This is a genomic window from Gordonia polyisoprenivorans NBRC 16320 = JCM 10675 (assembly GCF_000241325.1).
GTDB classification, from domain to species: domain Bacteria; phylum Actinomycetota; class Actinomycetes; order Mycobacteriales; family Mycobacteriaceae; genus Gordonia; species Gordonia polyisoprenivorans.
Genome location: NZ_BAEI01000092.1, coordinates 1 through 57,671, shown reverse-complemented (window position 1 = coordinate 57,671; position 57,671 = coordinate 1). Strand labels below are relative to the sequence as shown.

The 57,671-nt window shown below is 66.7% G+C and carries 54 protein-coding genes and 1 other RNA gene (1 of these 55 running past the window's edge); 42 read left to right on the top strand and 13 right to left on the bottom strand.

Annotation, left to right across the window (positions count from 1 at the left end):
• A protein-coding gene (gene hisN, locus GOPIP_RS26110) for a histidinol-phosphatase (protein ID WP_006372878.1) crosses the window boundary here: on the bottom strand, positions 1-40 show its beginning. 764 nt of this gene lie to the left of the window's left edge; the window shows 40 of its 804 coding nt (coding positions 1-40); the start codon lies at positions 38-40; its stop codon lies off the left edge, out of view.
• A gap of 45 nt (positions 41-85) precedes the next feature.
• Here hisN and GOPIP_RS26105 point away from each other — a divergent pair, with 45 nt between their 5' ends.
• The 9 genes from GOPIP_RS26105 to ssrA all read left to right on the top strand — a co-directional run bounded on the left by GOPIP_RS26105 (position 86) and on the right by ssrA (position 7,424).
• Complete coding sequence (locus tag GOPIP_RS26105) at positions 86-484, top strand: hypothetical protein (RefSeq protein WP_006372877.1); 399 nt, start codon at positions 86-88, stop codon at positions 482-484.
• A 31-nt stretch (positions 485-515) separates the two neighbouring features.
• Positions 516-1,631, top strand: coding sequence for a peptide chain release factor 2 (gene prfB, locus GOPIP_RS26100; protein ID WP_006372876.1), 1,116 nt, complete (start codon positions 516-518; stop codon positions 1,629-1,631).
• Entirely contained in the window at positions 1,618-2,628 is a 1,011-nt protein-coding gene (locus tag GOPIP_RS26095; protein WP_006372875.1) for a mechanosensitive ion channel family protein, read from the top strand. The genes prfB and GOPIP_RS26095 overlap by 14 nt, the downstream gene beginning before the upstream one ends.
• Entirely contained in the window at positions 2,628-3,326 is a 699-nt protein-coding gene (locus GOPIP_RS26090; protein WP_006372874.1) for a hypothetical protein, read from the top strand. Before GOPIP_RS26095 ends, GOPIP_RS26090 begins: the two co-directional genes overlap by 1 nt.
• Before the next feature lie 91 nt (positions 3,327-3,417).
• The gene (ftsE, locus tag GOPIP_RS26085; protein ID WP_006372873.1) at positions 3,418-4,104 is read left to right on the top strand and encodes a cell division ATP-binding protein FtsE; all 687 of its coding nucleotides are present in this window, start codon (positions 3,418-3,420) and stop codon (positions 4,102-4,104) included.
• A 95-nt stretch (positions 4,105-4,199) separates the two neighbouring features.
• Complete coding sequence (gene ftsX, locus GOPIP_RS26080) at positions 4,200-5,114, top strand: permease-like cell division protein FtsX (RefSeq protein ID WP_006372872.1); 915 nt, start codon at positions 4,200-4,202, stop codon at positions 5,112-5,114.
• Positions 5,115-5,133: 19 nt separating this feature from the next.
• Positions 5,134-5,607, top strand: coding sequence for an SsrA-binding protein SmpB (gene smpB / locus GOPIP_RS26075; protein WP_006372871.1), 474 nt, complete (start codon positions 5,134-5,136; stop codon positions 5,605-5,607).
• 37 nt (positions 5,608-5,644) lie between these two features.
• The gene (locus tag GOPIP_RS26070) at positions 5,645-6,922 is read left to right on the top strand and encodes a glycoside hydrolase family 27 protein (RefSeq protein ID WP_035728891.1); all 1,278 of its coding nucleotides are present in this window, start codon (positions 5,645-5,647) and stop codon (positions 6,920-6,922) included.
• 127 nt (positions 6,923-7,049) lie between these two features.
• Positions 7,050-7,424, top strand: a transfer-messenger RNA (tmRNA) gene (gene ssrA, locus GOPIP_RS28530).
• Between the two features lie 68 nt (positions 7,425-7,492).
• Here the strand turns inward: ssrA and eccA are convergent.
• A complete protein-coding gene (gene eccA, locus GOPIP_RS26065; RefSeq protein WP_006372869.1) occupies positions 7,493-9,352 on the bottom strand; it encodes a type VII secretion AAA-ATPase EccA in 1,860 nt (619 codons plus the stop codon).
• The gene (locus GOPIP_RS26060) at positions 9,349-11,928 is read right to left on the bottom strand and encodes a MinD/ParA family ATP-binding protein (RefSeq protein WP_006372868.1); all 2,580 of its coding nucleotides are present in this window, start codon (positions 11,926-11,928) and stop codon (positions 9,349-9,351) included. The genes eccA and GOPIP_RS26060 overlap by 4 nt, the downstream gene beginning before the upstream one ends.
• A gap of 115 nt (positions 11,929-12,043) precedes the next feature.
• Between GOPIP_RS26060 and GOPIP_RS26055 the strand changes: the two genes are divergently transcribed.
• The 9 genes from GOPIP_RS26055 to GOPIP_RS26015 all read left to right on the top strand — a co-directional run bounded on the left by GOPIP_RS26055 (position 12,044) and on the right by GOPIP_RS26015 (position 17,714).
• On the top strand, positions 12,044-12,382 hold the full coding sequence (locus GOPIP_RS26055; protein ID WP_006372867.1) for a DUF2694 family protein: 339 nt from the start codon (positions 12,044-12,046) through the stop codon (positions 12,380-12,382).
• Positions 12,379-12,795, top strand: coding sequence for a YbaB/EbfC family nucleoid-associated protein (locus GOPIP_RS26050; RefSeq protein ID WP_006372866.1), 417 nt, complete (start codon positions 12,379-12,381; stop codon positions 12,793-12,795). Before GOPIP_RS26055 ends, GOPIP_RS26050 begins: the two co-directional genes overlap by 4 nt.
• Positions 12,796-12,961: 166 nt before the next feature.
• Positions 12,962-13,255 carry a hypothetical protein gene (locus GOPIP_RS26045; RefSeq protein WP_006372865.1) on the top strand — a complete coding sequence of 98 codons (294 nt, stop codon included), beginning with the start codon at positions 12,962-12,964 and terminating at the stop codon, positions 13,253-13,255.
• A 4-nt stretch (positions 13,256-13,259) separates the two neighbouring features.
• Positions 13,260-14,663 carry a hypothetical protein gene (locus tag GOPIP_RS26040; RefSeq protein ID WP_006372864.1) on the top strand — a complete coding sequence of 468 codons (1,404 nt, stop codon included), beginning with the start codon at positions 13,260-13,262 and terminating at the stop codon, positions 14,661-14,663.
• A gap of 50 nt (positions 14,664-14,713) precedes the next feature.
• On the top strand, positions 14,714-15,010 hold the full coding sequence (locus GOPIP_RS26035) for a PE family protein (RefSeq protein WP_006372863.1): 297 nt from the start codon (positions 14,714-14,716) through the stop codon (positions 15,008-15,010).
• Positions 15,011-15,104: 94 nt separating this feature from the next.
• Complete coding sequence (locus GOPIP_RS26030; protein ID WP_006372862.1) at positions 15,105-16,181, top strand: PPE domain-containing protein; 1,077 nt, start codon at positions 15,105-15,107, stop codon at positions 16,179-16,181.
• The gene (locus GOPIP_RS26025; protein ID WP_006372861.1) at positions 16,178-16,981 is read left to right on the top strand and encodes an ESX secretion-associated protein EspG; all 804 of its coding nucleotides are present in this window, start codon (positions 16,178-16,180) and stop codon (positions 16,979-16,981) included. The genes GOPIP_RS26030 and GOPIP_RS26025 overlap by 4 nt, the downstream gene beginning before the upstream one ends.
• Positions 16,982-17,105: 124 nt before the next feature.
• Entirely contained in the window at positions 17,106-17,375 is a 270-nt protein-coding gene (locus GOPIP_RS26020) for a hypothetical protein (protein WP_006372860.1), read from the top strand.
• 48 nt (positions 17,376-17,423) lie between these two features.
• Positions 17,424-17,714 carry a hypothetical protein gene (locus tag GOPIP_RS26015; protein ID WP_006372859.1) on the top strand — a complete coding sequence of 97 codons (291 nt, stop codon included), beginning with the start codon at positions 17,424-17,426 and terminating at the stop codon, positions 17,712-17,714.
• A 126-nt stretch (positions 17,715-17,840) separates the two neighbouring features.
• On the opposite strand, the gene eccE is transcribed toward GOPIP_RS26015, so the two are convergent.
• Complete coding sequence (gene eccE, locus GOPIP_RS26010) at positions 17,841-19,565, bottom strand: type VII secretion protein EccE (RefSeq protein WP_244421229.1); 1,725 nt, start codon at positions 19,563-19,565, stop codon at positions 17,841-17,843.
• Positions 19,566-19,698: 133 nt separating this feature from the next.
• Between eccE and eccB the strand changes: the two genes are divergently transcribed.
• The gene (gene eccB, locus GOPIP_RS26005) at positions 19,699-21,204 is read left to right on the top strand and encodes a type VII secretion protein EccB (protein ID WP_006372857.1); all 1,506 of its coding nucleotides are present in this window, start codon (positions 19,699-19,701) and stop codon (positions 21,202-21,204) included.
• Positions 21,205-21,208: 4 nt separating this feature from the next.
• On the opposite strand, the gene eccD (GOPIP_RS26000) is transcribed toward eccB, so the two are convergent.
• Entirely contained in the window at positions 21,209-22,726 is a 1,518-nt protein-coding gene (eccD, locus tag GOPIP_RS26000; RefSeq protein ID WP_006372856.1) for a type VII secretion integral membrane protein EccD, read from the bottom strand.
• 123 nt (positions 22,727-22,849) lie between these two features.
• Here eccD (GOPIP_RS26000) and GOPIP_RS25995 point away from each other — a divergent pair, with 123 nt between their 5' ends.
• Genes GOPIP_RS25995 through GOPIP_RS25980 form a run of 4 tightly spaced genes read left to right on the top strand, consistent with a single transcriptional unit; the run spans position 22,850 to position 29,484 of the window.
• Positions 22,850-26,902: a type VII secretion protein EccC gene (locus tag GOPIP_RS25995; protein ID WP_035728889.1), complete on the top strand. Its 4,053-nt coding sequence runs from the start codon at positions 22,850-22,852 to the stop codon at positions 26,900-26,902.
• Positions 26,903-26,921: 19 nt separating this feature from the next.
• Positions 26,922-27,239 (top strand): hypothetical protein, encoded by a 318-nt coding sequence (locus GOPIP_RS25990; protein WP_006372854.1) that lies wholly within the window; start codon positions 26,922-26,924, stop codon positions 27,237-27,239.
• Complete coding sequence (locus tag GOPIP_RS29765; RefSeq protein WP_006372853.1) at positions 27,239-28,762, top strand: PPE domain-containing protein; 1,524 nt, start codon at positions 27,239-27,241, stop codon at positions 28,760-28,762. Before GOPIP_RS25990 ends, GOPIP_RS29765 begins: the two co-directional genes overlap by 1 nt.
• Before the next feature lie 20 nt (positions 28,763-28,782).
• A complete protein-coding gene (locus tag GOPIP_RS25980) occupies positions 28,783-29,484 on the top strand; it encodes an ESX secretion-associated protein EspG (protein ID WP_231386632.1) in 702 nt (233 codons plus the stop codon).
• Positions 29,485-29,490: 6 nt separating this feature from the next.
• Here the strand turns inward: GOPIP_RS25980 and GOPIP_RS25975 are convergent, their stop codons facing one another.
• The 6 genes from GOPIP_RS25975 to GOPIP_RS25950 form a co-directional block, all read right to left on the bottom strand.
• Positions 29,491-29,820, bottom strand: coding sequence for a DUF4333 domain-containing protein (locus tag GOPIP_RS25975; RefSeq protein WP_231386633.1), 330 nt, complete (start codon positions 29,818-29,820; stop codon positions 29,491-29,493).
• Between the two features lie 320 nt (positions 29,821-30,140).
• Positions 30,141-31,184: a hypothetical protein gene (locus GOPIP_RS25970; protein ID WP_006372850.1), complete on the bottom strand. Its 1,044-nt coding sequence runs from the start codon at positions 31,182-31,184 to the stop codon at positions 30,141-30,143.
• On the bottom strand, positions 31,181-31,615 hold the full coding sequence (locus GOPIP_RS25965; RefSeq protein WP_244421228.1) for a hypothetical protein: 435 nt from the start codon (positions 31,613-31,615) through the stop codon (positions 31,181-31,183). Before GOPIP_RS25965 ends, GOPIP_RS25970 begins: the two co-directional genes overlap by 4 nt.
• A 16-nt stretch (positions 31,616-31,631) precedes the next feature.
• Positions 31,632-32,837, bottom strand: a complete 1,206-nt coding sequence (locus tag GOPIP_RS25960; protein WP_006372848.1) for a hypothetical protein — start codon at positions 32,835-32,837, stop codon at positions 31,632-31,634.
• Complete coding sequence (locus tag GOPIP_RS25955; RefSeq protein ID WP_006372847.1) at positions 32,837-33,277, bottom strand: hypothetical protein; 441 nt, start codon at positions 33,275-33,277, stop codon at positions 32,837-32,839. The genes GOPIP_RS25960 and GOPIP_RS25955 overlap by 1 nt, the downstream gene beginning before the upstream one ends.
• Positions 33,278-33,319: 42 nt before the next feature.
• Complete coding sequence (locus tag GOPIP_RS25950) at positions 33,320-34,507, bottom strand: hypothetical protein (RefSeq protein WP_006372846.1); 1,188 nt, start codon at positions 34,505-34,507, stop codon at positions 33,320-33,322.
• 137 nt (positions 34,508-34,644) lie between these two features.
• Between GOPIP_RS25950 and GOPIP_RS25945 the strand changes: the two genes are divergently transcribed.
• The 8 genes from GOPIP_RS25945 (at position 34,645) to mycP (ending at position 45,896) form a co-directional block, all read left to right on the top strand.
• The gene (locus GOPIP_RS25945) at positions 34,645-35,106 is read left to right on the top strand and encodes a YbaB/EbfC family nucleoid-associated protein (protein ID WP_006372845.1); all 462 of its coding nucleotides are present in this window, start codon (positions 34,645-34,647) and stop codon (positions 35,104-35,106) included.
• Between the two features lie 78 nt (positions 35,107-35,184).
• Entirely contained in the window at positions 35,185-35,490 is a 306-nt protein-coding gene (locus GOPIP_RS25940; RefSeq protein WP_006372844.1) for a hypothetical protein, read from the top strand.
• A gap of 55 nt (positions 35,491-35,545) precedes the next feature.
• Positions 35,546-40,201, top strand: a complete 4,656-nt coding sequence (locus tag GOPIP_RS25935) for a WXG100-like domain-containing protein (RefSeq protein ID WP_006372843.1) — start codon at positions 35,546-35,548, stop codon at positions 40,199-40,201.
• Positions 40,201-41,109 (top strand): immunity 49 family protein, encoded by a 909-nt coding sequence (locus GOPIP_RS25930; RefSeq protein ID WP_006372841.1) that lies wholly within the window; start codon positions 40,201-40,203, stop codon positions 41,107-41,109. Before GOPIP_RS25935 ends, GOPIP_RS25930 begins: the two co-directional genes overlap by 1 nt.
• Positions 41,109-41,993 carry an immunity 49 family protein gene (locus tag GOPIP_RS25925; protein ID WP_006372840.1) on the top strand — a complete coding sequence of 295 codons (885 nt, stop codon included), beginning with the start codon at positions 41,109-41,111 and terminating at the stop codon, positions 41,991-41,993. The genes GOPIP_RS25930 and GOPIP_RS25925 overlap by 1 nt, the downstream gene beginning before the upstream one ends.
• A 161-nt stretch (positions 41,994-42,154) precedes the next feature.
• Entirely contained in the window at positions 42,155-42,892 is a 738-nt protein-coding gene (locus GOPIP_RS25920; RefSeq protein ID WP_244421227.1) for an immunity 49 family protein, read from the top strand.
• Positions 42,893-42,969: 77 nt separating this feature from the next.
• Entirely contained in the window at positions 42,970-44,493 is a 1,524-nt protein-coding gene (gene eccD / locus GOPIP_RS25915) for a type VII secretion integral membrane protein EccD (protein WP_244421226.1), read from the top strand.
• A complete protein-coding gene (gene mycP, locus GOPIP_RS25910; RefSeq protein WP_006372837.1) occupies positions 44,490-45,896 on the top strand; it encodes a type VII secretion-associated serine protease mycosin in 1,407 nt (468 codons plus the stop codon). Before eccD (GOPIP_RS25915) ends, mycP begins: the two co-directional genes overlap by 4 nt.
• A 48-nt stretch (positions 45,897-45,944) precedes the next feature.
• Here the strand turns inward: mycP and GOPIP_RS25905 are convergent, their stop codons facing one another.
• Together GOPIP_RS25905 and GOPIP_RS25900 are read right to left on the bottom strand one after the other, a co-directional pair.
• Positions 45,945-46,850 carry a hydroxymethylglutaryl-CoA lyase gene (locus tag GOPIP_RS25905; RefSeq protein WP_006372836.1) on the bottom strand — a complete coding sequence of 302 codons (906 nt, stop codon included), beginning with the start codon at positions 46,848-46,850 and terminating at the stop codon, positions 45,945-45,947.
• Positions 46,850-48,094 (bottom strand): CaiB/BaiF CoA transferase family protein, encoded by a 1,245-nt coding sequence (locus tag GOPIP_RS25900; protein ID WP_006372835.1) that lies wholly within the window; start codon positions 48,092-48,094, stop codon positions 46,850-46,852. The genes GOPIP_RS25905 and GOPIP_RS25900 overlap by 1 nt, the downstream gene beginning before the upstream one ends.
• A gap of 162 nt (positions 48,095-48,256) precedes the next feature.
• Between GOPIP_RS25900 and GOPIP_RS25895 the strand changes: the two genes are divergently transcribed.
• The 11 genes from GOPIP_RS25895 to GOPIP_RS25845 form a co-directional block, all read left to right on the top strand.
• Entirely contained in the window at positions 48,257-49,120 is an 864-nt protein-coding gene (locus GOPIP_RS25895) for an ABC transporter permease (RefSeq protein ID WP_006372834.1), read from the top strand.
• 6 nt (positions 49,121-49,126) lie between these two features.
• A complete protein-coding gene (locus GOPIP_RS25890) occupies positions 49,127-49,993 on the top strand; it encodes an MlaE family ABC transporter permease (protein WP_006372833.1) in 867 nt (288 codons plus the stop codon).
• Complete coding sequence (locus GOPIP_RS25885) at positions 49,990-51,042, top strand: MlaD family protein (RefSeq protein ID WP_006372832.1); 1,053 nt, start codon at positions 49,990-49,992, stop codon at positions 51,040-51,042. The genes GOPIP_RS25890 and GOPIP_RS25885 overlap by 4 nt, the downstream gene beginning before the upstream one ends.
• A complete protein-coding gene (locus tag GOPIP_RS25880) occupies positions 51,039-52,028 on the top strand; it encodes an MlaD family protein (protein ID WP_006372831.1) in 990 nt (329 codons plus the stop codon). Before GOPIP_RS25885 ends, GOPIP_RS25880 begins: the two co-directional genes overlap by 4 nt.
• Before the next feature lie 40 nt (positions 52,029-52,068).
• Positions 52,069-53,103 (top strand): MlaD family protein, encoded by a 1,035-nt coding sequence (locus GOPIP_RS25875; RefSeq protein ID WP_006372830.1) that lies wholly within the window; start codon positions 52,069-52,071, stop codon positions 53,101-53,103.
• Position 53,104: 1 nt separating this feature from the next.
• Positions 53,105-53,797 (top strand): MlaD family protein, encoded by a 693-nt coding sequence (locus GOPIP_RS29650; RefSeq protein ID WP_006372829.1) that lies wholly within the window; start codon positions 53,105-53,107, stop codon positions 53,795-53,797.
• Positions 53,798-53,828: 31 nt separating this feature from the next.
• Positions 53,829-54,212, top strand: a complete 384-nt coding sequence (locus GOPIP_RS29645; protein WP_006372828.1) for a hypothetical protein — start codon at positions 53,829-53,831, stop codon at positions 54,210-54,212.
• A complete protein-coding gene (locus GOPIP_RS25860; protein ID WP_006372827.1) occupies positions 54,212-55,264 on the top strand; it encodes an MlaD family protein in 1,053 nt (350 codons plus the stop codon). Before GOPIP_RS29645 ends, GOPIP_RS25860 begins: the two co-directional genes overlap by 1 nt.
• Positions 55,261-56,220, top strand: coding sequence for an MlaD family protein (locus GOPIP_RS25855; protein WP_006372826.1), 960 nt, complete (start codon positions 55,261-55,263; stop codon positions 56,218-56,220). The genes GOPIP_RS25860 and GOPIP_RS25855 overlap by 4 nt, the downstream gene beginning before the upstream one ends.
• A gap of 92 nt (positions 56,221-56,312) precedes the next feature.
• The gene (locus tag GOPIP_RS25850) at positions 56,313-57,014 is read left to right on the top strand and encodes a hypothetical protein (RefSeq protein ID WP_244421225.1); all 702 of its coding nucleotides are present in this window, start codon (positions 56,313-56,315) and stop codon (positions 57,012-57,014) included.
• A gap of 35 nt (positions 57,015-57,049) precedes the next feature.
• Positions 57,050-57,671, top strand: a 622-nt coding sequence (locus tag GOPIP_RS25845; RefSeq protein ID WP_006372824.1) for an AMP-binding protein, incomplete at its 3' end; no start/stop codon positions are given.

The following is a 57,671-nucleotide window of genomic DNA, read 5'->3' as shown; positions in this document are numbered from 1 at the left end:
GGTCGGAATCGTCGGATTCGGGAATGGGGTGGGAGGTCACGCGCGAAAGCCTAACGCGGAGGCCGGGCCCGGTAGGGTGACCGTCATGTGGATCACCGTGACGATCGCCATCCTCCTGGCGGTCATGGCCGTCGCGATGATCATGCAGATGCGTGGCCGCCGGGTCGGCGGCATCGGAGGCGGCGCCCGCGGCGGCGCCGGCCTGGTGCAGGGAACGATGACCCTCACCGGGGTCAGCGAGCGTCCGGAGGCCGACAGCAAGGGCGAGGCGTTCTGCACCGTCTCGGGCACCATCGTCGGTCCCGGCACCCGACCGGCCGAGGTCTACGGGACGATGGTGCTCGAACAAGGCCAACCGTGGCCGCAGATCGGCTCCGAGCACCCGGTGGTCTACAAGCCGGGCAAGGCCGAGACCAGTTGGCATTTCGGTGAACTCCCGCCGCAGTCGCAGGTCCCGGGGGAGATGCCGCCGCCGACGTCCTGACGGCGCGTCCCAGCCGGTACCCTGAATAACCGTGCATCCCGACGTGACCGCAGATCTCGAATCCCTCGACACCACCCTCACCACCGTGGAGAAGGTGCTCGACGTCGACGAACTGCGCCGTCGGATCGAAGAGCTCGAGATGCAGGCTTCCGACCCCGAGTTGTGGAACGACCAGGAGCACGCGCAGAAGGTCACCAGCGAGCTCTCCCACGCCCAGTCGGAGTTGCGACGGGTCACCGAATTGCGTCAGCGACTCGAGGACATGCCGGTGCTCTACGAGCTCGCCGAGTCCGAGGAGGGTGAGGAACGGACCAGCGCGCTGGCCGACGCCGACGCCGAACGGGCCTCGCTCCGGACCGACATCGCCGCGATGGAGGTCAAGACCATGCTCGCCGGCGAGTACGACGCGCGTGACGCACTGGTCAACATCCGATCCGGTGCCGGTGGCGTCGACGCCGCGGACTGGGCCCAGATGTTGATGCGGATGTATGTGCGGTGGGCCGAGCAGCACGGCTACGGCGTCGAGGTCTACGACACGTCCTACGCCGAGGAGGCGGGCCTGAAGTCGGCGACCTTCGCCGTCAAGGCCCCCTACATGTACGGCACCCTCTCGGTCGAGCAGGGCACCCATCGCCTGGTTCGCATCAGCCCTTTCGACAACCAGGGTCGCAGGCAGACTTCCTTCGCCGAGGTCGAGGTGCTGCCCGTGGTGGAGACCACCGACCACATCGACATCGACGAGAACGAACTGAAGGTCGACGTCTACCGCTCCTCGGGCCCCGGCGGCCAGTCGGTCAACACCACCGACTCCGCGGTGCGTCTGACGCACCTGCCCACCGGCATCGTCGTCACCTGCCAGAACGAGAAGAGTCAGTTGCAGAACAAGGCCTCGGCGATGCGGGTGCTGCAGGCCAAACTCCTCGAACGCAAGCGTCAGGAGGAGCGCGCCGAACTCGATGCGCTCAAGGGCGACGGCGGATCGAGCTGGGGCAACCAGATGCGTTCCTACGTCCTGCACCCGTATCAGATGGTGAAGGACCTTCGGACCAACGTCGAGAGCAACAACCCGACCGCCATCCTCGACGGCGACATCGACCAGTTCATCGAGGCGGGCATCCGCTGGCGAATGGCCGATGTCGACGCCTGAGTTGCTCGCGGCGGCGAGTCCGCATCACGTCCTTGCTGCGACCAGTCCGCAGAACGCGACCGAGCAGCTCATCGGGTCCATCTACGTCTGGCTGGTCACCAACGGGCTGCAGATGGTCACGTGGGTCCTCGGCGGACTCATCGTCATCCGTCTCATCCGATGGTCGGCGGCCAAGTACGCCGCGCGCGTCGACAGCAGCTTCCACAACAGCGACCTGATCGTCCAGACCGAGGACACCAAACATCGTCGGGCCCTGGTCGACGTGGTCGCGTGGGTGCTGATCGTCGTGGTCATCGCGATTGTGCTGATCCGCTTCCTGGTGATCCTCAACGTGCCCATCACCGGCCTGACCGGCCCGGGTGCGGTGATCGGTGCAGCCCTCGGCTTCGGTGCGCAGCGCGTGGTGCAGGACATCCTGGCAGGGTTCTTCGTGGTCGCCGAGAAGCAATACGGGTACGGCGACGTGGTGAGTCTGATGGTCACCGGCGGCCAGAACGCCGACGGCACCGTCGAGGACGTCACCCTGCGCGTGACCAAACTGCGCACCAGCGAGGGCGAGGTCATCACCGTGCCCAACGGCCAGATCATCAAGGCCACCAACCTGTCCAAGGACTGGGCGCGGGCGGTGGTGGACGTCCCGGTGCCGGCCAAGGCCGACATCGGACTCGTCAACGAAACCCTCGACCGGGTGGGCCGCGAGTTCTACGCGACCGCGCGTTGGCACGACCTGCTCCTCGACACACCGTCGTCACTCGGGGTCACCGACCTCGAACTGGACGCGATCACCGTCCGCATCGTCGCGCGGACGCTGCCCGGCAAACAGTTCGAGGTGAGCCGGGCGCTGCGCGTGTCGATCGTGCGCGCTCTCGCCGCCGAGGGCATCACCGTCGCCGCCGGGCATGACGCCCAGTCCGGTGCCGCCCCGCCGGCGACACTCGCCGACACCGTGAGCGCACCCGGCACCGACGGCCGTACCGACCGGGACGGGGGAGCCTGATGGCCGATCGAGAACTGCCCGGCGACAAGACGCCCGAGAACACGCCACCAGGTAAGACGCCTGGTGAATCGACGCCCGCCCGTGAGGGCGAGCCCCGCCACCTGTTGCCGGACGACGCCGCGCGGCCCGCGGTGACGCCCGCCACGACACCACCCGTCACGCCGGCTGCGACCAGGCGTACCCATGCCCCAGTCGACCCCATCGTCGACACCGACCAGATCCCGATCGTCACCGACGACGACGCCGAGTCCGACACCGGTGCCCGCCCGGTCACCGATCCCACGCCCGCGACGTCGCATCGCCGTGGCTGGCGCGACCGGAACTGGAAGCACATCAAGGGCACCCGCGTGCGCTCCGGCACGGCGATCCTGGTGGTCCTGTTCGTGGCGTGCTGGGTGATGTACGGGTACACATCGCAGCGCTACGCCCCGCCGGAGCAGCCGTCCACCGGCCGGCAGGTGGTGCGCACGAGCGAGCCGACCTATCGGGAACCGACGACCAGCTATTCGTCGACGACCTCGTCGTCGGTGTCGTCGTCGGACTCGGGCGAGTCGTCGGTGCAGTCCGGTGCGCCCGGTGCGCCCGGTGCCGGGGAGGAGTCGTCGACGGGACAGTCCTCGGCGCCGAGCGGTGGTCTCATCCCCGGCTTCCGGCTGCCCTGGGAGACCACGACCACCACCACCGTGCCGACGCGCTGAGACGCGCGACCGACCGGCGCGGGAGCGAGGTCAACGCGCCGCACGTCCGCCTGAACGGGACTCTCAGGCGTCGTCGTTACACTGGCTCCCTGTGATCACGCTGGACAACGTCACGATGAAGTACAAGGCCTCCTCGCGGCCGGCTCTGTCAGAGCTGTCCCTCGAGGTCGAGAAGGGCGAGTTCGCGTTCCTCATCGGGCCTTCCGGATCGGGGAAGTCGACCTTCTTCCGCTTGTTGCTCAAAGAGGACAAGCCGACCTCCGGCCAGGTCTACGTCGGCGACTTCCACGTCAACACCCTCAAGGGCCGTCTGGTACCCAAACTGCGCCAGTCGATCGGCTGCGTCTTCCAGGATTTCCGGCTTCTGCAACAGAAGTCGGTCGCCGACAACGTCGCCTTCGCCTTGGAGGTGATCGGCAAACCGCCGTCGATGATCCGCAAGGTGGTGCCCGAGGTCCTCGACTACGTGGGTCTGGAAGGCAAGCTCGACCGCATGCCCTACGAGCTGTCGGGCGGTGAGATGCAGCGTGTGGCCATCGCCCGCGCGATCGCCAACCGGCCGCTGGTGCTGCTGGCCGACGAGCCCACCGGAAACCTCGACCCGGAGACCAGCGAGGAGATCGTCGACGTCCTCGATCGGGTGAACCGGCGCGGCACGACGGTGGTGATGGCCACCCATGACCGGCACATCGTCGACGCGATGCGCCGTCGGGTCCTCGAATTCGACAACGGGCGGCTGGTCCGCAACGACGAGCAAGGCGTCTACGGCATCGGCTGAGCGACAAGTGCCGATCTGGTTCGCGTGCACGCGATGCCGAGAACCGTCGGCGCATCCGCGCGAGCCCCCACGACCAGAAGGACATCCGAGCAGCCATGCGAGCTCAATTCATCTTCAGCGAGGTCTTCAACGGCTTCCGCCGCAACCTGACCATGACGGTCGCGATGATCATCACCACCGCGATCACCCTGGGCATGTTCGGCGGCGGGCTGTTGGTGATCCAGATGGCCGACAAGAGCCAGAAGATCTTCCTCGACCGGGTCGAGATGCAGTTCTTCCTCAACGAGGACGTCTCCAAGGCCGACGCCAACTGCCGCAACGCCCCGTGCACCACGCTGCGCGCCGACCTCGAGAAGCAGCCCGGCGTCGGATCGGTCACCTACGTCAGCCCCGAAGAGGGCTATCAGCAGGCCAAGGAGATGTTCGAGGAGACCTCGCCGGAGATCGCCGATCAGATCACCCAGGACACCTTCTCGCAGGCGTCGTTCAAGGTCCGGATGTCGGATCCGGATCGTTTCGACGACGTCTACAACGCCTTCTCGGGCCGCCAGGACCTCGGCGTCGAGGGCGCCCTGGATCAACGTGAACTCGTCAAACGGATCTTCGGGGTGCTCGACGGGGTGCGCAACGCCGCGTTCTCGGTGGCCGCGATCCTCGCTGTGGCCGCGATCCTGCTGATCGTCAACACGGTGCAGATCGCGGCGTTCACCCGGCGGACCGAGGTGTCGATCATGCGACTGGTCGGCGCGACCCGGTGGTACACCCAGCTGCCGTTCCTCCTCGAGGCGATGCTGGCCGCGTTCATCGGGTCGTTGCTCGCGATCGGTGGGTTGTTCCTGGCCAAACTCTTCTTCTTCGACAGAGCCCTGGCCGGTTTGTACGGGGTCAACATCGTGCCCCGGGTGACGATCGGCGACGTGTTGTTCGTCTCGCCGTGGCTCGTCATCGGCGGAATTGTGTTGGCAGCGGTGACCGGATATGTCACGCTGCGTGTCTACGTTCGCGAGTGAAGGAGGTGAGACGGCCGACATGGTCAAGGAGAAGGGGCGCAATCTGATCGCGTCCAATCGCAAAGCGCGACACAATTACACGATCCTCGACACCTACGAGGCCGGCATCGCCCTGCTCGGCACCGAGGTCAAGAGTCTGCGGGAGGGCAAGGCCTCCTTGGTCGACGCGTTCGCGACCATCGACGACGGTGAGGTCTGGTTGCGTGGACTGCACATCGCCGAATACGGCAGTGGGTCCTGGACCAATCACGCGCCGCGACGGAATCGCAAGCTGCTGATGCATCGTCGTGAGATCGACAACCTCGTCGGCAAGATCCGCGACGGTAACCTGACCCTGGTGCCGCTGTCGATGTACTTCAGCGACGGGCGGGCCAAGGTCGAACTCGCACTGGCCCGCGGTAAGCAGGCACACGACAAGCGCCAGGACATCGCGCGGCGCACCGCGCAACGCGAAGTCGCCCGCGAGATCGGCCGCCGCGTCAAGGGCATGTGATTGCGTGAGGCCGACCTCGACGCACTCGCGCCGGAGGATGTCGCACCGGTGGCCGCGTGCAGCGGTCGTGATCGTGACCCTGGTTGTGCTCGCGCTCGGTTGCACGCCCGAGGGAGACGACACCGTGCGCATCGGCGGTGACGGTCCGGCGATCGGTGGACTGCCGGCCACCCCGCCGATGGGGTGGAACAGTTGGAACAGCTTCGGCTGCACCATCACCGAGCAGATCGTGCGTGCGCAGGCCGACGCCCTGGTGTCCTCGGGCCTGGCGGCCAAGGGATATCGCTACGTCGTCGTCGACGACTGCTGGATGGCGCCCGATCGCAACGCCGGCGGGCAACTCGTCGCCGACCCCGTGCGCTTTCCATCCGGGATGGCCGCGCTCGCCGACTACGTGCACGCCCGCGGGTTGAAGTTCGGGATCTACGCCGGTGCACGGGAGAAGACGTGCGCGCAGTTCGGCGGAACCTATCCGGGTTCGGCCGGCAGTGGGGGTCACGAGCTCACCGACGCGCGCGCGTTCGCCTCGTGGGGCGTCGATTTCGTCAAATACGATTGGTGCTCCGGTGACTCCGCGCACGACGACCAGGTCGCCTCGTTCACCGCGATGCGTGACGCAATCCGATCCACCGGACGCCCCATGGTGTACAGCATCAACCCCAACAGCGGAATCGCCGGATCGGTCCCCGGAGCCCAATTCGATTGGGGCGGTGTGGCAACCATGACACGTACCACCAACGACATCTCGCCGGTGTGGACCACTCGGCCGGCCGGTGCCGATGCGACACCGGCATCGGGGTATCAGGGGATCCGCGACATCATCGACGCCGTGGCCCCGATCGGCGCACGGGTTGCCGACGGCAGCTTCGTCGACATGGACGTGCTCGTCGTCGGTGTCGGCAACGCGTTGACCCCGGCGATGGAGCGCACCCAGATGTCGATGTGGGCGATGATGGCCGCCCCGCTGATGGCCGGCAACGACCTCACCGCGATGAGCACCCGCACCCGCGACATCCTCGCCAATGAGGCCATCATCGGCATCGATCAGGACGAGCGCGTGCGCGCCGGCGCCATGGTCGGCGACAACCCGGAGATCTGGAGCCGCGCTCTGGGTTCCAAGGGCCTCGTCGTCTCGTTGACCAACCGTGCCGACCATCCCCGCACATTGAAGGTGAGCTTGTCGAGCCTCGGGCTGACCGGTGATTCGTCGGTGTCGGGGGTCGACGCATGGACCGGGCGCCGGTATCAGGCGGAGGGCGGCGGGTTGTCGGTGCCCGTGGGCGTCGACGACACCGCCGTGCTGTCGATCCAGTGACGGTTCCCGCGAGGACAGGATGCGGGCGAGTAACTGCCGGGCGAGCGCCGACGGAAATGGGAATGAACCACGCGCGTCGGGTTGTTACAATGAACTGCTCGCCGAGAAATCGGAGGGCACCTGTCTCGGGGCTGATCGGTTTCGACTCTGTACGCCGAGGCGGGGGAAGCGTGTCGGTGCAGGCCAGAGACCACCGTATAAGCGTCGCGGCAACCAATTAAGCGCCGATAAGAATCAGCGCGACTACGCCCTCGCTGCCTGACAGCGGGCCCGTAGTCTGTCGGCCCGGACTCTGCTCCCAAGTCCGGTGCCGGCATCATCTTTGGGAGCTCACCGTTCGCACCGGTCGCGGGTGCGAAGGGGACAACCAACAGCGACTGGGATCGTCATCTCGGCTTGTTCACGTGACCGGGAGATCCGAGTAGAGACAGAGTGAACTGCACACGGAGAAGCCCCGCCAACCCGACGGAGGACCCGGGTTCAATTCCCGGCAGCTCCACGGTTGACAGCGCCCCACCTGCTCGCAGGTGGGGCGCTGTCGTTTCTCGACGGTGTTGTCGCCGGGGCGGTTCAGACCTGGGAGCCGGTATCGACGCGCCCCAGGCCCAAGTTCCCCAGTCCCAGGTTCCCCAACACGGTGTTGATGGCCGCACGCATGTCGGTGGCCTCCACCCGCATCAGGTGTTCGGCGTCGAGGTCGTCGAAGTCGATGCCGGGGTCCTCGGACAGTCGGTACTCGCGTTCTTCTTCGGCGGCTTCGACGATGTTGCGCACGAATCTGCCGTTGCCCGCCCGGTCGATGGTGCGGCGGGGTAGCCCACTCTGATCGACCGACTCCGAGTTGAACAGCGGCTCGCATGCGGCGATCAGATCGTCGAGTGCCTCGTCGGTGATCACCGAGTCCCGGTTCTTGGCGATGACCCGGGCGATCTGGCCGAGTTCGGACGGGGTGTAGGACGGGAAGCGGATTCGTTTGGCGAACCGCGATGCCAGGCCGTCGTTGGCTGCGAGAAAGCGATCGATCTCGCCGTCGTATCCGGCGATGATGACGACGAGGCGGTCCCTGTCGTTCTCCATTCGTGCCAGCAACGTGTCCACGGCCTCCCGGCCGAACGCGTCGCCGCCGGAGAGCCCGCTCTGGATGAGGGTGTACGCCTCGTCGATGAACAGCACCCCGTCCATCGCGGTGTCGATCAGTGCCGACGTCTTCAGTGCCGTGCTGCCCAGATGCTGACCGACGAAGTCCTCCCGTTTGGCCTCGATGACCGTGGGCGTCTTGAGAATGCCGAGCCCGCAATAGATCTTGGCGACCACACGTGCGATGGTCGTCTTGCCGGTGCCGGGTGGACCGGTGAAGGCAAGGTGGTTGCTGCGCGAGGTGGCTGCCAGACCCTTCTCGGCGCGAACCTTGGCGATCTTGGCGGACGACTGCAGCTTGGCGACCTGGATCTTGACCTCATCGAGCCCGATCTGGGCGGCGAGCTCCTCCTGGGCCTCGGCGAGTAGCTTCGCGCTGCGGTCGGCCTGTTCGGCCGACACCCGTAGCTTCGGATCGGGGGCGGAGTTCGGATCCCAACGGTCCGTGCGGGACTCGATCGTCGTGCGGTCGGTGATCACCAGCCGGTACTTGGGGTCGGTGAGCGCAGCGGCATTGGCCTCGAAGTCGGGCTTCTCGGAGTAGATGCGTTCGAAGATGGCGCGGGCGTCCTCTTCGCGACCCATCTCGCGCAACGTCAATCCGCGGCAGAACTCGGCGTCGGTGACGGCGGCGGGGATCGGGCCCTCCGCAGCGGACTCCAGTCGGCGGATACCCTCGCCGAAGAGACCGAGCTGGGCGCAGGCCGAACCGACCATCAGGTCGGCCCCGCACTTGATGTACTCGTCGCCGAACGAGGCCGACTTATCCAGCGCGGCAAGCACATCGGGCCATCGCTGGGTGGTGAAGTGCAGGATGCCGCGCAGGTAGGCGCAGATCTCGTCGGAATACCGGTCGCGTTCGGGCATGTTCGGCCGGTACCGGGCCAGGGTGTCCAGCGCGCCCTCGGCCTCGCCGTACTCGCCGTCGTCGATCAGCCCGGCGGCGTAGGCCAGCCAGATCTCGGTGAAACCCGCGAGCGGATAGTCGATGTAGAGCCCGGTCTGGAAGCGTCCGCCCAATTCCCGTGGTGCCAGACCGAGTCGGCGCTGCTCACGGAACAGCGTGGTGGTGGAGGTCCGATAGAGGTTGTAGCGCACCTCCGAGGTGACCTCGCCGCATGCGGCGCGCCCCAGCCATGCATCGCACATGTCGGGGTCCCGTTCGGTGGCGCGGGTGAAGGCCCGAAGGGCGTAGGTCACGTCCCGTTCGGTCTGCAGCCCGTCGATCGCTATCCCCAGGGACAGCACCCCGGCGTCGAAGACCCGCTGCGCATCGCGTGTGTTCTGGCTCATACTTCCATCCGTCGGTATCGGATCTCGGGGTGGCGACGCACCATCCCGAAGCTGTTGGACACATTGGCGGCCAGCTCGAGGAAGGCCTGCTGGGTGGGTGCCCGCAGGTGTGTGAAGTCGATCGCCGCACCCTCGGCGAGGTGCTGGTCGAAGGGAATCATGTGAATCGAATCACAGCGTGCGGCAAAGTGATCGACGATCTTGTCGACCTTGACCTGGCCGGTTTGCGGGCGGGACGAGCTGAGGACGACGTGCGCCTCACGCACCAGGCGCCCGTACCCGTGGGAATTGAGCCAGTCGAGGGTGGCCGAGGCACTGCGCGCGGCGTCCATCGCCGGGGTGGTCACGAGGACGATGGCATGCGCGAGGTCGAGGACCCCGCCCATCACCGAATGCATGATCCCGGTGCCGCAGTCGGTCAGGATGATGTTGTAGTAACGCTGCAGCGTGTCGATCGTGCGCCGGTAGTCGGCCTCGTCGTAGGCGGTGGCGGCAGCCGGGTCTTGTTCGGAAGCAAGGACTTCCAGACGGCTCGGAGAGGTGGAGGTGAGGTTGGACACCGCGGCGTAATGGTCGATGGGGCCCATGTTCAGCAGGTCGCGGACGTTGGCCGAGGTCCGGCCCGGAATCCGGTCTGCGAGTGTTCCGCGGTCGGGGTTGGCGTCCACCGCGATCACCCGATCTCCGCGCACCGCGGCCAACGCCGAGCCGAGTCCCACCGTGGTGGTGGTCTTGCCCACCCCACCTTTCATCGACAGCATGGCGATCCGGAAGTCGCCGTTGATCGGTCGGCGGATCTGATCGATCAGCTGTTGACGCCGCCGGGCCGCTCGCGACTCGCCGGGATTGACGTGTCCCGAGGACACCGTGAACACGGCGCGGCGCCAACCGGCTTGTGGGGCTTCGCTTCTGCGATCACGCTGGTGCGCCTCGTCCAACGACGGTACCGCGGCCGGCGGGCGCAGCGGATTCGATGGATGCGCAGGTGCAGGCCCCGGGGCATATGGTGGCGCAGGGGCGTACGGTGACGCCGGGGCATACTGGGGCGCCGGGTATTGCCCGGAAAAGTGTTGTGCGGGTGGCGGTGCGGGGGCTTGGTGAGCGGGTGGACGGTGTCCGGGCCACGGCGATGGTGGTGGTTGGTGGGTGGGAGCAGGCGGCGCGGACGGTGCCTGCGGAATGGGCTCGGAGTGGCGCGGAAGAGGCGCAATGGGATCGGTGATCGGCGGCGCGGGGTGCGGCGGCGGAGGTGGTTGTGATGCAGACGGTTGTGGCGCAGCGGGATACGGCACCGGGGTGACCGGCATCTGCTCGGCCCGCGGTTCAACCGCCGGAGCACGTGGTGGCGCGGGTGGTGTCGGACGCTGGTCCACGGGCTCAGGGTTCGTCGGCCCATTCTTCGCAGGCCCGTACTCCATAGGCCCGTACTCCATGGGCACGTGCTGTATCGGCGCCTGTGCCATGTGGCCCGGTGGTATCGGTCCCAAAGCTGTTGGGTCCGAAGGTGGTGCGGCCATTCCCATGGGGTCTTGCTGCCACGGCGGTCGTGCGGGCCGACGACGACGCCGCGGTTCGGGCGTCGGTGCAGGTACGGGCTGGGGCTGCGGGGGCTGTGACGTGATCGGATGACGCACCGTCATCGCATCGGCGACATGCGGATCGGTGGCATCTGCATCGTCCGGCGAGGCGTCACCCCGCGTGTCCTCGGGCAGTATCGGCAGCCCGGTGTCGATCGGGGTCGGGCTGCCGGCGGCGGCGGGTATCTCGTCGTCCGTGAGATAGCTACTGCCTGTGGAGGTTTCGTCGTACGCGGAGACCTCGCCGTCTGTGATGTCACTGTTCGTGGGGATCGGCGGGTCGTCCACGCCGATCGGGACATCGTGTGACGGCTCGGCGATGGGCTCGTCGGACAGCGTCGGGATGGTGAACTCCGGGTGGGGTTCCGGTTCCGGCTGGGTGCGTCCGAGTCGTGAGAGGAGTTGTGCTGCACGGGCTTCGATCTCGTCGAGATCATCCGAGTCGGCCGCGGCGTCATCCGGGCCGTCCGCCGCATGATGTGGGCCGTCGGTGTGGGCATCGTTCCGTGGGTCATCGGTTTGCGGATCATCGGTCTCGGCAGTTTCGCCGGCGGGCGAGGCCAACGGCATCCACATGGCGCCCAAGCCGAGGTCGTCCTCGGACGGCAGTGGGGCCTGGCGCGACGAACTCTCGGAGGGTGCAGGTTCCTCGGTGACGACGGTGCCACTCGGCCGGGCGCCGAACGCCGCCAACAGCGGGTTGTCCTCGTCGTCGTCGACGTTGTCGGTGGAACCCGGACCCGCCGATGTCAGCGGGCTCGCGCCACCGAGAATCCCCGCGAAGGGATTGAAGTCGGCGCTGGTGGGGTCGTCTCGAGGACTGACGGCGCCGACCGTCGGACTCACGGTCTCGCCCGGCGTGGCGTCGGTCTCGGACGCGGCGTCGCCGGTGGCCGCTCTTGTGTGGGATCGCTTGTTGCCAAGGGTATTTGCGTCGTCGTCCGGGGAGCCCGACAGCCACGAAGGGGTCTGTGACTCCCCGTGATCGTCTGCAAACATCTGTACCCCGTTCGACGCATCGCACCTTCGGCGGCGCGTGTCCTGACCTCAGCCGACTGTATCGTGAGCCGTGCGCAAGGGTGTTGTTGCGTCATGTTAGTGAATGGGAGGATTGATGGCTCTGCCACCGCCGATGATGTCGGCAGCACAGTCCCGTTCGGGTGCCGTCGCGGTGCGGACAACCCAGGTGGGACTGCCGGTTGCACTCCGCATCGACCCGCGCAAGCTTCAGGGCGACCCCCAGGCGCTCGCCGACGAGATCCTGCGACTGAGCAGGCTCGCGGCGATGCGCGCGCAGGTCGAGATCCGGCGGCAACTCGTCGAGCAGGGCACTGATCCGCAGGTCATCCGGTATGCGCAGCTGCCCACCGAGGACGATTTGCACGATTTCGAAGAACTCAACGAGCGTGCACAGGACGAACAGTCCGGTGACGGATGGCTGAGGTCGGTATGAGAACGCTGGCGAATTCGGTGCTCGCGCGCATCGAGAAACAACGCGACCTGATGGAGTCGCTGCAGGCACAGACCGCCGGCATTCGCGTCAGGGTGTCGAGCCCGGACAAGGTCGTCACCGTCGAGGTCGACGGCGTCGGCGCGATGACGGGGCTGTGGCTCGGGCCTGGCATCACCCGGCATACCGATTCGTCGCTTTCTGCGTTGATCGTCGAGACCGCACAGCACGCCGCGCGCGCCTCGCTACACCGCCGCAACACCCTGATTCACGAGTTCACCGATCAATTCGGTCGCCGGCAGAACGAGCCACTCGAGCGGTGGGACGGGACAACGGTGACCCCTCGGCGCCCTTTGTCGGAATTGCCCGATCCGCAACCGCGGACATCTCCGGAAAGCCTGCGCGACAACGGCTGAGGACGCATCGTCGGCCACGAATACACCGTAGTATCCGACGCGGCGACGAGTCCGAGTCATTCATGGTGACGACATACCCGCGTTGAGGTTGCACGTGTGGTGATCCATTGATTGACTTGGTTCAAGTTGCTAACGATCGGTTTCACAGGGTGGGGGTCCACGAAACATGTCCAACGGAGTTCTGGCGGTGACGCCAGGGGTGATCGAGACCTTCGCGGCGGCCAACATGTCGGCGAGTGATCTGATCGCACTGGCCTCGAGTGCGGACGCCGAGGCCATGGTCGCCGCGGTCGCGCTGGCGGTGGGTCCGATCGGCGTCGAGTACCTCCTCGGCTATGCGCCCGCGCAGGCATCAAATCTGGCCGCCTCCTTCCTGGTGTCGGCGGGGCACGCAATGATGTCGGCGGGCGCCACGGGCGCGGCCGCCGGTACCTACTTCGCCGACGGCATGCAGGCCTGAGGGCGTGGCGAGTCCCACCGAGGCCGTCGCCGCTGCTGCGACGCAGATGCCGGGGTACGACCCCGGTCCGGTGATCGGTGCCATCGAAAGTCGCCTCGACGAGTACCTGAACACCCCGACCGGTGAGATCCTGAGTCGCCTGGGTCTACCTGTACCACCCGGAATCCCCACGCCCGGACCGATTCCGGGGCTCCCGGCGTTGCCCGGTCTGCCCACAGGTGGTAACACCCTGGCATCGATCGACGGCGGTGCACTGATCCAGCCGGTGCTCGATGCGCTCGGCACGTTGGGTAGCGGGGTGTTCGAGGCTCTCGACCCGACCAAGATCTTCGAATCCATCACCAGCGCCTTCTCCTCGGTGGCGTCGTCACTGCCGACGGTGATCTCCGCGATGCAGCAGGGCTGGCAGGGCGAAGGCGCCGACGCGGCGGCGATGAAGACGGCCCAACTGGGCAAGGACGGCACCGAGGTTGGAGTCCAGTCCGGCAAGATCAAAGGCAACGTGGTGCAGGCCGGGGTGGACACCAAGACCACCGAAGCGCATCTGCTGGAGATCATCTCGCAGTTCGAGGCCACCATGGCCGTCGCGCTTCCGCAGATCGTCACACCGTGGGGACAGGCGATGGCCGTGGCGGCCGCCACCGACGCGATCACCCGTACCACCGCGGTCATGGGCGTCCACAAGGGACTGATGGCCGTCAACACCGCCGAAGTGGCCGCCGACGGTGCGCCGGTGTCGGTGACCAACGCCCCGCAGGTTCCCACCGAGATGCTCTCCTCGATGGTGCAGATGGGAACCGGGTTGATACAACCCGCATTTGGCGTCGTCGAGCAGGTGTTCTCCGCCGGGGAGAAGATCGTGCAGTCATCGGTGCAGGCCGGGACCAAGATCGGCGAGGCGATCGACAAGGCCCAGCACAAGACGTCCACCGACACGGATACCAGTACGTCGACGACGGCAGCCCCCGTCGGGCTCGGTGCCGGCGGTCCGGCCGGAATGGGTGGTGGCGGTGGTGGTTCGAAGCCCACAGGTGCCGGTGGCGGCGGGGGCGGAGGTGTCGGGGTTTCGCCGGTCTCCGCACCACCGAGCAGCCGAACCTCACCGTCGGGCACCCCGCCGACCGAGGAATCAACGAATTCGGGCCAACAGCGCACGGCCGCGGCGACCACCGCGTCGGCCACGACCACCGGCAACGGTGGCTACGCGCCGATGAGCGGAATGGGCTCGGCCGGAGCGGGAGCCGGGGCGGGCAAGGGTACGGGCAGTGGCCACACCGCCGCCGACTTCCTGCACACCTCCGAATCCGGGAGCGAGATCGTCGGGGACTTCGCCGATGTGGCGCCGGCCGTGATCGGCGAAAAGGACGACGACACCGAGGCCCGCCCCGACATCGACCTGAGAATCTGACGTCTCGCGAGGCGTGATCTCACCAGAACACCCACAACACAGGAGGATTCATGACCGAACTGAGTGCAGACACCGCCAAGATCTCCGAGGTCGCCGGGCAACTGGGCAAACTCGCCGATCGACTGAATGGCGTGCTGAACACCGCTGATGCCTCACTGACGCCGCAGCCTGCGGGCAGTGACGAGGTGTCGGTACGCGCGGCGACCACCATGGGGCAGGTGCACCAGACGTTCCGGAAGGCCGGCGACGGTGGTGTCGCCGAACTTCGCGAGATCTCCGACGCCGTCGCAACGGTGTCCTCCTCGCTTGCCGATACCGACGCCGACCAGGGGTTCGTCACCACCTGATCGCTCGTGTTGTGGACGAAAAGCCATCGCCCACAACACTGTTCATTCACTGTTCGCACATTGTTCATGGACCGACCGACGGGGAGGGGACGACGTGGGCTTCACGGGGGTTGTCTGGGCCTCGCGTGACCTGAGACGGCTGGCACATGACCTGGTCAACGGTGCCGGTGCGGGTCCGATGGGGGAGGCGGGTGAGACCTGGTCACGGCTTGCCCGCGAGCTCGCCGACATCGCCAAGGACTACCGTGCGTTGCTCGCGAAGCTCGACGAGGCCTGGCGCTCGGAGCAATCGGAGGCCGTGCACGCCAAACTCGAGGAGTTCGCCCGCTGGCTCGACACCATCGCGCTCGACGCCGCTGCCAACGCGCGGCGTGCTGAATCCGCCGCGGTGGCGCACGGGGTGGCGGTGCTGGCCATGCCCACGGTGCCCGAAGCGGTGAAACTGCAGGAGGCCTTCGCGATCGGGAGTTCCCTGCAGGGCTACCCGAACGGGCTCGTGGTCGGTGCGCTCGGAGCCGGTGACGCCGCCGTGCAGGCGGCCACCGCGAACGCGGTCGCGATCATGAACAGCTACGAGCACACCGTCACCCCGCTGGCTGCGCCCTGGGACACCCAGGCCACACCGAATATCGCCAAGTCCGCCGCCGAGCGAGCCGGCGGAGACGGTGACACCACCCAGGGCGCGGGTGTCGGCGCCCCGGCCGGTGGTGCGGGTGGCGGCGCCCCGGCCGGTGGCGGGATACCCGCGATGCCCTTGGGCGCCTTCGGCACGCCGACGATCAATTCCGATACCTCGCAACGTGGTTCGCGGGTTGTCGCCGCGTCCGCAACCTCGGCGGGCGCCACGACATCCGGGCCGATGGGACCCATGGGGGCGATGGGTCGCGCCGGCGGGGACGACAAGGAGTTCGACTCCGCCCGACCCGCGGCCTCGCTCTCCGATGCCGGCGAGGCGCGGCCCGCGAGCTGGTCGCCGGTCGTGGCGTCGAGCGCCGGCGGATTCTCGGTCGACAGTGTCAGCTGGGGTCCGGACGCCTCGACCTTCGGAGGTACGGCGGCACCGCCGATCCCGGACGACGAGGTCGACATCGACGGCAGCCGGCTCGAACAGGCCTCGTCCAACGATTGGGTGTCGCCGTCGGTCATCGGTGAACGGGGAGGACGCGGATGAGTATGGCAACCCTCGATGTCGATGACGCGCTGAGCGTCGACGAGATCCTCACCCTGACCGATCGGCTCGGCGTCGACACACTGCCGGATACGCTGGCGCTGTGGCCGACCCAGCCGACGGTGGACGAGCTGCAACGTGTCCGGGATCGGTGCGTCGGGCAGTTGTCGGATCGAGAGCTCATCGTCGACGGCGAGATCGATCCCGACCTCGCCCATGTCCTGACCACGATGCGCCGCCCCGACCGGGAACTGTCGATCCGGATCATCACCTCCGACGGGTTGCTCCGCGCATCGGTGCTGCGGGTCAAGCGATCTCACGTGGTCGCCACCCGCCGTGGTGACACCGTCCGCGTGCGCGGTTTCGAGGCCGAGGGCAGCGAGCGGGTGGTCGCCGAGGTCGCCCGATTGTTGCCGAAGGCGATCGACGTCGACTGCGGCTCGGTGAGCGCACCGGCGGTCGACGTCGCCGAGCACCTCGCCGGCCTGCGCGCCGCGACTCCGATCGCCGACGAACTACACGCGCTCGGCGCCGATTCGCGGACCGCGATCGTGCTCGGCGCCGTGCTCGCCGATTACCGTGCGGCCGTGGAGATGCGGGTTGCCGCACTCGATCCGCACGTCGACCGCAGCATCGTCGCCGACGGTGCCCTCGCGGTGTTCTACGCGGCGCGCGGGTGTGTGCTGAGTGCGCCGAGCACCTCACCGGACGGGCAACTGTGGTGCAGTCTCAAAGGTGGTTCCGACCACCGGATCGCACAGGCGGTTGCGCAGTTGATGTCCCTGCTGCCGGAGGGGTGGTGAGGGACGACCAGCCGAACAGTCACTGATGTCGGGAGTCGGGACACCGACGTCGCGACAACGAAGACCACAACAGGGGGTGGCCCGCCCGGGCACCCATCGACGTACACCATCGAAGGGAAATGACATGGGACTCAAGATCTCTCCGCAAGAGGCCAAGGCCAAGCTGTCCGACATCAAGGACAAGCGCGATCATGCCAAGCAACTTCTGCAGAAGTTTCAGGACGCCGACGTCGAGATGACCGGCGGTGCATGGCAGGGTGATGCCTCGCACGTGCATCTCCAGAAGACCCACGCCAATCAAGAAGAGTTCGGCCAGATCATCGCGCTGCTCGACCGCACCGTCGATGCCGCAGAGACCGGTATCAACAACGCGGTCGCCGGCGACTCGCACTGACCCGCAGCCGTATTCCCATTCGCAGGCACCCACGACCAGGAGACCATCATGGCACAACAGATCACCTACAATCACGGCTCGATCGACACCACGCTCGGCGATCAGGCGTCATACCTGAAGGCGGCCAACGAAGTTCGTGACGACATCAATGCGGTGTTCAACTCGCTCCTCGAGATCTACGAAGGCGAGGCGGCCACCACGCTGCAGCACGTCAAGTCGCAGATCGACCAGCAGCTCATCGACGCGTTCAACAACATGAACGACTCGACCAAGCATGCGGGTGAGCAGAACCAGATGATGCAGGCGCTCGACGCGAAGAACGCCTCGCTGTTCAGCTGAGACCCACACATCGACGAATCCGGGCGTCCGACACCACGGTGTCGGACGCCCGTGTCGGCTGTGTCACCATGCGGCTGTCTCACCATGCGGCTGTCTCACCATGCGGCTGGAGAGCGTGTGCGGTCCTCAGTCCAGATCGTAAGAGGCTCCGACATAGGCCATTTCGTCATCACCGGCCACCATCTCCACCACGACCGCCCCACTGCGCGTGGTGACACGAACCGTGTCGGATTCCCGATGGAGTTGGGCCAGCGTGACATCGGCCGAGTCCGAGAGCGGCGCCCCGATCGGATGGACGACCAGTGCGGTCACACCGGTATTGACCGGCCGCGTGCGGGTGCCGTCGAAGACGATCACCGAGTAGTTGGCCTCGGCCCCGGCATGCATGGCGCCACGGTCGAATTCGGCGACCCACAGCAGGTGGTTGTTGCCCACCGCGGCCACCATCTGCTGCCAGTGCGCCGGGCGTCGCGTCGAGACGAGCACGCGCGCACCGAGCGCGATGGCGCGCAAGACCACCTGTTGGACCAGGTGCAGGCTTCCCGCGATCTCGACGCGATCGATGGTCGGACCGAAGATCGGCAGGGCGACGGCCCGTCCGTGCGGGTCGGCCCCGATGAGTTGGCCGCACCCCGATGCCGGGAGCCGCAGCTCACCGAAATCGGCAGGGCTGCCGTAGGTTGCGCGGACACCCACCGACTGCGGGCGCGGAAGTGGCAGGGAGCCGATCAGCGCGTCGAACTGATGTCCGCCCAGCGGGGAGAGCCCGTCGAGATCGACCCGGGCGGGCTGTGCGATCGTGTCGAAGCGGACCAGACCCGTGGCCTCGATGAGGTCGGCGTCCTCGGTAGTCCGCAACGACAGCGCGAGGGTCGTGGTGTGGGTGGGAACCGTCCACAGCCGATCGAGACCGGCGGAGGTCAGGATCGGTTGCTCGAGACCGTAACTGCGCAGATGCATCTGGCCGGACCGGCAGTTCTCCCAGGTCTCCTCGACGGTCTCCGGTGCGATGCCGTCGGACAGATGTGTGATGGATCGGGTGATCTCGGCCGCGGTCAGCGATCGCACGTCGAATCCGTGCTCGCGCAAGCGATTGGCCACCCGTCGCGTGCCGGTGACGGCGGTTTTGAGGATGCCCGTCGATCCGCCGCCGCGTCGTGCGACGGCCTCGGGACACAGTGTGGGATCCAGGCGGACGGTGAGCCACACCGACCGGTGCGCGATGGCCGGCAGTGGGCCGAGTACCTCGTCGTAGACCGCGGCCACCCGACTGTTGCCGCGGGACCGGGAACCGTTGATGTGCACATCGATGGCCGCCAACGTGATGTCGAACTGTCGGAGGCTCTCGGCGAGAACCCGCACCGGGATGCAGACGGCATCGACGGTGGCGCCCGGTTCCAGAATGGTCAGTGCTTCCGGGGATTCGGCGATCTCGAGCATCGACACCAGAGCGTCACCGTCCCAGCGCAGGCCGAACTGCGAGCCGTCGGCGGTGGTGATGTCGAAGGGCTCGGAGACCGATTGGGCGCGGCGTCGCCTGCGGTCGTTCGACATTCGGAAGGACACCCGCTCGCGCACCCGCTGCGCCACCGGGTGCCCGGCCACGGGAATGAACCACACCGCGATCAGCACGGCGACGAGAGCGGCGATCCACCAGGGGATACCGGTGGTGGCAATGACGACGAGCGCGGCCAGCGCGATCAGCTCGACGACGAGGACGCACCAGGTCGGTGCGATGCGTCGCGCCGCGCTCTGCGACGAGGACCGCAACCTCGAGTGCCCGGGCGCGGGCGCGATCTGTGAGCGTGGATCGGCCTGCGCGACGGGCGCAGTGGTCGATGGCGTTGTCACCACGAGATCCTCCCCCCAAACGACGACGGGGCGCCTCAACGGCCCACGACACCCGACTTCGGGCTACGGTACCCTGGCCACTCGATTGTGGGTGCATCGTGTACGCGAATACGGTTGTTCGGATGGGGGTCTCATGCCGGCGCGCTTGACGACGCGGGCGCAGGTCAACGGATACCGTTTCCTGCTTCGGCGGCTCGAACACGCATTGATCCGTCGGGATTCACGGATGATCCACGACCCCATGCGCAGTCAGGTACGGGCCATGCTCGTCGGATTCGTGATCTGCGTGCTGGTGGTGGGCGCCTGCGCCGCGTTGGCGATCTTCAAACCGTCACCGTCACTGGGCAATTCCACGATCATCACCTCGCAGTCCTCGGGAGCGCTGTACGTGCGGTTCAACAACGAGTTGCATCCCGTGCTCAACCTCGCCTCTGCCCGCCTGATTGCGGGCAAACCCGACAATCCCACCAAGGTCAAGGATTCCGACCTCGGATCGTTGCCCGCGGGCCCCACCCTCGGGATCATCGGCGCGCCTGCCTCGATCGCCAAGGCCGACGACCTGAGTCGTTCGGACTGGTCGGTGTGTGATTCGCAGACCCGATCCGGTGACGACACCTCACCGTTTCGCACCGAGACCGTCGTGCTGTCCTCGGTACCGGCTCTCAACGCCGACATCGGCGTCGCCCCGGCCGGTTCGGCTGCCATCGCCGAGGACTCCGACGGTCACCACTTCCTGCTCTACGACGGCAAGCGCGCGCCGATCGATCCGACCGATCCGGTACTGATCAACGCTCTCAAGATCACCGACGCGTCGACGATCCGCGCCTCGGCGGGGCTGCTGCAATCCTTCCGCCCGGTGGCACCGATCAGTCCCATCGTCATTCCCGACGCCGGTCGCCGGTCGTCGTTGTCGTTTCCCGAGCCCGTCGAGATCGGGTCGATCGTCAAGTCGGTCGAATCCGGCGGCACACGACAGTACGTGGTGCTCTCCGACGGTGTGGCCCCCGTCTCCGACGCCACGGCCGACATCATCCGTTACAGCAACGCAGGCCTGCTCGGCGATGCCATCGAGATGCCGCCCGCCGCACTGAATTCGCTACCGCAATCCGCTGCGCTGCCCGTCGACACCACCGACTATCCGTCTCGGGTGCCCCAGTACACGTTGGGCGGCTTCTCTACGATCTGCACGCACTGGTCGGCGCCGAGCCTCTCGCAGAGCCCCACGGTGGAGATACTGGTCGGCAACCGGCTGCCCATTGGTGAGAACGCGCAGCCGAGTGCCCTTGTCAGCGCCGACGGGGACGGTCCGGCCGTCGACGCCGCCTACATTCCCCCGGGTACCGGCGAATACGTGCAGGCCGCCGGTGAGGGACGGGTCGCCGGTCAACTGTTCTACATCTCCGACACCGGATTGCGCTACCCGATCCCGGACCCGAAAACCGCCGATGCACTAGGCGTTTCCGGCGTCCGCAGCGCCGACGGCAAGCAGACCCTGCCGCAGCTCGCGCCGTGGAATGTGGTGTCGCTCCTGCCCGCCGGACCGACCCTGTCGACCGACGCGGCACTCATCGCGCACGGCGGGTATGACGGGGACACCGGCGCGATACCGACGAGCCCGTCGGCCGCGGCCGGCGGGTGAGCACTCAGATGTCGAGTCCGCGCACCCAGCCGTAGATGCCCATGATCCAGGCGGCGAACGGGATGATCAGCCCGATCAGCAGATACTCCAGTAGTTCGACGTAGCGTCGGGCGATCGGCGAGAACTCGAATCGAGGGGCGACGACGCCGGCCGCGAAGACCAGTATCCCCAGCCCGACGGTCAGCAGGAACCCGTACTCGGCCCAATCCTCGAGCAGCAGCACGGATTTGACGATGATGGTCAGTGCGGCGAGCAGGCCGAGACCGACCATCGTCGCAGCCTGGCGCAGATCGTGATGGGTGCGTCCGCGCAGGCACAGTACTGCTGCCGCAAGGGCTGCGAACACCGTTGCCTGCCAATAGAAGTGACCCGTGGAGGTGTCCACGCTGAGATACACTCCGACGACCACGGTGATCGCCGAGCCGACGAGGATTCCGGTCAGATAGGCGTTGGCCCGATCGATCCGTTCGTTGAGGCCGTCGGCGGTCGGTACCGATCGCGAGGTCACCGCGTCGACCCCGTGCACCGTGGGCTCGCCCCGGGTGTCGATGTCGTCGATGGGTTCACCGGCGGTGGGGACCGGGGGGACCGGCAGCTTGGCCAGCGTGATGGTCAGCCTGGGCGCGATCGACACCGCGATCACCGCGACCACCGTCAGCACCGCACCGACCTGACGTTGCGTGACGTCGAAGAGGTTCCAGCACACCGAGGCGACGCCGAGGAACACGGTCAGCGTGATCACCGTGGCGTGTAGCGAGCGATTGACCCCGCTGATCTGGAACGCCAGGAACGAGATCAGTGCCGTGATGCCGAATGCCATCGGTAAGGTCACCGACCCCACCGCACCGGGTAACAGCCGCAACGAGCCGGCGAACACCAGCGGCAGCGCGCATGCGACGGTAGCGCCGGTGGCGTACTCGTCGGACAGGCCGCGCGCGGTGTAGGCGGAGAAGATGATGAGCCCCGCTGCGAACGCCGTGGCCGCAACGGGCACGTACACCGGCGGATTCCCACCGGCGAGAAGCAGTACCAGCAGGCCGATGGTCGCGATGCCCGCGACGCCGAAGGCGGCGACCCGTCGTCGTGCCGTACCCCATTCGGGCATTCGTGTGCGCAGGTGTGCTGCGTTGCTCACGGCCTCGTCCTCGACGTCGTCGAAAAGCATCGTCGGCGGATGTTCGCCGACTCTGCGCACCGACAGGACATCGCCCTCGCGGAACCCGACCTCGTCGAGCGAGTGTGTGTCGTCCACGCCGGGGCGCCCGAGTGCCGCCAGGGTCCACAGGCCCGGGGTGTCGTCGAAGAGTTCGAGGCGTTCACCGTCTATGGGGGCGGCGGCGATGAGACGATCGTTGATCAGCCGCAGGACGTCGGGCATGAATGCCCGGATGTCGACATTTCCCGGAACGCCGACATCCAGGGTCAACGACCCCACGAGCAAGGTCACCCGGGTCAGTTCCGGTTCACTCGCGGACTCCGCTTCGAGGTCGTCGAGTGGCTGCAGCGACGGGGGAAGTGTCATCTGGACGAGTGGTCCTTTCGGCTGATGGCCCTGAGCTTCGCTAACGTCATAGATTACTGGCAGGTACCGATGGGGAGGACCTCAGTTCGGTCAGGGAATCGACACCTGGGTAGCGAGGGGTACGTGGGAACAGAAGGATTTGTGCGGCGGCCGCGGATCGCCGCGCCCAAGACACCGGGCGGCGAGGTCGATCTGCAGGCGCCACCGGAGGTCCCGCGTGTCATCCCGGGCAATCTGCTGATGAAGCTGTTGCCGCTGGTGATGGTCGTCGCGGTGGTGGGCATGATCGCGTTGATGTTCACCGTCGGCGGGCGCAGCCTTGCGACCAACCCGATGATGATGATGTTCCCGATGATGATGGTCATGTCGATGGTGGGCATGTTCGTCGGCGGCGGTAGTCAGCGGGCCGGGAAGGCGGCCGCGGAACTCGACGAGGAACGCAAGGACTACTTCCGATACCTGGGCAATCTCCGTGAGGACGTCGACGCCACCGGCGAGGAGCAGCGCGCGGCACTCGAGTGGACCCACCCGGACCCGCGGATTCTGATCGACTTGGCCGGATCGCGGCGCATGTGGGAACGGCGTCCCGACGACGCCGACTTCTGTCATGCCCGGGTCGGGGTGGGCACCCAGCGACTCGCCACCCGACTGCTGGCACCCGAGACCGGCCCCACCGAGGACCTCGAACCGGTCTCGACGGTGGCGTTGCGCCGATTCGTGCGGACCCATGCGGTGGTGCATTCGTTGCCGACCGCGGTCAGCCTGCGGCGATTCCCGGCGATCAACATCGAGGGTGATCGGGCGATGACGCGGTCGTTGGTGCGCGCAATGGTGGTGGAGCTCTGTCTGTTCCACAGTCCCGACCACCTGCAGATCGCGGTGGTCACCGCCAATCCCGATGGCGCGGTGTGGCAATGGCTCAAATGGCTGCCCCAGGCCCAGAATCCCGCCCACGTCGACGGCATCGGTCCGATGCGGATGGTGTTCTCGTCGCTGTCGAAGTTCGAGGCCGTGATGGGTGCCGAGCTCAGTGAGCGGGGACGATTCTCGCGCAACGCATCTCCGAACCAGACGGTCAAACAGATGATCGTGGTCCTCGACGACGGTTACGTCTCCGGTGACGAGCGTCTGGTCACCGAGGCCGGTCTGGAGTCGGTCACCGTGCTCGACCTCAACGCGCCCAAGGACGGACTCGCGGCGCGACGCGGCCTGCAGTTGCTCGTCGACGCCGACACGATCGCAGCGCGCGGGCCGGCCGGGGTGGAGACCTTCGGGGTGCCCGATGCGCTCAGCGTCGCCGAGGCCGAGGCGGCCGCCCGGCGGATCGGGCGGTACCGGCCTGCCAACGCCGCCCAGCACATCGTCAGCCTGGAGGCCGAGGTCCGTGGCAACGCGATCGATCCCGGCTTGATGGCGATGCTCAAGATCCCCGACGCCGCCCAGATCATCCCCGAAGAGATCTGGCGGCCGCGTTCGCCGCGCGAACGCCTGCGCGTTCCGATCGGTATAACCCCCAACGGTCAGCCCATGGAACTCGACATCAAGGAGGCCGCCGAGTACGGCATGGGCCCACACGGCTTGTGCATCGGCGCAACGGGTTCGGGCAAATCGGAATTCCTTCGCACGTTGGTGTTGTCGATGATCACCTCGCACTCACCGGAGGCGCTCAACCTGGTTCTCGTCGACTTCAAGGGTGGAGCCACCTTCCTCGGATTGGATCAGGCGCCGCACGTTGCGGCAGTGATCACCAACCTCGAAGAAGAGATCACCATGGTCGACCGCATGCGTGATGCGCTTTCCGGAGAGATGAATCGACGTCAGGAACTGCTGCGTCGCGCCGGGAACTACGCCAACGTGGGCGATTACGAACGGGCACGGGCCAACGGAGCACCCCTGGACCCGCTGCCCGCATTGTTCATCGTCGTCGACGAGTTCTCCGAGCTCCTGTCCCAAAAGCCGGATTTCGCCGAATTGTTCGTGATGATCGGTCGATTGGGCCGTTCGCTGCACATGCATCTGCTGCTGGCTTCTCAGCGCCTCGAAGAGGGCAAACTTCGCGGGCTGGACTCACACCTGTCGTATCGGATCGGCCTGAAGACGTTCTCCGCCGGCGAATCCCGGCAGGTCCTCGGGGTGCCCGACGCCTATCACCTGCCGTCGGTGCCGGGCTCGGCATTCCTCAAGTCCGACGCCGACGAACCCAAGCGATTCAACACCTCGTACGTGTCGGGGCCGTATGTGAAGCCCCGCGCGCAGCTCGGCGGTGCTCGGCATTCGGAGTTGGGAGCGCTTGCGCCCAAACTGTTCACGGTCGGTCACGTGGACAAACCGGCGGTGCCCGAGGCTTCTTCGACGCTCACCGCCGCCGAGCAGGCCGACCTCGACCGCTACGAGTCCGAACTCAAGGCAGCCGAAACCGGCAACACGCCCTCGCTGCTCGATGTGGTGGTCGCGCGGCTGAAGGGACATGGACGGCCCGCACACGAGGTGTGGTTGCCGCCGTTGGACGACAGTCCCGCGGTCAACGAGTTGCTGCCCGGCCCCGACTGGCGCGATCCGGCGAACATCAACGGGGCCCTGTGGATGCCGATCGGCATCCTCGACCGCCCCTACGATCAGCGCCGCGACGTGTTGAGTATCGATTTGTCCGGTGCTGCAGGCAATGTGGCGATCGTCGGCGGACCGCAGTCCGGCAAGTCCACCGCGCTGCGCACGATGATCGCCGCGGGCGCACTGACCCACACACCCGAGCAACTCCAGTTCTACTGCCTGGACTTCGGTGGTGGCACGCTGGTGAGTCTGCAGAATCTCCCGCACGTCGGCGGTGTCGCCGGGCGAATGGACCGCGACAAGGTCAACCGCACGGTCGCCGAGGTCTCCACGGTGCTGCGCGAGCGCGAAGAACGTTTCCGCGAGTTGGGTATCGAATCGATGCGGGACTTCCGGCAACGCAAGGCGCGCCTGGCCGCCCTGTCGCCGGCCGAGCGCGCCGCGGACCCGCTCAGCGCCGATCTGCACGGCGACGTCGTCCTCGTCGTTGATGGATGGGCCTCGGTCCGCAGCGACTTCGAGGCGCTGGAATCCCAACTTGTCGATATCGCTCTGCAGGGTCTGTCCTACGGTGTGCACCTTGCCGTTTCGGCGTCGCGATGGATGGAGATCCGGGCGAACGTGAAAGACATGCTCGGTACCCGCATCGAGCTGAAACTCGGTGATTCGTCCGACTCGGAGATGGGGCGCAAAGCACAGGAGGCCATTCCGGAGAATCGGCCGGGACGGGGGATCGGGCGTGAGCGTCTGCACCTGTTGATCGGCCTGCCGCGCATCGACTCCGACTCGTCGGTGGACTCCCTGCCCGAGGGGGTGCAGACCATGGTCGCCCAGATGACCGAATTCTACGGCGCCCGGCGCGCACCGCAGGTCCGCACGCTACCCGATCGACTCGACCCGGTACCGGTGCTCGCGCGCGCGGAGCGGGAGGGCTCGCTCTCCAAGTCGCGCATCGTGATCGGCATCGACGAGGCGGCACTCGCACCGGTCGTCGTGGACTTCGAGGCGCAGGCGCACCTCGTCGTGTTCGCCGAGGCCGAGGCGGGTAAGACAACCCTGTTGCGCAACATTGCCGAAGGTGTTGTGCGCAACGCCACGCCAGACGAGGCGAAGGTCATCATGATCGACTACCGCCGTGGACTGCTCGGTGTGATGGAGGGTGAGCAGCTCGGCGGTTACGCCACCGCCGAGGACTCGGCGACCAAGATGATGGCCAATCTCGCCGGCCTGCTCAAACTCCGCCTCCCACCCGACGACGTCACCCAGCAGCAACTCAAGGAGCGCTCATGGTGGTCGGGCCCCGATGTCTACCTGCTCATCGACGACTACGACCTGATCGTCACCGCCACCAACAACCCGTTGGCGCCCGTGGTGCCCTACCTGCCGCAGGCCCGCGACATCGGCCTGCGGGTGGTGGTGACGCGCCGGGTCGGCGGAGCCGGCCGCGCCCTGTACGACCCGTTTGTCGGACGCCTGAAGGACTTGTCCTGCAACGGCCTGATCATGGGTGGTACAAAAGACGAAGGTCCGTTGCTGGGCAACTTCCGGCCGCATCCCATGCCGCCGGGACGAGGCATGTTCATCTCGCGGACGCAGAGTTCGGGGATGATCCAGTTGATGATGTGACGACGGGGAGGGGTTAGCTGTGACCGAGAACCAGATGGGCAAGATGGCCAACGACAAAGGCCTGGGGCTTCATTTGTTCCCAGCCGTCGAAGGCCAAGTCGATCAAGCGCTTTCAGATATCAAGAACTTCTTCGGAAAAAGCATGTCGACGTTGGTCCCCGATCTCGGTGATGCGCTCGGTAAGGCATTGGACGGACAGAGCGCCAAGGGACGCCTGCAGGGTTTGTTGACCGATCTGGATACACAACGGCACCACCAGTCGGACATGGTGGATGACACCAAGCTGCTGATCGACAGCGCGCTCAAACACGTGCGCGATGCCGACGGGCCGAGGTAGTGGGCGAGGAGACCCGGACGTCGATCAGTGTGCCGTCGGTTCCGACGGCCGTCCGTAACACCCTCGACACCCTGATTTCGCTGCAGAACGCGACGCAGCGAAAGCCGGGGACGGACACGCAATCGTTGGCGGTCAATCATGAGAATTGGGACTCCAAGACGTTCTTGCAGATGCGTGATGTCAAGGACAGCCTCAATGCGGGCACGGTGCGCGCCGTTGCAGCCGGCTGGAAGACCCTCGGTTCAGAATGGGCCGACGCGATGGAATCGTACAAGAAGAACATCGCAGATGTGACCAGTGGTGATTGGACGGGTGATGCGGCATCTGCCGCCAACGGCGCCGTGAGTTCTTTCGTCGGTGAGTTCCCGCAGAGCATTCGGGAGTTCGGCGGTTCGTTGTCCGACAGGCTGACCCATCTCGCGGAGAATTTCGACCTCGTGGTGTCGAACTTTCCGGAAACACCGGAGTCGCGCTATCAACACCACGAGTTCAACAACGAATCGATGGCGGAAGTTCGCAACTACTATTCCTACGACGAAGTGGTGACAGAAAATACTTATACCGGAGGCTATACCTGGAAGTTCGCCGATATGGACGGCGACGAGAACTCGCCTTTTGATGATCTGAAGAAGATACTCGACGATTCGTATGCGGCCGCGACGAAGGCCAAAGAATTGTTGACCACCAACTACTCGCAAGCGCTCGATGCCGTCCTACAGAATATGCCGACCATGGCCCCAGCCAGTGGTAACCCGACAGGCGGGTTCGACAGTGGGCCCATGGGCGGTGGTGCAGGTGGCGGCGGTGGCGGAGCAGGTGGCGGGGGAGGCGGGGCCCCGCACCCGGACGTCTCCAAAGCTGTGAACCGAGCACTCGACGACATCAAACGCCAGCAGGTAACCCCTGCGTCGGGTTCGGAGAATCCGATGCAACAGGTTGCGAACACCGCGGGCCAGGCATTGAGTTCATTGGGTTCGCAGGCAGCGCAAGGGGTCCAGCAAGCGCTCTCCCAAGCCGAACAGACCGCGCAACAGGCGGCACAACAAGCAGCGCAGCAGGTTTCGGCGACAGCACCAACCGGCGAGGCATCGGGGTTCTCCGGAATGGTGAGTCCGGCGGCACTGCGCTCCGGCGCCGGGGGCGGTGGCGCAGGCAAAGGTGGCGGTGGAGCTGGTAAAGGCGCCGGAGGCGGCGGTGGCGCGCCCGGCGGAGGGACCCCGGAGAAGCCCACGGAACGCACCACCAAAGCCGGAACCACTTCATCTGAGCAATCGACGACTGCGCGTCCAGCCGCAGGCATCGCACAAACATCACAGGGGACGGGGACCTCGGGTGCAGGAGCGCCCGGCGCGGGAGGTCGGGGAGCGGGTGGTGGCGGAGACAAAGTCCACAAGGTACTCAAGGCATTGCGTACACGTGTCAATGGAGAGGCGATCGTCGGTGTCGCCGAAGACGACGCAGCGCCCGTGACCACGGACGACAACGGCGAGAATCCCGGTCCGGACGGAGGGGTACGCGCCTGATGGTCTCGGCGGTGTGGCGGATGAGTCCGGTTGCGTTCAAAGAAATGTGGGAGCAGTTCCACTACGATCGGCTTCCCTATCCGATGCAGGTTCGATCGACGTCGCCCACACTGGGCGAATACGCTGACGAACGAAGTGTGGCGCTCCAAGAGGCGCACAGAACACTCACCGAATGGTACGAACCCGCGCTCACGGCTCTGACCAATCCCGAGGTTCGTATCGAGATCTTCGGCTCGCGGAGGGGGGTCCCGATTCGCCTGCATGTCGGTGTCCGTGGCGAGATCGCCTGCATCGCAGCTCAACAGCCGGGAGTCGATGAAGACGCTGGTGGTGAAGTGGGGTTGCGTGCCGTACATTCGTCGGACGTGGGTCGAGCGCTCGCGGCCACTCTCGCGGTCGTACCCGGTCAACCGCAGCGTGAGTGGCGGTTCACGGGAGGCCGCTCGACGGCAGACGAGCAGGCCAAAGAGCGTGAATTGGCCACAATGTTCGCCGGCGGATTGGATGCCGTCATTCCGGTGGGTATTCTCGCCGGCCCGGCCATTGATTGGCGTAGCGACGACAGTTCTCACACCTTCGACATCGTGAGTGTTCGCGACCATGGCGACCTGATCGTCAACCGGGCTGCCAGACAAGTGGTCTCAGCGACTCCGGAGCGCACGGCGAAGGCATTCGACACCTACGTCGCCGCCGTCAGGAAGATCTACGAAGGTCGCCGTTGAGGTGACTCAGTTCGACGGCAACGTCATGCTGGGGTAGGTGATGTGAGGGCGTAGCGGCCGCATGGACACGGTCCACCCGCCGTCGGTCACCTGAACCTTGATGGTTTGCGCGGACTCACCGACCACCTCGGCGGTGCAGGTGAAGCTCGCCCCGACCGTGGTGGGTGGTTGTTGCGGGCAGGTGATGGAGCTGACGTTGCCTGCGCCGTAGACGGACTTCGCATCCATCGTGACCTCGCTCATCAACTCGGCGCGATCGTGACTGCTGGATTGGTCGCCGCCACTTCCGATCAGCAGCACCACCACCGTCACCACCACTGCGGTGATCACTGCCACCGCAACCACGATGCCTCCGATGATGAGCGGCTTCCGGTTCTTCTTAGGATGTTGCGGCGCAGGCCACGCAGAACCACCCGGCCCGGTGTGAGGTCCCCAGCCCGGACCGCCCTGTGGAGACTGGGGAGCGGGCCCGAATCCGGTCGACGGTCCTGCGGCGTGACCTTGTTCGTGGTACGGACCCGTCATGACATTCCCCCAAGCACGTCGGCATTCTGTGGTCTCGGGTGTCCAACGCACCTCGCCGACCGGCGCCGAGATTACCAGCGTCCCAAGCATTCAGCGCCGTGAGGTCCACAAGCCGTCCGCGGGTCCGGCATCTACGGCATTTCCGACGTCTCGCCGGTATCGGTGACGTGAACGACGTGACTGTCGTGCCCGGCGCGGGCGTGCACGCGATATCCGGCGGCCACCCGCTCGATCATCAGATGTCGGGGGTCAGCCTCGATGTTCCGACAGGCCAACCAGATCAGGGCCGCATCGGTCGCGGCGGCCGGTGCGAGTACGGGTGCGGTGGCGGGAGGAACGACGCCGGTGGCGCAGAACCGGACTGCCCAAGGCGGCAAGTCGATTCCGTTGACCTCTGCGTCGGCACGATAATCGCTGGGACGCATCAGGTCCACCGGCGGTGGTGCGATCTCGGGCGATGTCGTGAGGAACGTGCTGTCGTCGTGGGTGATGCAGACTTCGGCTCGCCACCAGGGCATTCCGTTGCCGGCGTCGAGGGTGCGGAGCCGGTGCAGCGCGGGTATCCGCACCGGGGCGCAGATGCCGACGTCGCCTCCGGCGCGCGTGACCCGCAACGTGGCGCGGGCTGCTCCGGCTGCGGCGCACAGGGTTCCGGTGATCGACGTCCAGCCGGGCGGTGCGGCGCGGATGAGGCTGTCGAGTATCGCTTGTCGAAGTGCCGATGCCGACTCGGTGATGTCGACGCGCTGGGTGCGCAGCCAGTCGACGACGAAGCAACCTCGGAGCTCTTCGTGATCGACTGGCATCCCGATGGTCGCCAGCAGCCACGGAAGATGTTGGGCATCATGGGTTCCTATGGTGTGACCGGCTCCGGGAAGGCAGCCGGCGAGAAGCGATCCGGTACGTGCCGGGTCGTGGAGCCCGACCCGATTCATGCTCATGGCCGCGATACCCAGAACGCCCTCGACGGTGGGCCGGCCATCGAGTAGTTCGTCGATGCGCACGCGCACCGCGCGGATCGCGACTTGCAGCATCTCATCGATATCTGTGGGGGAGTGGCGGTCTCGGATGGTGTTCCACCGCGCATTGCGCTCGCCCGGGGCGCAGCCCGCCGCCAGTACGGCCAACTCTCGCAACCATCGGTCGGCGACCACCGGATCGATGACGGCACTCACCGCACGTGGTCTTCGATCGCGGCGGACCATGCCGGCTCGGCGCGGAGCCGGAAGTCGAGGAAGTCGGCGTCGTCGACGGGGGCGAGGAATCCGCAGAAGAACATCATCGTCTGTGCGCGAGAAGCCCATTCGGGACAATCACGCAGACGCAGACCGGTCCGGATGAGGTCGGCGGCGTGCTCGGGTTCGAGGGTGGGTGCGCCGAGAAAGCGCCGCAGATGCGGGGCGACGGTCGCTGCCGCGCCGGCCAGCGTCGCCGCCGCCGGGGCATCACCGAGCGCGACGCGCAGAAGTGTCTCACCGATCATCGTCACCTGCACCGCCACTTCGGGGTCGAGGCGTCGCGAGAGCGCGCCGAAGCCGTCGGTATCGTCGGAGTTGACCGCAGACCGGATGCGGTACACCGCATCCCATCCTCGCTCGGAGAACACACCGACCCCGCTCACCTCAGTCCGGCTTTCGGGGGCCGATGATCGCGGCGGGCCGAACCCACGGGTCGCCGGTGGTGGAGTCGTAGCCATGACGCTGTTCGAAGGCGACGCGGAACTCTTCGTCGGAATGTGCCGGGAGCCCTGCGCGCGTGGGATAGATCCGACAGTCGTCGCCGACGTAGAACCGTGGTGAACCGACGATCAATTGATCGAACGGGGTGTCCGGTGGCTGGTACATGAACACCCGATAGCCGACCGGCAGCCGCACCGCGACGAGCATGCGGGTGTTGAACCGGGGTCCGAGACCTCGTTCGGCTGCCTTGCGCCGAACGATGTCGAGTGCCTCGGCGGGCCCGGCGACCGGCCGTTGCCCCGAGCCGTAATCGATGGTGCCGTCGGTCAGATAGCTGCGGAGCCAGCCGGGGGTGTCCTCGGCCAACGGTCCAGGTGGTAGCTCTGCATAGAAGTCGCTGATACGCAACAACTGTGAGGGGTGCGGCGTCGTGTTGCGGTTCATCACTGCCAACTCGGCACCGGTGTCGGAGGCTTCAATGTGCCCGAGCCATGACAGTCCATGCGCCTCGCGGTATCCGATGAGGTCGGGCATGAGGATGAGTGTGGTGAAAACCGCCTCGGATTCGGCCGGCGTCGTGACGGACAAGTTGGCCAATAGCTGACCCGTCGCCATGGTCACCGTGCCCTCGAAGCTGATCCAGTCCTCGGGGCATGCCCGGTCCAGGGAGCCGAGGATCAGCATCACGAAGTCTTCGCCGGTGAAGTCCGCGCCGGAAGTGATGTTGTCGTGGCGCCACCTGCGCAGTGACTGTTCTCGGGCTCCTTCCGGATCGGCCGGGAGTTTGAGCCCCCACACCAGCTCGAGGAGCGCGACGACATCCGGGCTGGTCACGGCGGCCTCGTCGTGCGAGGCGATCGCCGTGAGCAGTCGGTAGAGGTGTGCGCGCGTGTAGCCCTCCGGTAGGAGCAGTTGGTGCTCGAGCAACCCGGCGATGAGCCATAGCTGGTTCTCCGTCGGGTTGCCGTCGCACATGCGTTGCAGGCGGACCTGCAGAGCGGTCATCGCGACGGCAATCATCACCTCGCCGTCACCGTCGGGCAGGGTCAGCAAGTCCTCTTCGATCGGCCACCGATCTCGTTGCCCCCGAGCCGAACTCACGAGCGTCAAGACCGACCAGGCCCTGTCGAAGCTCAGCGGTGAGGGCATCATGACTCCATCGCCCCGGCCCACACCGGCTCGAGGTCGTCGCGTAGCCGGTCCTCGGCGGCGCCGTCGGGCATCAGGAATCCGACCAGCGTCGCGAGGATCACCGGTCGGTCCACCCAGTCGGGCAAGGGATTTCCGGCCAGTAGGGGCACGAGGATGTCGACGACGTGATTGACGGTCAACGCATGACGGGTGTCGAAGCGCGCGAGGTGACGGTGCAGGGTGCGCGCGGTCAGTCGTATCGTCTCCGGCGACGGATGGGTACCGGTGTACTGCGCGAGCAGGGTGGGTGCCATCATGCCCAACTGTCGAGCCTGCTCGACGTCGACCTGCCCGACCAGCGCGGAGACCGCGTCGACGTCACCGTCCCGGACCGCGGCGCGCAGGTCGTAGACCATCTCCCATCCCGCGTGCGGGAATACCGAGTGGGCGGTGCTCATGCGGTCACCCTATCCAGTTCTGCTGCTGGGTGGCGCAACGCGTCACCATGATTGGGCGAGATCGAGGACGGTGAATCCCTCCGCCGACGAGGCCGGGGGATGCGGCAGCGAGGCCAGCAACTCGGGGCGGATGTCGCCGGAGCCGACCTGCCCGACGTAGTCGATTGCGGCCTGCGCGCTCACCTCGATGCCGGCCTGGGCCAAGGTCGAGCGGACCAACTCGGCGGTCGTCGTGGAGGTCCAGACCCCGGGGACGGCAGGCGTGAGCTCGGCGATCGGGGTCCATCCCGGAGGGCCGGTCAGGTGCGCTCGGGACCACCGGCCCTGGGACCACCAGTAGCAGAAGGTCAGCATCCCGGCGGCCGCGCGCTCGTCGAGGACGATGTTGCTGACCCAGGCGGGCGCGCCGCGATAGAAGTCGGGTGGTTCGAGATGTCCGAGGTACGCGGCGGTCATCAGCGCCGAATGATCGGAGCCGCCGGAGAGCACGGCTCGACCGCGGGGCAGTCGGGTGAGCGTGCAACCGCCGAGTTCGCCGCGGAAGATCCCGACCGAGCTCGTCATGCGCGGCCCGTCGAAGGCATCGACCGCGGCGAAGATCGCCGACAGCGCGGCAAATCGCGGCCACAGCAGGGGCAGCGGCGGCAATTCATCGGCAGGGTGCACGCACTCTGCCGGCGGTGCTTCGGCGGCCACCGACGCCGCACGCAGCTGGGCGCCGGTGGCGTGGACATGTGCGAGTAACCACAACGGGGTGGCAACCCCGGCGGACATGCTGACGTCGGTCAGGTAGCTGGCCGGTGGGAACAGCAGATGGTCGGGCGGCGCGCCGACGAAGCCGTCGAATGCCGCGATCTGTGGTTGCTGTCCGCGATTCTCGGTGATCCGCAGCCACATCCACGGCGCGTCGCCTGCGGTGAGTTCGCGGTGTGCCGCGGCGGCACGCAGCACCGCCGGATCAACGGTGAGCGGCAGCAGTCGTCCGTCGGGCATTTCGACGGCCGCTCGGGTGCGGTGCTCGTTGGCGGCGATGGCGATCTCGGCGATATAGAACGACCAGGCCGGCGGCAGCGTGTCATGCATTCCACCGACAACCTCACCGAGGAGCATCTCGGGGCTGCGGTCGACCCCCGCGCGGGCGGCCGGTGGCTCGGCGTCGCCGCCCATGTCACGGAAACCCCAGTCCAGCGACACGTCGTCGGCGGATTCGGGGGTCGGCGATGAGGTCATGGGTCTCCCTCGGGACGCGTGTTCGGTGGTGGTCGGACGTCGTGATCGTAGGGTCTGGCGTGTCGGGCGGCTAGCGGCGGTCATTCGCCTGTGAAAGTATTGCGGCCAACTGTGCAGAGCACCTACTTGGGGGACGTGTGACGACGGCGGACGACGGACTCGGGTTCGATTTCCACGAGCTGATGGCCAGCGCACAAGAGCAACTCACCGCGATTCGGGAGGTGCAGCGGCGCCGGGCCCAGCTGATGGCACATGCCACCGTCGCCGACCGGACGGTCACGGTGCACGTCAACGCCCAAGGCGTGGTGATCAAGACCGAGATCGACCCCGACTTCCTCGACGATCACGATCTCGAGGATCTGTCGGGGTTTGTCACCCAGGCGGCCCAACAGGCCGCCGCAAAGGTCGCCCGTGAAGGTGAAGCCCTGATGGAATCGGTGCGACGAGCGGGCGCGGCACTTCCGTCGCTGTCCGAAGTCATCGACGGCGCACCCGATTTGCGTGATTTCGCGATCACTCCCGAACAGATCTCGACGGCGCCACCGGGCTCGGCCGAGCGGTCGACGGCCCGACATCCGGGCGCCGGTCGCTGGACGTGACCCGACGACGAACACCCCATCCGCCCGCGGCCGGCGCACAGTGATGTCCACCGGCATCGACACCCCGAAGGAACGACCATGGCTGACCTAGGAGTCACACCCGCGGCATTGCGTGCCGCCGCTGCGCATCTCGCCGCCACGAGCAGTAATCTCGGCGAGGTGTTGTCGAGTCTCGAGTCCAGTCTGGCCGGCGAAGGCGCGCCGTGGGGCGACGACGAACCCGGCACCCAGTTCGCCACCGGCGGTGCGGGCGGCGGCTATCTGGGGCAGAAGCAGAGTGTGTCCGAAGCGATCTCGGCGAAGGTCGACCTGCTCACCACCTACTCCGAGGGATTGCGGAACACCGCTGACAACCTCGAGGGCGGCGACACGGCCGGGACGTGAACCTCAGCGCTGACCACCGCCGCGAGACCGGGGCCGCCCTACCGGTGAGCGCACCGTGACCATCGGGATTCCCGGATGGTTGCAATGGGTGTCGTATCTGGCCGGTGAGAAGTGGCCGCAGGGCGACGAGGACGCCATGTGGCGTATCGCCGACACCTGGCGCACCCACGCCGACCAATTGCGGGATCTGATTCCCGATCTCGACTCCGTCACCCAGGAGACGCTGTCGGTCATCGAGGGCGCCTCTGCGCAGGCGATCGCAGACGAGTTCACGAAGATGTTCTCCGGCGACTACGCCGTGGACAAACTGGCCGAGGGTATGGACGGTTTGGGAGATCTGGCCTCGGCCACGGGAACCCAGATCCAGTACACCAAGCTCAACATCCTGGCCTCCCTGGGCATTGCGGCTATCCAGATTGCCATCGCGCTCGCCAACGCCTGGGAGACGTTCGGCGGATCGCTGGCCGGGATCCCGATCATCGAGGCCATCACCCGTGCTGCGATCGCCGTCATGGAGCGCACGCTCCTCAAAGAGATCGTGGAGAAGATCGGCGAGACCGTTGCGGCGACCACGATCAAGAAGCTGATCGAAACCACCGTAGGGCGTATCGCATTCGAGACCCTCAAGTGGACCGCCCTCGGGGCGGCACAAGAACTCGGTATCCAGGGCTATCAGATCTCGCAGGGCCACCGGTCGGGAATCGACGTGCGACAACTCGGCTCGGTGGTCGAGTCCTACGCACTCGGCGGTGCGATCGGTGGCGCCTCGAGTGTGGGGATGAGCAAGTTCGCCGACCGGGCGTTCGGGCAGGTCACCGAGAGCACCTCGAAGGGTGCCATCCTCGCTCGCGGCGGGGTGATCGGTTACGTCAGTGGTGCAGCGGGCAACAGTGGCGCGATGCTGTTGACCGGTGGTCATTTCAATGCCGCAGGCTTTTTCGGGTCGTCGCTGATGGGGGCGCTGCCCGGGAAATCCGAGGGTGCCGGACTCGCCGCGGATGGTGCCGGGCGCGAGACGATCACCGGTACGGTCGGCGGTTCTCCGACGCCCGGCGCCGTAGACGGACTGGGTGAGCACGGAACTGCCGGACACCCCGACGGCGCGATCACCGACGCCACCACCGCCGAGGCGACTGCGGGACAGGGTGCCCCGGTGGTCGCCGACACCTCGCATCCCGGCGGAGGCGACACTTCTGCAGGACCGACGGCGCCGCAGGCAAACACACATGTCGACGGATCCTCCTCACCCGCCGACGGAGTTGCCGGCTCAGCCGATCTTTCTCACGATGGCGCGGGAAGTGTTGGCCTGCAACCGGAGCCGAGTGTCGCGGCCGCTACCGGGGGAGTGCCCGTCGGCGGCGCGCATCCAGAGTCGGTGTCACCCTCGACGACTGCCGATGCGCCCGCGACGACCGCGGCCACCGCAGCGGGACCCTCGGCAGCGGCCTCGGCGCCGGGTAGTCCCGTTGCCGCAGCGGGACATTCGGCGGCACCGACGGCGGGCGCGGGTTCGTCGACGGGCGCCGCAACCACGGCCGCGGCCGGTAGCAGGCCGACGGTGTCGGCGATCGCCGAGCACCCCGCCGCGTCGGGTGCGTCGGTGACCGCGCGACCCGAAGGCGCTGGCACGCCAAGGACATTGACCGCGGCGACCGCGGTGCGCGCAGAAGCCGCGGCACCGGCCGGGGGAGCCGAGCGCATCGGCGCGGAGCGCGGTGTCACCGCGCGGGCTACGGTGGCAACCGCGGACGCGACCCGGTCGGCTGGGCCCGACGGGGTATCGCGGCCTGCCGCCGACGCCGGATCGTCGGGTCGTTCCACCGGCGGCAGCGAGGGCGAGTCCGGTGAGCGTGGCGGACCGCCGCCGGCCCAGCGTCCCACGACCGACGCCTCCCGATCCGGGGATTCGGCGCGCACGGCTGAACCCGCGCGCGCAACGGATTCGAGCCCTGCCGGTCGAGAGGGCGGGTCTACCCGCCCGACAGACGGGGATGCTCACACGCGAGAGTCCGCAACGCATCAGCACGGTGGCGGGGACGAGCCGCGGCGGTTCACCGCACACGACCGCGGCGACGAGCAGACGGGCGGGCGTCACGGTCGCGAGCCCGCCGACCCCGAGGTCTCCCACGTACCGGATTCGGCAGCCGACGTTGCCTCGGCGGAAGCCGCGCGAGTGGTGACCGCACGGTTCGGCGATCTGCCGGTCCGGATGGAAATCGTTGCCGTTGACGGACTTCCGCACGACGCCGCGCACCTACCGCATCTGATCGACCGTGACGTTACCGGTCACATCTCGTCGGAGCCTCCGGCGGAGAGCTCGCGCCCGGTGCGTACCGAGGGTGACGGCGACGGGGACGTGGTGCCCGATCGCGACCCCGACGATGCGGCACAGCCGCCCACGTCGCACGACGGCGGCCGCACAGAGAAGACCGAAGAACTCGCCACCGCGCGCAGGGTGGCTGATGACGCGGCTACCCAGCGGATGGAACGGGAGTCGCGCGAGGCCCCCGCGCGGGTGCTGAAGAGCTTCGATGATGCGGCGCAGAAGGTGATGTCGTCGATGACGACGCGCGCGGAGGGGCTGCCGGCCGGCGTCGGCGGTGACGTGCACCCGGCGCCGGACGCGGTCACGATGCTGGCGGTATCGGGGTCGTTGTTGGGTGCGGTGTCGGTGAAGGCGGCCTTTCACGGCGCGGCGCGGCTGACCGATGCGGTGCGAGCACGTCTGGGAGGTGCACGCACCGAACATCCTGCTGTCGCTCACGATCCCGAACCGAATGCACCCGAGGGCATTCGGCCCGAGGGGATTGACGATGCCGCGGAGGTCGGCGTCATCGACGCCGCTTCCGGGGTGTCGGACCGGGTGGCGCTGTCATCGTCGATGACGCGGGAAGAAGCCGACCGTGCTCTCGGGGTTCTGGACCAATCCAATGTGTCCGGTCAGCAATGCGGCGACCAGGCGATCGCGGTGCGTGACGGGTTGTTGTCGGGCGAGGCGGTGGCACCGGAAAACCGAGGCAGTGACTTCGCGGGGCTCAGTACCTCCGAGTTGGCAGATCGGTTGGGGGTGGATGGATTCGACCGCGCATCGGTCGATTCGGTCGCCGGTTCGCTACACGGCTTGGGCGAGCACGCATCGGCCACAGTGGTGGGGCGCACGGAGGCCGGTGGCGATCTGCATGCGGTGACCGTGGCACGTCTTGACGGCGAGCACGTGGTCTTGGATCCCTCGGCGCCCGCCGGTGAGCGGGTGATGAGCTTGGCCGACGGACTGGGTCATTTCACGGAATTCGGCGCCGCCTACCACGACGGTCGTGGACCAGTCGGAATCGAAGACGCGCGACTGACGCATCCGAGAGCCGAGTTGGGCGGCCGCAAGGTATTCGGCGATCACGAGTTGGTCGGGACCCGGCGCGGGGGGCCGCGGCAGCGCGAATTCCGCGACGAGCGCACTGAACACGACGAGCGCTATGAACAGGACGACGGCGAGCGGAGTGGGACTCGCCGGGCCGGAGACGACGGTGGCGGGTCGGGCACGAGGCGAGCACCAGCGGATGAGGCCGACGCCGACCTCAACGGTCATGCAGGGCGTTCTCGCGAGCGCGATGACGCGGGCGTGCCACTCTCGTCGGGAAGGCTCGCGCGTGATGGCGAGTCGGACGTACCGACGGAGCGCGTCGACGGAGATCGACCTGCCGAGAATGCGCGGGGGGGAGGTGTAGACGGTCCGCACCGCGATACCGGTCAGCCTCGCGACGGCGAGCACGACCCGGTCCCGGACCAACCGGACCCGACCGATGCTCCGGGCAGGGGAAAAACAGATCCCAGGGAGCCGATCAATGGCCTGGAGCACTCGGGTAAGTCGGTTGTCGACAAAGTTGCCGATCGTCGGTACCTGGAGAAGTACTACCATCGGACCCACCACGACGGGAGACCGCGGTGGGATCGAAACATCAAGGGGGCGTTGGACGCTGACGGTGATCGTATTCCGCTGCTTGATGAGCACGATGAGATCACGACCGAGAAGATGGTCAAGGTCGAGGAAGCCGCATACGGGGCCTACGACGAGAAAGTGACCTATGGGGCTCACCGGGTGGCGGACGAATTGCGCCGCTTGCGGGATTGGGCGCGCGCTCAGCTGAAGCACGTTCTGAACAAGCTGGACGCGACAGATGCTGAGCGAAAGAGTGCTTTCCGGATCATGACAGACGCCGGCGAACTAGCGGGTCTGCATGCGGCGGCGGAGGCGATCCCAAATCGATACCGCGCCAGTCAGTTCGAGGTTGAGACCTTGCTGCCTCTCGGTTCCCGGGGTGCCGGAGGTGTCGATGGAGTGTTCAGGGTTACTCCGCGGGAAGGCGTGAAGAACGAGGAAGGAATCACCGGCCCGATCCTGGTCGTGGTGGAGGCAAAGGGGCCGCATGCGGAGTTGGGGAGTAGGCGCGGGCCAGACAAACGTGACTATCAGCAGGGGCGAAGGGAGTATCTGCAATCAGTGGCTTCCGCTATGCGTGGAAGTCCAGACGTGGTTACTCAACGACTTGGCCGCCAAATTCGAAAGGCTCTGTCTAGTGGCGCGTTACGCTACGAGTTGGTGCGGGCAACCGTTGACAGAGAAGGATCGTATTCGGGGTACAGGCACCGTGAATTCGATATCCGAAGAAATCTGCCTAAGAAGATTGTTGAATCGAGCGAAGGAAATTCTGCCTGATGGTGAATATCGTGGATGCTGAGCGGTGGCACGAGTGGGGCCCCGAAGATTATGTGGAGCGGCGCTGGAATGAGGCGCGAGAGGATGTTGAGGACCTGTTGGGTCTTGAGCTTCCGTGGAATAGTGATCGTATTCATGATCTTCAGGTCGAGTTGATCGATTTGTGTGTGTGGTCGTTGGTGGGTTCGGGTGGTGTGGTGGGTGAGGAGGTGTGGTCTGCGTTGGATGCGGCGTGTGAGGTGTGTCGGGTGCAGTTTGTGCGGGCGTCGTTGCCGAAGGGTGAGCATCGGTTGTCGTTTGAGGTGTTGGGGCGGTCGTTGGAGACGGGGTCGTCGGGTCCGAATCCGTACACGATGGCGCCGGATTGGTTGGCGGCGTTGTGGTTGGGGTTGGTGGCTCGGGATCGGGGGTTGTTGGATGTGTTGCGGGATTTTGAGGTGGAGTGGATGCGGGCGTCGGTGGAGGAGGGGGTGTGGTTTGACCCGTATCAGGAGCAGTGGGCGCGGGCGTGGCAGATGTTGTTGCGGGGTGAGCGGGGTGAGCCGGTGGCGCAGCAGGTGGTGGAGGTGATGCGGTTGACGGATCCGGAGTTGGCGCCGGTGGCGGGTGCGGAGAGTGTGTTGCAGACGGAGTTTCCGTCGGTGCGGTTGTTGTGGGATGTGGTGTCGGGGAGTCGTAGTGAGTTTCCGGTGGATGTGCGGGTGGCGTTGGAGGCGAATAAGGAGTATTACACGCGGCCGGTAGAGAATCGGGTGCGTATGCGTGAGGGGTTTGTGCCGTGGCAGATTTTGGGACCGGTGTGTGCGGCGGTCGATTCGGGGTTTGAGGTGGGGGTGCAGTCGCAGTATTTACCGGATGCGTTGGTGTTTGATCGTCGCGATCGATTGCGGTCGGGAGATTCTGGCTGATGGTGGATGTTGAGCGGTGGCATGAGTGGGAGCCTGCGGATTATGTGCAGTGGCGTATTGATGATTCTCGGTACGGGGTAGAGCGTTCGTTGGGGTCGGATCGGCCTTGGAATAGTCTGCGAATCGATGGGTTGCGGACTGACTTGATTGAGTTGTGTGTGTGGTCGTTGGTGGGTTCGGGTGGTGTGGTGGGTGAGGAGGTGTGGTCGTTGTTGGATGCGGCGTGTGAGGTGTGTCGGGTGCAGTTTGTGCGGGCGTCGTTGCCGGAGGGTGAGCATCGGTTGTCGTTTGAGGTGTTGGGACGGCATTTGGAGACGGGGTCGTCGGGTCCGAATCCGTACACGATGGCGCCGGATTGGTTGGGGGCGTTGTGGTTGGGGTTGGTGGCTCGGGATCGGGGGTTGTTGGATGCGTTGCGGGATTTCAAACCGGAGTGGCGGGAGGCGTCGAGGGAGGAGGGGGTGTGGTTTGACCCGTATCAGGAGCAGTGGGCGCGGGCGTGGCAGATGTTGTTGCGGGGTGAGCGGGGTGAGCCGGTGGCGCAGCAGGTGGTGGAGGTGATGCGGTTGACGGATCCGGAGTTGGCGCCGGTGGCGGGGGCCGAGAGTGTGTTGCAGCGGGTGTTTCCGTCGGTGCGGTTGTTGTGGGATGTGGTGTCGGGGAGTCGTAGTGAGTTTCCGGCGGATGTGCGGGTGGCGTTGGAGGGCAATAAAGAGTATTACACGCGGCCGGTAGAGAATCGGGTGCGTATGCGTGAGGGGTTTGTGCCGTGGCAGATTTTGGGGCCGGTGTGTGCGGCGGTCGATTCAGGGTTTGAGGTGGGGGTGCAGTCGCAGTATTTGCCGGATGCGTTGGTGTTTGATCGTCGCGATCGATTGCGGTAGGGGAATTCTGGCTGATGGTGGATATTGAGCGGTGGCATGATTGTGAGGCTGACGGTTATGTGCAGCGTCGATTGGTTGCTGCTGAACGTGGGGTAGAGCGCCTATTGGGGTTGGGTTTACCGTGGAATAGCGATCGCATTCATAGTCTTCAGAATTACCTGGTGAATCAGGTTGTGTGGTCGTTGGTGGGTTCGGGTGGTGTGGTGGGTGAGGAGGTGTGGTCGTTGTTGGATGCGGCGTGTGAGGTGTGTCGGGTGCAGTTTGTGCGGGCGTCGTTGCCGAAGGGTGAGCGCCGGTTGTCGTTTGAGGTGTTGGGGCGGTCGTTGGAGACGGGATCGTCGGGTCCGAATCCGCGGACGATGGCGCCACATTGGTTGGGGGCGTTGTGGTTGGGGTTGGTGGCTCGGGATCGGGGGTTGTTGGATGCGTTGCGGGATTTCAAACCGGAGTGGCGGGAGGCATCGAGGGAGGAGGGGGTGTGGTTTGACCCGTATCAGGAGCAGTGGGCGCGGGCGTGGCAGATGTTGTTGCGGGGTGAGCGGGGTGAGCCGGTGGCGCAGCAGGTGGTGGAGGTGATGCGGTTGACGGATCCGGAGTTGGCGCCGTTGGCGGGGGCCGAGAGTGTGTTGCAGCGGGTGTTTCCGTCGGTGCGGTTGTTGTGGGATGTGGTGTCGGGGAGTCGTAGTGAGTTTCCGGCGGATGTGCGGGTGGCGTTGGAGGGCAATAAGGAGTTCTTTACTCGGCCGGTGGAGAATCGGGTGCGTGCGGAGGAGGGGTTTGTGCCGTGGCGGATTTTGGGTCCGGTGTGTGCGGCGGTGGATTCGGGGTTTGAGGTGGGGGTGCAGTCGCAGTATCTGCCGGGCGCGTTGGTGTTTGATCGTCGGAATCGGTTGCGGTAGGGGCACGCACCGCCATATCGGACATCCGGATGACCACGGGTCACACGGGAGTGTCCGGTCGGTTAGATTGGAGCGCTGTGACGGGGATAGGGGAGCTTCGGCAGACGGTGATGGTCGCGGCCGCGCCGCGGACCATACGGGTGTCGGTGTTCGGCGGACGTACCCAACTCGATATCGAATTGCCGATAGATGTTCCCGTCGTGAACCTCGTCCCCGAACTCGCCGAGCTGATCGCCTCGCGGGATGTCAGGCGTGAGGACGAACCCAACGGGATTCCCAACAAACGGGACCGGTGGGTGCTGACCCGGCTCGCGAACGGTCGTGAGGTGCGAGGAGACCAGACCCTGGCCATGGCAGGGTCGCAGGACGGCGACCAGTTCAGTCTGAGTGCCGAACGAGCGCTGACCCCGCCCGAACTGTTCGATGACGTCGTCGATGCGGTGGCCCGACTCAATCGGGAGGGATACCCGGCGTGGAGTTCCCGCGCAGCCCGCGTGATGGCATTTGTCGGGTTGGCAATGGCCGTTGCGGTGTGTGACCTGCTCCTGCTCGGCGACTTCGGCTTGTCCCAGCGCACCGCGCTCGCCTATCAGACTGTCGGCGTGATCGTAGCCCTCGTCATCGGCGCCGTCGTCGCGCGCCGTTACTACGCCGAGCCGCCGATCGCCGCAGCACTGGGATGGGCGGCCCTGCCACTGGTATTCGGGGTGGCATCGGTGGGCGGCGCACACCTGCCCGTCGGTGTGAACGCCTGGGCGCCGGCCATCGTGTGCGGCGTCATGATTCTCGCCGCGATCGGTGGGCAGGTCATCGTCCGCGCCGGACACGTCGGATTCGTCGGCGTGGCGGTCGGGTTCACTCTGTGCGCGGTCGTGGCCGTGGCGCACGCGGCTTTCCACTGGACCGACCAACTGTCGGGTACCGTCCTGGCCACTTGTGGTCTGTTTGTCGCGGTGGGAGCCGACCCACTCATCATGAACCGTCGTCGGCTCCGTCCACTCACCAATCAGCGCGAATCCTCCCGCGACGCGCAGGCAGGCACCACCGAGCTGTTCACCAACCCGTTCGACCGTGCCGAGCGCCGCGAGCAGCAGCGCCGGACGGCGGCCGGTGCCCGCGCACAGGTCCCTTCTGCCCAGGCCGTGGCCGAATCCGTGGAGCGTGCCCGCGCCACGCGGTCAGCGGTCTATCTGGCAGCCGCGGCAACCGTGATCGCCGGCACGGCGATCGCAGCCCTCGGCACCGATCCCACACCGTGGGCGGTCATCACGTTCAACGCCATCATCGCGGCCGCGATGATGCTGCGCAGCGCACGCAAGCTGCCGTTCGTGCCGTCGGCGTCATTGCTGTTCGGTGGTGTCGCGATTCTGGTGATCACCGCCCTGGCACTCCGGACGGCGCCGTCGGCGATGTATGCGGTCGCCGCTCTCGCCCTCCTCGCGCTGGTGGTCGTCGGAGTGGGCATCGCGGTGTTCGCCACCGACCGTAGGTCGCCACGGTGGGCGCGACTCGGCGACCACCTGGATTACCTCGCCCTCGCCGCGGTCCTCCCCGCGCTGGCGTGGACAACCGGCCTGTACGCCCAGGTCGTGGGGGGATGACACTCCCGATCAGGGTGCGACGCACGATTGTCGTCATCGCCCATCTGGCCACGGTGCTGTTATTGGTACTCGTCGGCACAGGGCCCGCCGCAGCCCTGACCCCACCGCGGATCGCTGCGGGCGGTGCACCGAGCGGTCCGGTGGGGCCCACCGACAAGACCAAACAGCAACAGCAGTGCGCCACACCGGTACTCGCCGCCGGCACCGATCTGTCCCAGGTCGACCCGACAGGCTTCGCCGTGAACTATCGCGCTGCCTGGACCTACAGCACGGGTGTCGGGCAAACGGTCGCGGTCATCGACACCGGTGTGCATCCGCAACCCCGGCTCCGCAAGGTGATCGGTGGTGGCGACTACGTCGGCAGCGGAGACGGGCTCACCGACTGCGACTCACACGGCACGCTGGTCGCGGGGCTCATCGCGGCGCGCCCCTCGACCGCCGACAGCTTCAGTGGCATCGCCCCCGACGCGACGATCCTGTCGATCCGGCAGAACAGCGACTCCTACCAGGTCGACGGCAGCAACGGCGACGACAGCGATGCCGTCTCCTCCGGATACGGCAACACCACCACGCTGGCATATGCGATCACCCGTGCGGTGTCCCTGGGCGCCACGGTCATCAACATCTCCGCCGCAGCCTGCGGCACGACCGGATCCCCGGTCGATGACGACCTGCTCGGTCGCGCCGTGCGCGCCGCTTACCAACGCAACGTGGTGGTGGTGGCAGCCGCAGGTAACGCCGACAAGGATCGCTGCCCGCAGAACCCCGGCGTCGACCCGAACGTACCCCGCTCCACCGAATGGTCGAGGATGACCACCTACGCCAGTCCCGCATGGTTCTCCGACTATGTGCTGTCGGTGGGAAATGTGACCGCCGACGACGAGCCGGCGTCGACCTCACTGACCGGTCCGTGGGTCTCGGTCGCCGCCCCCGGCGAAAACGTCGTCTCATTGAGCAGCACCGGCTCCGGGCTGGTCAACCGGCAGGTCATCAAAGGTGCCCAATCATCGTTCAACGGAACGAGCTTCGCCGCCGCAGTGGTGTCCGGGGTGGTCGCCCTCGTCCGCGCCGAGCACCCCACCATGTCTGCCGGTGAGGTGATCGAACTGATCAAGCGCACCGCCCACACAGGTGGACGGGGGCCCGACATGGCGACCGGGTACGGTCTGGTCGACCCGATCGCCGCCGTCGACCCCGACCAGCCTCACGCGTCGAACACCGTGCTGCAGAAGCAGATCGCCGGGCCGGTCCCGCCCGACCGGGCCGCCACCCGGACACGCGACATCGCGCTCGTCGTCGGCGGGATCAGTGTCTTCCTCATCGCCGCCGCCTGGGCGTTGTTCACACCGCTGCGGCGCATGCGTGACGAGAAGACCGCCTACCGCGACATCGACGAGCACTGACCGTACGCATCCCACCGCGCACCGATATTGCGGCGAGAGGTGGCCGGTCTAGCGTGGCTCGCCGGTGGCGAGCTTCCGATCGCCCGCGCGCATCAGCGCGCTCCCGTCACCGCCACCGACCGCACCGATGGCGACGCGTCCGGCACGGATGGCGGCATCGAGATCGACGCCGGTGTCGATGCCGCAGTCGCGCAACAGATAGACGAGATCCTCGGTGGCGATATTGCCGCTCGCACCGGGTGCGAAGGGGCATCCGCCGAGTCCGCCGACCGAGGCATCGAGCCGGGTGATGCCGGCCTGCACGGCGGCGTAGGCACTCGCCAACCCGGTACCCCGCGTGTTGTGGAAGTGTGCGCCCAGCGGCAGATCGCCGATCAACGGGAACACCTGTGCGGCAAGCTCAGTCACCCGTCTCGGGGTCGTCGTGCCGATGGTGTCGGCGATACTGATGCGGTCGGCGCCCGCCGCCACCGCGTGGGCGACGATCGTGGTGACCCGCTCCGGTGGCGTCGGGCCGTCGAACGGGCAGTCCCAGGCAGTCGCAATGATCACCTCGAGTGTGGCTCCCGCGTCGTGGGCGATACCGACGATCTCGTCGATCAGTGCCGTCGACGCGTCGGTGTCGCGTCCGACATTGGCCCGGCTGTGTGAATCAGAGGCCGAGACAACATATTCCAGATTGCTCACACCGGAGTCGAGCGCACGGCGGGTGCCGTTGACCGAGGCGATCAACGCCGAGAACCGCACATCGGGAAACTCGCCGAGGTGCGTGCAGAGCTCGGCGGCATCGGCGAGTGCGGGTACCTTGCTGGGTGAGACGAACGCGGTCACCTCGACCTCGGTCACCCCGGTATCGCAGATGGCTTGCAACAGTTCTACTTTGGCGTCGAGTGAGATCGGCTCCTCGATCTGCAATCCGTCTCGCATGGCGACGTCGCGGAGGGTGACGTTCATCAGATCACGCCCTGTTCGTGGAGTTCGTCGATCTCGGAGTCCGTCAATCCCAACAGATCGGTGAACACCGCGTGGTTGTCGTGACCGGGCACCGGTGGCCCGGCATTGCGGATTCGACCCGGGGTGTCGCCGAAGCGGGGCACCACACCGGGGCCGTGGACCACCCGGCCCACCCGGGCGTCGTAATGCTCGGCAATCATCCCGCGCGCCTGCAGATGGGGGTCGGCGACGACCTGTTCGATCGTGTTCACCGGCCCGACCACGACTCCCGCCGCCGAGAGCACCTCGGTGAGCTTGTCGGCCCCGTGCTGCGCCGACCACTCGCCGATGAGGGCGTCGAGCTCATCCTGATTGCGTCCACGGGCAGCGTGGTCGGCGAAGCGCGGGTCGGCGGCGAGTTCGGGCTGTCCCATCGCCGCGCACAGCCGGGCGAACACCGAATCCTGGTTGGCGGCGATGATCACGTGGGTTCCGTCGGCGGTCGGATACAGATTCGACGGGGCAATGCCGTCGAGACGGGTGCCCGACGGCCCCCGCACGATACCGCCCATGTCGTAGTCGGCCATCGTCGACTCCTGCACCGCCACACATGATTCCAGCAGTGAGGTGTCGACGACCTGCCCCTTGCCGGTGACGGTCCGGCGGTAGAGTGCCGCGAGTGCGCCCTGCGCGGCGTACATTCCGGCGAGGGTGTCGCCCAGCGACAGCGACAGTCTCGGCGGGAGTTGCCCGGGGTAGCCGTTGATGTGGCGCAGCCCGCTGGCGGCCTCGGCGACCGAGGCATATCCCGCGCGCGCCGCGTCGGGCCCGGTCTGGCCGTACCCCGACACCCGCACCACGACCAGTCCCGCGTTGTGCTGCCACAACACCTCGGGCCCGATCCCGAGCCGTTCGAGCGTTCCGGGCCGAAAATTCTCGACGACGATGTCGGCGCGCTGGGCCAATCGCAGGAACAGTTCGCGTCCGCGGTCGTCGCGCAGATCGAGGGTGATCGCCCGCTTGTTGCGGGCGTGCACCGTCCAGTAGAAGCGCTGGCCCTCGACCTCGGCCTGCCCCCAGGTGCGGATCGGGTCCGGCCGATCGGGTGGCTCGATCTTGATCACCTCGGCGCCCATGTCGCCGAGCAGGCGAGCGGCATGGGGGCCCGCGATCAGGGTGCCCAGTTCGAGCACGGTGATGCCGTCGAGTGGACCCGTCGGTTCCGTGTCCGGGGTGATGGTCGGCGGGGAGTCGGGGTCGTCCATGCCACCAGTGTGTAACCAATCACGGTCCAGAAGCAATCCCGGCCGAGCTCGTCACAGGCCGTTGACGTGCCGCGATGCCCTGACAACCGCAAAAAACTGAAAATGAACCCAGAATTTGTTTTTCGTGTCACACTGGCACGACGCGCCCTTCGGGTGGCGTGAGTGTCGGGAGCGGACGAGGACCCGGATCGGGTCGGCGGGGACACCGGAGTGGCGATGCGTGTGAGCGAGCGGGGCCGAGTGACGGGCATGCTGGGCTCCTCGGTGTCGACCCTCGGGCGCCTACTCGATCTCTTCGCGACCTCGGTGGGGTTCGGCGTCGCAGACGTGGTTCGGGGCCGGTTCCCGGTGCGTGAGGCCTACCGGCAGATGGTGTTTTTCGCGGGGGTCGCCGCGATCCCCGCCGCGTTGGTGGCGATCCCGTTCGGCGTGATCATCTCGGTGCAGGTGGGCAGCCTGACCTCGCAGATCGGGGCGTCCTCGATGGCCGGCGCGGCCGGTGCGCTCGGGGTGCTGCGGCAGGGTGCCCCGATCGCCACCGCACTGCTGCTGGGCGGGGCGGTCGGCTCGGCGGTTGCCGCCGACCTGGGGTCGCGGACGGTTCGTGAGGAGATCGACGCCCTGCGCACCATGGGTATCGACCCGGCGCGGCGGGTGATCGCCCCCCGCCTTGCGGCTGTGGCCGTGATCGCACCCCTGATCTGTGTGGAGATCGTCTTCGTCGGTGTGGCCACCGGATATTTCGTCAACGTCGCGTTCCAGGGCGGTGCGGCCGGCAGCTATCTCGGGTCGTTCGGCGAGTTCGCGGGCCTCGTCGATCTGTGGGCGGCGCTGGGCAAGGCCGAGATCTTCGGTCTGGTCGTCGTCGCCATCGCCTGTCAGCGTGGGATGGAGGCGCGCGGCGGTCCGCGCGGGGTCGCCGACGCGGTCAACGCCGCCGTCGTACTCAGCGTGGTCGCCAGCTTTGTGCTCAATCTCCTTGCCACCCAGCTGCTGTCGATGTTCGTGCAGACGAAGGTCGGGTGATTGCCGATGCTGGGACTCGAGGTGTACCTCGCCGCCCACCCACGGGTGCGCCGGCTCGGCGCGATCACCGGCGCGCCCGCGCGACTGCTGGCGCAGCTCGGCCATCAGTTGCGCTTCACCGCACAGGTGCTCGGCGCCATGCCGCACGCGCTGCGTCACTACCGTCGCCAGACGTTGGCCGTCCTCGGCGACATGATGTGGGGCAACGGTACGGTCATAGTGGGCGGTGGGACCGTCGCGGTGCTGGTGGTTCTCGGGGCGTCGGTGGGTGGCTCCATCGGGGTCGAGGCCTTCGGTTCACTGGACATGTTCGGCATGGGTCCGCTCACCGGTTTTCTCTCGGCGTATGCCACCACCCGCGAGATCGCCCCCATCGTCGTGGCGATCGGGTTCGCCGCGCAGGCCGGTTGCCGGATGACCGCCGAGATCGGGTCGATGCGGATCGCCGAGGAGATCGACGCACTCGAAGCGCAAGCCGTGCAACCGATCCCGTTTGTCGTCAGCACACGTGCCATCGCCGGGGTCATCACCATCATCCCGTTGTTCCTGATCACCCTGATCCTCGCCTACCTCACCTGTGCGCTGGTGGTCACCGGCATGCACGGTCAATCCAGCGGCACCTATGACCACTACTTCACCGCCTTCCTGCGTCCGGTCGACGTCATCTACTCGCTGATCAAGGCGGTGGTGTTCATCGTCGCCGTGGTCCTCGTCCACGGATATCAGGGCTACTACGCCCGCGGCGGACCCGAAGGGGTCGGGACGGCCACCGGCCGCGCCATCAAATTCAGCTTCATCCTCATCGTGGTGCTCGACATGATCTTGACCCTCGTGTTCTGGGGCTCCGACGTCGGATTCAGGTTCTCCGGATGATCGGGCCACCGATCGACGTGTCCGGGCGTGGTCCGTCCACCGGTGTGCTGACCCGGTGGGGCCTCGCGGCGATCGCGGTACTCGCCGCCATCGCCATACCTGTGACCCTCTACGCGCGCGGAGTCTTCGACGACACCGTCGAGGTGACCGTGACCTCCGATCGCATCTCCGAAGGACTCTCGGCAGGCGCCGACGTCAAATACCAGGGATTGCTCGTCGGGCACGTCGAGTCGATCACCATCGACGATCAGGGGCATCAGCGGATGCGCCTGGCCGTCGACGCCACCCAGGCCGACCACATCGGCGGCCACCTCACCGCGACGTTCGCGCCGTCGAACATCTTCGGCGTGACCGGGATCGAATTGACCCCCACCGCACCGGGACCGGCGCTACGCAACGGACAGATCATTGCGGCGCAGGATGATTCGTCGGACGTATCGGCGGTGAGCGTCCTGCGTGACATCGGATCGATCAGCTCCACCCTCACCGGCTCCGAGGTCACCGCAATGATCAACCGGCTCGACGAGGTCGTCACCCAGATCTCGCCGCTGATGCGGTCGGGCTTCGATTTGTTCGCACTCGCGCATCAGCACCAACAGATGCCGTTCGCCCAGATGCTGCGTATCGCCGACGACACCCTACGCGGTGCGGCCGCGTTGTCGGACCCCTTCGTCAACCTCTTCACCACCCTGGTGGAGAAGACCGCGATGTATGCCGACCCGCAGGAGACGGCCAAGGTCACCGGTGCGCTGACCGGCCTCGTGCAGACCTTCATCACCCTGGGCCAGGTCGTCGGCACCGATCCGGGTGACCTGGCCACCGTTCTCGACGCCTCACTCACTCTCGGGGCCCCGCTCGGCTACACCCTGTCCACCGTGCCCGCAGCAGCCGACGATGCACACGAGCTGATCGGCCGGCTCGACAAGATGCTGCCGCGCGTGGACGGCACCGTGCGGTTACGCCTCGGGCTCACGCTGGAGTCGTTGCCCGCGATCACCTCGGCCTTGCCGGCCGCAGGTGCCGTCCGTACCGGGGGTGGCGGCCGATGAACCGGGTGCGGCCCACGGCCACTGCGGGTTTCGTCCTGTTCGTCGTCGCCATGCTGCTCGCCGGGTGGGTGATCGTCCAGGCGCTCGATCCCTCGGTGCCCGGCGCCGGGCGGACGTTCACCGCCCGCTTCACCGACGTGTCGGGATTGACCGTCGGCAACGACGTCCGCGAACTCGGTGTGCGGGTGGGCAAGGTCGAATCCATTTCGCTGCTCGACGATTCCGGCGACCAGGCCCAGGCGCAGGTGCGCTTCACCGTGAACACCACCACCACGGTCTACGACGACACCCAGATCGCCATCCGCTACCTGAATCTCGTCGGACAGCGGTACCTGGACCTGCAGACCCCCGCAGGTGACTCCACCGCCCCGAAACACGAACTCGCCACCACCGCGGTCATCCCCGCCTCGCGGACCATCGGTTCCTTCGACATCACCGAGATGTTCAACGGGCTCCGGCCGCTGTTCGGCACGCTGCAACCCGACCAACTCAATTCGCTGATGAACAACATCCTGGCAGTGATCGAGGGCCGCGGCCCCGACGTCGGCTCGGTGCTGAACCAGCTGCGTCAGCTCGCCGACGTCGTCTCCGATCGTTCGACGCTCATCGCGACCGTCATCACCCAATTGGGCCGTGTCGCCGGTGAGATCCGTTACAAGTCATCGCAACTCAACGATCTGATCTCCCGGATGGGAGACGCCTTCGGGGTGCTTGCGGCGTCGGCGGACAAGACCCAGGAGTCGATGCGATTGGCCGCGCGCAGTCTCGGGCCCGTACGGCAACTCCTCGAGAGCCTCGATGAGAGTTACTACGGCAACTACGCCACCGTCGATCACCTGCTGCGCACCTGGGTGCCGGCCGTCAACACCGCGACCGCCGCCCTCGAACGACTGCCCGCGCTGATCGACGCGCCGACGCCACGGCGCACGCCGCGGGGCAGGGTGGTTATCAGTGCGGCTCGGGACAGGCGATCCCCACGCCGCTGACGCGGGTTCTGCTCGCGGGTGTCCCGGTGGTGGTGTGCCGATGACCCGGCGACGCGACGAAGCATCGATGCGGCGCAGGCAATTCCGGCTGGGCATGCTCGGTCTCGGGGTGGCGGTCGTGCTCGCCGCGGTGTGCGGTGTCATCTACCTCGACCCGTTCGGCCACCGCGATGTCCTCGTGGCGTTGAGTACCATCGGCGGCCTGCGATCCGGTGATGAGGTCCGCATCGCCGGTGTGCGGGTTGGTGAGGTGTCGGCGATCGCCCTGCATCCCGATCGCGTCGAGGTCACCATGCGCGTGGATTCCGATGTCGCACTGGGTGATCAGACGTCGGCCGATGTCCGGTTGACCACCGCCATCGGGGGCCACTACGTCGCGTTGGCGCCGGCCGGCCGGACAGCGCTGGGCCACAACATCATCCCGATGCAACGTACGTCGGTGCCATACACGCTCAGTGACGTTCTCGCCGACTCCGGAGCGGTCGTGTCGAAGGTGAACGGACAGACCATCGCCGACACGCTGCGCAAGGTCGATGCCGCGCTGGCCGGACAACCCGACGCGATCCGGCAGATCATCGCCGACACCGAACAACTGACCACCGCGGTCGGGGCGCGGTCCGACGACCTCGACGCCGCGGTCGCCCTGAGCGACGAGTACAGTTCCGGACTCAACAGCGGGCGTGCCGATCTGGTCGAACTGCTGCGTCTGATCGGCTACGTCGGGGCCAAGGCCTCTCAGGTCAAGGCCGAAGGGGTGGAGACCGTGCGGTCGATCGGCGCGCTGTTCGCCTTCATCGCCAAGCCGGTCGATGCCTTCACCGGCACCATCGAACCACCGTTCCGGCAGGTTCTCGACGTGCTCAACACCCTGCGCGCCCAGCCCGCCCGCATCGACGACCTCCTCGGCACACTGACCGCGATCGTCGATCAGATCGGAGATGCCATGGGTGTCACCAACTCCTCGGGTCGGGTGGATCTGTCGTCGGTGGTCGTCAACGCACCGCAGGTGCAGATCACCCCCGATCAGGTGACGGCCGGTGGGCTGTGCGTCCCGAGCCCGGATCGGCGGTGCTGAGATGTCTCGGTCACCGAAGATATGGCGCCGGATCATCGTCGGGGTGCTCACGATCGCGGTGACCGTCGGTGCGACGCTGGTCATCGTTGAACGGCGAGCCGGCCACGTGTCGGGGTGCGCGGACATGGCCGACGCCGTCGGCCTCTACCCGGGCAACGACGTCACGATGCGCGGCGTAAGGATCGGCTCCGTCACCGCCGTGTCCCCGCAGGCCGGGCACGTGGTCGTGCGGTTCACCCTCGACACGCCCGTCGACTTCCCGGCCGATGTGTCGGCGGTGACCACCTCGGATTCGATCGTCACCGACCGGCACCTGGAGATCCCGTCGGGTCGGACCACCGGCGCCGCGTGGGACTTGAGGCGATGTATTCCGTTGGCGCGCAAGCACACCCCGACCAGTGTCAGTGCCGCCTACGCCGCCTTCGACAAGCTCGCCTCCCAGGTCACCGCCGCCGCGTCGGAGTCCGGCGAGCGCCGTGAACTGGTGCGCGACAGCATGAATCGCGTCGATGCGACCTTGCGCGGCACCGGTGCGGATTTCAATGCTGCGATCGCCGGGCTCGCCGCGGCGCTCGGCGACCCGGGGCTGCGGGATCAACAGTTGCGTTCGCTGTTGACCAACGTGGGGGAGCTGACCGATTTCTTCGTTCAGCGCTTGCCGGATCTGCAACCTCGGACTGACCAAACTCGGTGAATTCGCCGAGACCTTCGATGCCTGGTTCTCGGTGCTCAATCCGGCCGTCGTCCAGACCACCCAACTGACCCCGTCGCTGTTGCGTCTCATCCGTACCTACTCGCCGCCGGTGTTCGCCGTCCTCGACGCTCTCATGCCGTTACTCGATCGCGTCCCGATGGATCAGATCCTCGCCCTGCTGCGGCGGTTGCCCCTGGTGTCGACAGGAGTCCAACGCATCCTCGCCCGTGGCGCGGCAGTCGGTGGAATCGAGACGGCTCCGCCGGCGGTGCGGGTCACCGCGTCGTCGAGCTCGGCGGTCTGCGCGGCGGTCAACGCGGTCATGGCACAGGCCTGCCGGCCGTCGCCCGGAGCCACCGGACACGTCGACCTTGCGCTGGTCCAACTCGTACTCGCGTCCGCAGGGGGCCGGTGATGATCCGATCCCGATGGTGCGCAGCGTGGGCGGCAGTGCTGGCGAGTCTCACGGTTCTCGTGGCCGCGTGCGGCGTTGCGCCGACCGATCTGCCGTTACCCGGTACCCGCGTCGACGGTGACAGCTACCCGCTACACATCGAATTCGCCTCGGTACTCAACCTTCCCGCACGCAGCAAGGTGGTCTACAACGGCTCACGAATCGGGGTACTGCGCGGGGTGGGTCTGGCCGAACACGACGGTCGCCGGGTGGCGGTCGCGACCGTCGATCTCTCCGCCGACGTCCGGCTGCCCGCCGGCACGACCGCCGAACTCGTGCAGGCGACCCTGCTCGGCGACTTCTTCATCGCGCTGTCACCACCGGCCGGCGCCACCACCGCGACCATCGCCGCCGGCCAGACGATCCCGCTGTCGAGGACCACGGTGTCACCACAGGTCGAAGATCTTCTCGGAGGTGTGGCCGCACTCGCCAACGGAGGCACCATCGCCACCCTTCAACGCATCATCACCAACGCCAACAAGGCTTTTCCGTCCGACACCACCGAACGTGACGTCGGCATCGAGGTGCTGCGCGCGCTGATCGCGCGCAGCGCGGGTCAGGGCGACGACATCCGGTCGATGATCGATTCGATCGAGACGATCTCGCACACCCTCGACGTCAACCGGTCCCGATTGGCGTTCGCCTTCCAATTCGGGCCGCGACGGGTCAGCGGCGCGGTCTCGGCATTCCTCGGACTGTCGAACGTCTTGAATGCCTTGGGGCCCAACGTCGTTCCCATAGGCAACCTGATCATCCCGCGCTATGCGACTCTTCAGGGCCTCATCGGGGTCGTCGACCCATTGGTCGCCACGGCCGTACGGCTCGACACACAGGCACCCGCTGACATCCGCCGTCTCGATGACTTGCTCGGCGACCGACTCGTCGCCTGGGCGGGTAACCCGTCGATCGACGTCGTCGACGTCACCGAACCCGATGGCCGGGGAACCGGCGGGTCGGCGACCGACACCCGGACCGTCGCCGCGGTTCTCCGGATGATCGGGGCCATGCGATGACCGCACGCCGCACGATCGGGAGCCTGGTGATGCTGGTGGTGGTGTCGATCGCGCTCAGCGCCTACCTCGTCGTCGGCGTCCTGCATCTGCACCCGTTCACCCGATACGACACCGTATCGCTGGACCTCACCGAATCCAATGGCCTGCAGAATAATTCGTCGGTGCTCTATAACGGCATCCAGGTCGGCACGGTGACCGATCTGCGGACCGGACCCGACGGGCTGCGGGCCACCCTCCGGATCAGGCCCGGCGCGGACGTGCCGGCCGACGCGACGGTCAGCATCGCGAATCTGTCCATGGTCGGCGAGCAGTACGTCGAATTCACCTCGACCACCGGATCGGGCCCGTACCTCACCGACGGTGCCGTGATCGGCAACGGCATCGACCCGGGCGTCTCGGTGGCCGACATGCTGACCTCCATGCACGGACTCACCAGCCAATTCGATCCGGCCACCCTCGAGGAGATCGCGCGGACCATCTCCGAGGGCTGGCAGGGCCGCGACGCCGACCTGGCGACCATCGGCCGATTCTCCTCGCTGACCGCCCGCACGATCGGCACCTACCGATCCGAGTTCTCCGGCCTGTTCGACCACGCACAGGAACTGTTGACGCGCCTCGACGGTGCCCGGATCGGCGCCGTGATGCGCGCCACCGCACCGAAGTTGGCGCACATGAACATTCCGTTCTCCACCTTGTGGAGCCTGCTGCCCGGACTCGCGCAGGCCACCGAGGGCGCCACCGGCTGGTACGACGTGATCATCCCGTTCACCCAGAAGATCGGCGAGTACCTCAACAAGACCATGCCCGACGTCGCCGCGATCATGCGGGTGCTCCAGCCCACCCTGACCGCAGTCGCACCGGCCGGTCGGGTGAATCTGGCGACCCTGGTCGAGCAGGGGTTGCGGATCGTCGACGAGAACGGCGTCCTGCGACTGACCGTGGCGGACCCGCCATGACGGCACCACCCAGCCCATCGGCCACCACCGAGCCGCATCGGCCGCCACGAGCCCGAGAATCCCCACTGCCCACCGACACGAACCGAGATGACATGAGTGATACCGACGTTGCCGATACGGACACTGCCGAGGAGCAGGCTGACACGGAGCAGACCAACACAGCACCGGACGACAGAACACCGGCCGATACCGAATCACCGCACGGGGCAACAGAATCGGAGGAGAGGGCGGCAGAAGCCGACCAGCCTTCGGGACGCCGCGCGTCGCTGACGGCCCGGTTGCGTTCGCGGCCGTTCGTGGCGGCGATGATCGTCGCGGTGATCCTGGCGCTGGCGGTGGCGACGGGCGTCTTCGGGTGGCAAGCGCACCAGCGTGGCGACGAGCTCGATGCGTTGCGCGCACAGTCGGCCGACGAGGCGCACGCACGACAACTCGCCTCCGACTATGCGGTGGCCGCCGCACGGATCGACTACCGCAATTTCGACCCGTGGTTCGCGGCGTTGCGTTCACACGTCAACCAGCCGCTGGCACAGCAGTTCCAGACCAGCGAACCCGCGTTGCGTGATCTTCTCGGGCAACTGCAGTGGGTCTCCACCGGCACGCTCGTCGGCAGCGACATCGCCACCCACAACGACGGCACGTACCACGTTCAGGTCTTCCTCGACGTGACCACCAGTAACGTCCAATCACCGGACGGGGTGAAGACGACTGCGCTATACCCGATAACGGTGGACGGCAAGAACTGGCAGATCACCGACATCAGCGGCGGCATCTCGCCCCTGCCGGGCAAGTGACGGGCATCGAGGTGGATGCCCGGGGAAAGGACGTGATGACAACTCCGCATTCGGCAGATACGGGACTTCTTCCCGACATCACCCTGCGAGACATCCTGTCGGGGCTCGCGTCTCTGCGCCCGGACCTCGGGGGAGTGCTGCGGTCGTTGCCGGCGCTGATTCCGCGTCCGCCCGGTCGGCAGATGTCCATCGGGAAGCGTTTCGTCCAGTCCGTCGAGGCCTATCCCGATCGCGATTTCCTGCGCTTCGAGGGGCAGTCGATCACCTACCGTGACGCCAACGCGCACGCCAACCGGATCGCGGACTTCCTGAGTCGGCAGGGGATCTCACGCGGCGACGTCGTGGCCATCGAATCGCGTAACCATCCCGACGTCGTGATCACCATGCTGGCAATCGTGAAACTCGGGGCGATCGCGGGGATGCTCAACTTTCACCAGCGCGGCGCGGTCCTCGAACACAGCCTGGGGCTCATCGGCGCAAAGGTCCTGATCTACCAACCCGATCTCGCCGAGGTGCTCGAGTCCGTACCGGAGTCGGCGCTGCCCGAGGTTCGCCTCGACTTCGCCGAGTTACACCGCGGCGCGGCGCGGTGTTCCCCGCGCAATCCCGCCGTCACCGACTCGATCCCGCTGTCGGACACCGCGTTCTACATCTTCA

Coding starts and splice junctions, on each gene's coding strand:
- GOPIP_RS26105 (WP_006372877.1), top strand. CDS start 86: ATGTGGATCACCGTGACGATCGCCATCCTCCTGGCGGTCATGGCCGTC.
- GOPIP_RS26095 (WP_006372875.1), top strand. CDS start 1,618: ATGTCGACGCCTGAGTTGCTCGCGGCGGCGAGTCCGCATCACGTCCTT.
- GOPIP_RS26090 (WP_006372874.1), top strand. CDS start 2,628: ATGGCCGATCGAGAACTGCCCGGCGACAAGACGCCCGAGAACACGCCA.
- ftsX (WP_006372872.1), top strand. CDS start 4,200: ATGCGAGCTCAATTCATCTTCAGCGAGGTCTTCAACGGCTTCCGCCGC.
- smpB (WP_006372871.1), top strand. CDS start 5,134: ATGGTCAAGGAGAAGGGGCGCAATCTGATCGCGTCCAATCGCAAAGCG.
- GOPIP_RS26070 (WP_035728891.1), top strand. CDS start 5,645: ATGTCGCACCGGTGGCCGCGTGCAGCGGTCGTGATCGTGACCCTGGTT.
- eccA (WP_006372869.1), bottom strand. CDS start 9,352: ATGAGCCAGAACACACGCGATGCGCAGCGGGTCTTCGACGCCGGGGTG.
- GOPIP_RS26060 (WP_006372868.1), bottom strand. CDS start 11,928: ATGTTTGCAGACGATCACGGGGAGTCACAGACCCCTTCGTGGCTGTCG.
- GOPIP_RS26055 (WP_006372867.1), top strand. CDS start 12,044: ATGGCTCTGCCACCGCCGATGATGTCGGCAGCACAGTCCCGTTCGGGT.
- GOPIP_RS26050 (WP_006372866.1), top strand. CDS start 12,379: ATGAGAACGCTGGCGAATTCGGTGCTCGCGCGCATCGAGAAACAACGC.
- GOPIP_RS26045 (WP_006372865.1), top strand. CDS start 12,962: ATGTCCAACGGAGTTCTGGCGGTGACGCCAGGGGTGATCGAGACCTTC.
- GOPIP_RS26035 (WP_006372863.1), top strand. CDS start 14,714: ATGACCGAACTGAGTGCAGACACCGCCAAGATCTCCGAGGTCGCCGGG.
- GOPIP_RS26025 (WP_006372861.1), top strand. CDS start 16,178: ATGAGTATGGCAACCCTCGATGTCGATGACGCGCTGAGCGTCGACGAG.
- GOPIP_RS26020 (WP_006372860.1), top strand. CDS start 17,106: ATGGGACTCAAGATCTCTCCGCAAGAGGCCAAGGCCAAGCTGTCCGAC.
- GOPIP_RS26015 (WP_006372859.1), top strand. CDS start 17,424: ATGGCACAACAGATCACCTACAATCACGGCTCGATCGACACCACGCTC.
- eccB (WP_006372857.1), top strand. CDS start 19,699: ATGCCGGCGCGCTTGACGACGCGGGCGCAGGTCAACGGATACCGTTTC.
- eccD (WP_006372856.1), bottom strand. CDS start 22,726: ATGACACTTCCCCCGTCGCTGCAGCCACTCGACGACCTCGAAGCGGAG.
- GOPIP_RS25980 (WP_231386632.1), top strand. CDS start 28,783: ATGAGTCCGGTTGCGTTCAAAGAAATGTGGGAGCAGTTCCACTACGAT.
- GOPIP_RS25960 (WP_006372848.1), bottom strand. CDS start 32,837: ATGCCCTCACCGCTGAGCTTCGACAGGGCCTGGTCGGTCTTGACGCTC.
- GOPIP_RS25955 (WP_006372847.1), bottom strand. CDS start 33,277: ATGAGCACCGCCCACTCGGTATTCCCGCACGCGGGATGGGAGATGGTC.
- GOPIP_RS25950 (WP_006372846.1), bottom strand. CDS start 34,507: ATGACCTCATCGCCGACCCCCGAATCCGCCGACGACGTGTCGCTGGAC.
- GOPIP_RS25940 (WP_006372844.1), top strand. CDS start 35,185: ATGGCTGACCTAGGAGTCACACCCGCGGCATTGCGTGCCGCCGCTGCG.
- GOPIP_RS25930 (WP_006372841.1), top strand. CDS start 40,201: ATGGTGAATATCGTGGATGCTGAGCGGTGGCACGAGTGGGGCCCCGAA.
- GOPIP_RS25925 (WP_006372840.1), top strand. CDS start 41,109: ATGGTGGATGTTGAGCGGTGGCATGAGTGGGAGCCTGCGGATTATGTG.
- mycP (WP_006372837.1), top strand. CDS start 44,490: ATGACACTCCCGATCAGGGTGCGACGCACGATTGTCGTCATCGCCCAT.
- GOPIP_RS25905 (WP_006372836.1), bottom strand. CDS start 46,850: ATGAACGTCACCCTCCGCGACGTCGCCATGCGAGACGGATTGCAGATC.
- GOPIP_RS25900 (WP_006372835.1), bottom strand. CDS start 48,094: ATGGACGACCCCGACTCCCCGCCGACCATCACCCCGGACACGGAACCG.
- GOPIP_RS25890 (WP_006372833.1), top strand. CDS start 49,127: ATGCTGGGACTCGAGGTGTACCTCGCCGCCCACCCACGGGTGCGCCGG.
- GOPIP_RS25885 (WP_006372832.1), top strand. CDS start 49,990: ATGATCGGGCCACCGATCGACGTGTCCGGGCGTGGTCCGTCCACCGGT.
- GOPIP_RS25880 (WP_006372831.1), top strand. CDS start 51,039: ATGAACCGGGTGCGGCCCACGGCCACTGCGGGTTTCGTCCTGTTCGTC.
- GOPIP_RS25875 (WP_006372830.1), top strand. CDS start 52,069: ATGACCCGGCGACGCGACGAAGCATCGATGCGGCGCAGGCAATTCCGG.
- GOPIP_RS29650 (WP_006372829.1), top strand. CDS start 53,105: ATGTCTCGGTCACCGAAGATATGGCGCCGGATCATCGTCGGGGTGCTC.
- GOPIP_RS25860 (WP_006372827.1), top strand. CDS start 54,212: ATGATCCGATCCCGATGGTGCGCAGCGTGGGCGGCAGTGCTGGCGAGT.
- GOPIP_RS25855 (WP_006372826.1), top strand. CDS start 55,261: ATGACCGCACGCCGCACGATCGGGAGCCTGGTGATGCTGGTGGTGGTG.
- GOPIP_RS25850 (WP_244421225.1), top strand. CDS start 56,313: ATGAGTGATACCGACGTTGCCGATACGGACACTGCCGAGGAGCAGGCT.